48 protein-coding genes and 1 pseudogene (3 of these 49 cut by a window edge) are annotated in these 57,671 nt (G+C 59.9%); 24 read left to right on the top strand and 25 right to left on the bottom strand.

Annotation, left to right across the window (positions count from 1 at the left end; translation table 11 throughout):
• The 4 genes in view from IB254_RS20265 to mtnC are tightly spaced (at most 12 nt apart) and all read left to right on the top strand, a layout consistent with a single transcriptional unit that may run on beyond the window.
• A protein-coding gene (locus IB254_RS20265; protein WP_192419065.1) for an MFS transporter crosses the window boundary here: on the top strand, window positions 1–999 show its 3' portion. The gene continues 153 nt to the left of window position 1, outside the view; 999 of the gene's 1,152 nt are visible here — the last part of the coding sequence; the start codon falls outside the window, past its left edge; its stop codon occupies window positions 997–999.
• Window positions 996–1,616: a methylthioribulose 1-phosphate dehydratase gene (locus tag IB254_RS20270; protein ID WP_008031496.1), complete on the top strand. Its 621-nt coding sequence runs from the start codon at window positions 996–998 to the stop codon at window positions 1,614–1,616. The genes IB254_RS20265 and IB254_RS20270 overlap by 4 nt, the downstream gene beginning before the upstream one ends.
• A 12-nt stretch (window positions 1,617–1,628) precedes the next feature.
• Window positions 1,629–2,174, top strand: coding sequence for a 1,2-dihydroxy-3-keto-5-methylthiopentene dioxygenase (locus IB254_RS20275; RefSeq protein WP_192419068.1), 546 nt, complete (start codon window positions 1,629–1,631; stop codon window positions 2,172–2,174).
• Window positions 2,175–2,178: 4 nt separating this feature from the next.
• A complete protein-coding gene (gene mtnC / locus IB254_RS20280; RefSeq protein ID WP_192419070.1) occupies window positions 2,179–2,862 on the top strand; it encodes an acireductone synthase in 684 nt (227 codons plus the stop codon).
• A 188-nt stretch (window positions 2,863–3,050) separates the two neighbouring features.
• On the opposite strand, the gene IB254_RS20285 is transcribed toward mtnC, so the two are convergent.
• Entirely contained in the window at window positions 3,051–3,329 is a 279-nt protein-coding gene (locus tag IB254_RS20285) for a DUF3509 domain-containing protein (RefSeq protein WP_008031503.1), read from the bottom strand.
• Between the two features lie 331 nt (window positions 3,330–3,660).
• Between IB254_RS20285 and IB254_RS20290 the strand changes: the two genes are divergently transcribed.
• The gene (locus IB254_RS20290) at window positions 3,661–5,499 is read left to right on the top strand and encodes a long-chain-acyl-CoA synthetase (RefSeq protein ID WP_192419072.1); all 1,839 of its coding nucleotides are present in this window, start codon (window positions 3,661–3,663) and stop codon (window positions 5,497–5,499) included.
• 96 nt (window positions 5,500–5,595) lie between these two features.
• Entirely contained in the window at window positions 5,596–6,114 is a 519-nt protein-coding gene (locus tag IB254_RS20295) for an ankyrin repeat domain-containing protein (protein WP_008031507.1), read from the top strand.
• Window positions 6,115–7,520: 1,406 nt separating this feature from the next.
• Here IB254_RS20295 and IB254_RS20300 read toward each other — a convergent pair.
• Both IB254_RS20300 and xthA read right to left on the bottom strand, forming a co-directional pair.
• On the bottom strand, window positions 7,521–8,861 hold the full coding sequence (locus IB254_RS20300; protein WP_192419074.1) for a substrate-binding domain-containing protein: 1,341 nt from the start codon (window positions 8,859–8,861) through the stop codon (window positions 7,521–7,523).
• A 202-nt stretch (window positions 8,862–9,063) separates the two neighbouring features.
• Complete coding sequence (gene xthA / locus IB254_RS20305; RefSeq protein WP_192419076.1) at window positions 9,064–9,876, bottom strand: exodeoxyribonuclease III; 813 nt, start codon at window positions 9,874–9,876, stop codon at window positions 9,064–9,066.
• A 334-nt stretch (window positions 9,877–10,210) separates the two neighbouring features.
• On the opposite strand from xthA, the gene IB254_RS20310 reads away from it, so the two are divergent.
• From IB254_RS20310 to IB254_RS20340, 7 genes are all read left to right on the top strand, one after another.
• On the top strand, window positions 10,211–10,861 hold the full coding sequence (locus IB254_RS20310) for a GNAT family N-acetyltransferase (RefSeq protein ID WP_192419078.1): 651 nt from the start codon (window positions 10,211–10,213) through the stop codon (window positions 10,859–10,861).
• A 67-nt stretch (window positions 10,862–10,928) separates the two neighbouring features.
• Window positions 10,929–12,656 (top strand): autotransporter assembly complex protein TamA, encoded by a 1,728-nt coding sequence (locus IB254_RS20315; RefSeq protein ID WP_192419079.1) that lies wholly within the window; start codon window positions 10,929–10,931, stop codon window positions 12,654–12,656.
• Window positions 12,653–16,321 carry a translocation/assembly module TamB domain-containing protein gene (locus IB254_RS20320; RefSeq protein ID WP_192419080.1) on the top strand — a complete coding sequence of 1,223 codons (3,669 nt, stop codon included), beginning with the start codon at window positions 12,653–12,655 and terminating at the stop codon, window positions 16,319–16,321. The genes IB254_RS20315 and IB254_RS20320 overlap by 4 nt, the downstream gene beginning before the upstream one ends.
• Before the next feature lie 245 nt (window positions 16,322–16,566).
• The gene (locus IB254_RS20325) at window positions 16,567–17,040 is read left to right on the top strand and encodes a MarR family winged helix-turn-helix transcriptional regulator (RefSeq protein ID WP_192419081.1); all 474 of its coding nucleotides are present in this window, start codon (window positions 16,567–16,569) and stop codon (window positions 17,038–17,040) included.
• Complete coding sequence (locus IB254_RS20330) at window positions 17,037–18,506, top strand: efflux transporter outer membrane subunit (RefSeq protein WP_192419082.1); 1,470 nt, start codon at window positions 17,037–17,039, stop codon at window positions 18,504–18,506. Before IB254_RS20325 ends, IB254_RS20330 begins: the two co-directional genes overlap by 4 nt.
• A 15-nt stretch (window positions 18,507–18,521) precedes the next feature.
• Window positions 18,522–19,724 (top strand): efflux RND transporter periplasmic adaptor subunit, encoded by a 1,203-nt coding sequence (locus tag IB254_RS20335; protein WP_192419083.1) that lies wholly within the window; start codon window positions 18,522–18,524, stop codon window positions 19,722–19,724.
• Between the two features lie 154 nt (window positions 19,725–19,878).
• Window positions 19,879–21,408: a DHA2 family efflux MFS transporter permease subunit gene (locus tag IB254_RS20340; RefSeq protein WP_008032779.1), complete on the top strand. Its 1,530-nt coding sequence runs from the start codon at window positions 19,879–19,881 to the stop codon at window positions 21,406–21,408.
• Window positions 21,409–21,530: 122 nt separating this feature from the next.
• On the opposite strand, the gene lpxH is transcribed toward IB254_RS20340, so the two are convergent.
• Window positions 21,531–22,283, bottom strand: coding sequence for a UDP-2,3-diacylglucosamine diphosphatase (gene lpxH / locus IB254_RS20345; protein WP_192419085.1), 753 nt, complete (start codon window positions 22,281–22,283; stop codon window positions 21,531–21,533).
• Window positions 22,280–22,783, bottom strand: coding sequence for a peptidylprolyl isomerase (locus tag IB254_RS20350; RefSeq protein WP_008032775.1), 504 nt, complete (start codon window positions 22,781–22,783; stop codon window positions 22,280–22,282). Before IB254_RS20350 ends, lpxH begins: the two co-directional genes overlap by 4 nt.
• 250 nt (window positions 22,784–23,033) lie before the next feature.
• On the opposite strand from IB254_RS20350, the gene IB254_RS20355 reads away from it, so the two are divergent.
• Window positions 23,034–24,734: a glutamine--tRNA ligase/YqeY domain fusion protein gene (locus IB254_RS20355; RefSeq protein WP_192419087.1), complete on the top strand. Its 1,701-nt coding sequence runs from the start codon at window positions 23,034–23,036 to the stop codon at window positions 24,732–24,734.
• Window positions 24,735–24,751: 17 nt separating this feature from the next.
• The gene (gene cysS / locus IB254_RS20360) at window positions 24,752–26,134 is read left to right on the top strand and encodes a cysteine--tRNA ligase (protein ID WP_192419089.1); all 1,383 of its coding nucleotides are present in this window, start codon (window positions 24,752–24,754) and stop codon (window positions 26,132–26,134) included.
• Window positions 26,135–26,314: 180 nt separating this feature from the next.
• On the opposite strand, the gene IB254_RS20365 is transcribed toward cysS, so the two are convergent.
• The gene (locus IB254_RS20365; protein ID WP_192419091.1) at window positions 26,315–28,156 is read right to left on the bottom strand and encodes a sigma-54-dependent Fis family transcriptional regulator; all 1,842 of its coding nucleotides are present in this window, start codon (window positions 28,154–28,156) and stop codon (window positions 26,315–26,317) included.
• A 348-nt stretch (window positions 28,157–28,504) separates the two neighbouring features.
• Here IB254_RS20365 and IB254_RS20370 point away from each other — a divergent pair, with 348 nt between their 5' ends.
• The 8 genes from IB254_RS20370 to IB254_RS20405 all read left to right on the top strand — a co-directional run bounded on the left by IB254_RS20370 (window position 28,505) and on the right by IB254_RS20405 (window position 35,260).
• Complete coding sequence (locus tag IB254_RS20370; protein WP_192419093.1) at window positions 28,505–29,599, top strand: ABC transporter ATP-binding protein; 1,095 nt, start codon at window positions 28,505–28,507, stop codon at window positions 29,597–29,599.
• Window positions 29,599–30,696 carry an ABC transporter ATP-binding protein gene (locus IB254_RS20375; protein ID WP_192419095.1) on the top strand — a complete coding sequence of 366 codons (1,098 nt, stop codon included), beginning with the start codon at window positions 29,599–29,601 and terminating at the stop codon, window positions 30,694–30,696. The genes IB254_RS20370 and IB254_RS20375 overlap by 1 nt, the downstream gene beginning before the upstream one ends.
• Window positions 30,693–31,559: a carbohydrate ABC transporter permease gene (locus IB254_RS20380; RefSeq protein ID WP_192419097.1), complete on the top strand. Its 867-nt coding sequence runs from the start codon at window positions 30,693–30,695 to the stop codon at window positions 31,557–31,559. The genes IB254_RS20375 and IB254_RS20380 overlap by 4 nt, the downstream gene beginning before the upstream one ends.
• A gap of 29 nt (window positions 31,560–31,588) precedes the next feature.
• Entirely contained in the window at window positions 31,589–32,383 is a 795-nt protein-coding gene (locus tag IB254_RS20385; protein WP_412548228.1) for a carbohydrate ABC transporter permease, read from the top strand.
• Between the two features lie 10 nt (window positions 32,384–32,393).
• A complete protein-coding gene (locus IB254_RS20390) occupies window positions 32,394–32,666 on the top strand; it encodes a DUF2160 domain-containing protein (protein ID WP_032829048.1) in 273 nt (90 codons plus the stop codon).
• 47 nt (window positions 32,667–32,713) lie between these two features.
• Complete coding sequence (locus IB254_RS20395) at window positions 32,714–34,456, top strand: extracellular solute-binding protein (protein ID WP_192419101.1); 1,743 nt, start codon at window positions 32,714–32,716, stop codon at window positions 34,454–34,456.
• Between the two features lie 191 nt (window positions 34,457–34,647).
• The gene (locus IB254_RS20400) at window positions 34,648–34,848 is read left to right on the top strand and encodes a co-regulatory protein PtrA N-terminal domain-containing protein (protein WP_192419103.1); all 201 of its coding nucleotides are present in this window, start codon (window positions 34,648–34,650) and stop codon (window positions 34,846–34,848) included.
• Window positions 34,849–34,927: 79 nt separating this feature from the next.
• Window positions 34,928–35,260 carry a DUF2790 domain-containing protein gene (locus IB254_RS20405; protein WP_192419105.1) on the top strand — a complete coding sequence of 111 codons (333 nt, stop codon included), beginning with the start codon at window positions 34,928–34,930 and terminating at the stop codon, window positions 35,258–35,260.
• Between the two features lie 181 nt (window positions 35,261–35,441).
• Here IB254_RS20405 and IB254_RS20410 read toward each other — a convergent pair whose 3' ends face one another.
• Complete coding sequence (locus IB254_RS20410) at window positions 35,442–36,137, bottom strand: hypothetical protein (protein WP_192227328.1); 696 nt, start codon at window positions 36,135–36,137, stop codon at window positions 35,442–35,444.
• 223 nt (window positions 36,138–36,360) lie between these two features.
• Window positions 36,361–37,683 (bottom strand): OprD family porin, encoded by a 1,323-nt coding sequence (locus IB254_RS20415; protein ID WP_192419107.1) that lies wholly within the window; start codon window positions 37,681–37,683, stop codon window positions 36,361–36,363.
• 196 nt (window positions 37,684–37,879) lie between these two features.
• On the opposite strand from IB254_RS20415, the pseudogene IB254_RS20420 reads away from it, so the two are divergent.
• Window positions 37,880–38,101: pseudogene (locus tag IB254_RS20420) on the top strand (carbohydrate ABC transporter substrate-binding protein); the annotation flags it as partial.
• A 682-nt stretch (window positions 38,102–38,783) separates the two neighbouring features.
• Here the strand turns inward: IB254_RS20420 and nuoN are convergent.
• Window positions 38,784–40,247, bottom strand: coding sequence for an NADH-quinone oxidoreductase subunit NuoN (gene nuoN / locus IB254_RS20425; protein WP_008032749.1), 1,464 nt, complete (start codon window positions 40,245–40,247; stop codon window positions 38,784–38,786).
• A 7-nt stretch (window positions 40,248–40,254) separates the two neighbouring features.
• Window positions 40,255–41,787, bottom strand: a complete 1,533-nt coding sequence (gene nuoM, locus IB254_RS20430; RefSeq protein ID WP_008032746.1) for an NADH-quinone oxidoreductase subunit M — start codon at window positions 41,785–41,787, stop codon at window positions 40,255–40,257.
• A 40-nt stretch (window positions 41,788–41,827) separates the two neighbouring features.
• Window positions 41,828–43,681 carry an NADH-quinone oxidoreductase subunit L gene (gene nuoL / locus IB254_RS20435; RefSeq protein WP_008032743.1) on the bottom strand — a complete coding sequence of 618 codons (1,854 nt, stop codon included), beginning with the start codon at window positions 43,679–43,681 and terminating at the stop codon, window positions 41,828–41,830.
• Window positions 43,678–43,986 (bottom strand): NADH-quinone oxidoreductase subunit NuoK, encoded by a 309-nt coding sequence (gene nuoK / locus IB254_RS20440; RefSeq protein ID WP_007940879.1) that lies wholly within the window; start codon window positions 43,984–43,986, stop codon window positions 43,678–43,680. Before nuoK ends, nuoL begins: the two co-directional genes overlap by 4 nt.
• Before the next feature lie 2 nt (window positions 43,987–43,988).
• Window positions 43,989–44,492 carry an NADH-quinone oxidoreductase subunit J gene (gene nuoJ, locus IB254_RS20445; protein WP_008032738.1) on the bottom strand — a complete coding sequence of 168 codons (504 nt, stop codon included), beginning with the start codon at window positions 44,490–44,492 and terminating at the stop codon, window positions 43,989–43,991.
• 9 nt (window positions 44,493–44,501) lie between these two features.
• Window positions 44,502–45,047, bottom strand: a complete 546-nt coding sequence (gene nuoI / locus IB254_RS20450; RefSeq protein WP_008032736.1) for an NADH-quinone oxidoreductase subunit NuoI — start codon at window positions 45,045–45,047, stop codon at window positions 44,502–44,504.
• A 12-nt stretch (window positions 45,048–45,059) separates the two neighbouring features.
• Window positions 45,060–46,067, bottom strand: a complete 1,008-nt coding sequence (gene nuoH / locus IB254_RS20455) for an NADH-quinone oxidoreductase subunit NuoH (protein WP_008032732.1) — start codon at window positions 46,065–46,067, stop codon at window positions 45,060–45,062.
• The gene (gene nuoG, locus IB254_RS20460) at window positions 46,064–48,778 is read right to left on the bottom strand and encodes an NADH-quinone oxidoreductase subunit NuoG (RefSeq protein ID WP_192419109.1); all 2,715 of its coding nucleotides are present in this window, start codon (window positions 48,776–48,778) and stop codon (window positions 46,064–46,066) included. Before nuoG ends, nuoH begins: the two co-directional genes overlap by 4 nt.
• Before the next feature lie 137 nt (window positions 48,779–48,915).
• Window positions 48,916–50,271 (bottom strand): NADH-quinone oxidoreductase subunit NuoF, encoded by a 1,356-nt coding sequence (gene nuoF / locus IB254_RS20465; protein WP_008032727.1) that lies wholly within the window; start codon window positions 50,269–50,271, stop codon window positions 48,916–48,918.
• Window positions 50,268–50,765: an NADH-quinone oxidoreductase subunit NuoE gene (gene nuoE, locus IB254_RS20470; protein WP_008020715.1), complete on the bottom strand. Its 498-nt coding sequence runs from the start codon at window positions 50,763–50,765 to the stop codon at window positions 50,268–50,270. Before nuoE ends, nuoF begins: the two co-directional genes overlap by 4 nt.
• 2 nt (window positions 50,766–50,767) lie before the next feature.
• Complete coding sequence (gene nuoC, locus IB254_RS20475) at window positions 50,768–52,552, bottom strand: NADH-quinone oxidoreductase subunit C/D (RefSeq protein WP_008032726.1); 1,785 nt, start codon at window positions 52,550–52,552, stop codon at window positions 50,768–50,770.
• Between the two features lie 72 nt (window positions 52,553–52,624).
• Window positions 52,625–53,299 (bottom strand): NuoB/complex I 20 kDa subunit family protein, encoded by a 675-nt coding sequence (locus IB254_RS20480; protein WP_008032725.1) that lies wholly within the window; start codon window positions 53,297–53,299, stop codon window positions 52,625–52,627.
• A gap of 10 nt (window positions 53,300–53,309) precedes the next feature.
• Window positions 53,310–53,723, bottom strand: coding sequence for an NADH-quinone oxidoreductase subunit A (locus IB254_RS20485; RefSeq protein WP_003223812.1), 414 nt, complete (start codon window positions 53,721–53,723; stop codon window positions 53,310–53,312).
• A 643-nt stretch (window positions 53,724–54,366) separates the two neighbouring features.
• Complete coding sequence (aceA, locus tag IB254_RS20490) at window positions 54,367–55,692, bottom strand: isocitrate lyase (RefSeq protein ID WP_008032724.1); 1,326 nt, start codon at window positions 55,690–55,692, stop codon at window positions 54,367–54,369.
• A gap of 474 nt (window positions 55,693–56,166) precedes the next feature.
• The gene (locus tag IB254_RS20495; RefSeq protein WP_192419111.1) at window positions 56,167–56,928 is read right to left on the bottom strand and encodes a secretin N-terminal domain-containing protein; all 762 of its coding nucleotides are present in this window, start codon (window positions 56,926–56,928) and stop codon (window positions 56,167–56,169) included.
• 322 nt (window positions 56,929–57,250) lie between these two features.
• Window positions 57,251–57,671 carry the 3' portion of a GNAT family N-acetyltransferase gene (locus tag IB254_RS20500; RefSeq protein ID WP_017339601.1) on the bottom strand. 5 nt of this gene lie beyond the right edge of the window, so only the last 421 of its 426 coding nucleotides appear in the window; its start codon lies beyond the right edge, outside the window; the stop codon is at window positions 57,251–57,253.
• Window positions 57,669–57,671, bottom strand: partial view of a cupin domain-containing protein gene (locus IB254_RS20505; protein WP_192419113.1) — the end only. The gene runs 1,167 nt beyond the window's last position; only the last 3 of its 1,170 coding nucleotides appear in the window; its start codon lies off the right edge, out of view — the gene reads right to left on this strand; its stop codon occupies window positions 57,669–57,671. Before IB254_RS20505 ends, IB254_RS20500 begins: the two co-directional genes overlap by 8 nt.

Here is a 57,671-nt window from a genome sequence, read left to right on the forward strand (position 1 = left end):
CTGATGCGTTGCGTCGCGCCGAACATCTGGGGCTGGCTCGGGGACTACACCGGCCAGCGCCTGGCCATCGTGCGCTTTGGCGCGGTCTGCACGCTGCTGACGTTCTCGCTGATTTTCGTCAGCAAAACCTACGCCTGGCTGGCGATGGTCATGGCGTTGCATGCGTTCTTCTGGCACGCGGTGTTGCCGCAGTTCGAAGTCATCACCCTGGCGCATCTGAAAGGGCAGACGTCCCGTTACAGCCAGATCCGCTTGTGGGGTTCCATCGGTTTCATCATCACCGTGGTCGCGCTCGGCCGCTTGTTCGAATGGCTCAGCCTCGACATCTACCCGGTGGCGTTGGTGCTGATCATGGCCGGGATCGTCGTCAGCAGCCTGTGGGTGCCGAACGCGCAACCGGTCCAGAGTGAAAGGCTGGCGGCTGACGGGTTTCTCAAGCAGTTGCGCAGCCCCGGTGTGCTGGCGTTTTACGCGTGCGTGGCGCTGATGCAGATGAGTCACGGCCCGTATTACACCTTTCTGACGTTGCACCTTGAGCGATTGGGTTACAGCCGTGGCTTGATCGGCCTGCTCTGGGCAGTTGGCGTGGTGGCCGAAGTGTTGATGTTTCTGGCCATGAGCAAGATCCTTGCGCGCTTCTCCGTGCGCCGGGTGCTGCTGGCGAGTTTTCTGCTGGCGGCGCTGCGCTGGTTGCTGCTCGGGTCGTTCGCTGAATTTTTATCGGTGCTGCTGTTTGCCCAGGTATTGCACGCGGCGACGTTCGGCAGCTTTCACGCCGCTGCCATCCAGTTCGTGCAACGTAGCTTCGGTGCGCGCCAGCAAGGGCAGGGCCAGGCGTTGTACGCAGCATTGGCCGGCACCGGCGGCGCACTGGGCGCGTTGTACTCCGGCTACAGCTGGAATGCCCTCGGGGCCTCGTTCACCTTTAGTATTGCCAGTCTGGCAGCCTTCGCGGCTGCCGTTATCATTGCCACACGTATGCAAGAGGACCGGCCATGAGCCTGACCCGTGAACACCTCGCCCAGGAAATCATCGACGCCGGGCGTTTTTTGTATGGCCGCGGCTGGTCGCCGGCCACCAGCAGCAACTATTCGACCCGGCTGTCGCCGAGCGAAGCCTTGCTGACCGTGTCCGGCAAGCACAAAGGCCAGTTGGGCATCGACGATGTGCTGGCCACTGATCTGTCGGGCAACAGCCTGGAACCAGGCAAGAAACCGTCCGCCGAAACCTTGTTGCACACCCAGCTCTATAGCTGGCGTGCGGAGATCGGCGCGGTGCTGCACACCCATTCGGTGAACGCCACGGTGCTGTCGCGCCTGACGCCGGAAGATTTCATCGAGTTCGAAGACTACGAGCTGCAAAAGGCGTTCAGCGGCATCTCGACCCACGAATCCCGGGTGCGTGTGCCGATTTTCGACAACGATCAGGACATTGCGCGCTTGGCCGCCAAGGTGCAGCCTTGGCTGGAAGCCCATCCCGATTGCGTCGGCTATCTGATTCGCGGTCACGGCCTCTACACCTGGGGCGCTCGCATGAGTGATGCGTTGCGGCAGATCGAGGCCTTTGAATTTTTGTTCGAGTGCGAGTTGAAGACGCGTTCGATCCTAAACCGTTAAGGAGTTGCCCTGATGAGCAGCCTGTCCGTCTACCATGTCTCAAGCCCTGACATTCCGAACAAGGTGCTGACCCATTTCGAAGACATCGCCTCGACCCTGGCCGAGCAGGGTGTGCGCTTCGACCGTTGGCAAGCGGCGGCGAAAATCCAGCCCGGCGCCAGTCAGGAAGAAGTGATTGCCGCGTACCAGGAGCAAATCGACAAGCTGATGACCGAACGCGGCTACATCACCGTCGATGTGGTCAGCCTGAACAGCGATCATCCGCAAAAAGCTGAATTGCGCGCCAAGTTCCTCGACGAGCACCGCCATGGCGAAGACGAAGTACGATTTTTCGTCGCCGGCCGTGGCTTGTTTACCCTGCACATCGACGATTATGTCTACGCCGTGCTCTGCGAGAAAAACGACCTGATCTCGGTACCGGCCGGCACGCCGCACTGGTTCGACATGGGCGAGCATCCGCATTTCGTCGCGATCCGACTGTTCAACAACCCGGAAGGCTGGGTGGCCAATTTCACCGGCGACGACATCGCCAGCCGCTTCCCGCGTCTTGAGGACTGAGTCGATGCCGATCAAAGCGATTCTCACCGACATCGAAGGCACCACCAGCGCGGTGAGTTTTGTGTTCGACGTGCTGTTTCCCTACGCCGCCAAACACCTGCCGGACTTCGTTCGCCAGCACACCGCGCGCGCCGATGTGGCGGAGCAACTGCACGCCGTGCGCCGGGACAATCAAGAGCCGGACGCCGATGTCGAACGTGTCATCGAGATTCTCCTGAGCTGGATCGCCGAAGACCGCAAAGCCACGCCGCTGAAGGCGTTGCAAGGCATGGTCTGGGAGCAGGGCTATCAGGCCGGGCAGTTGAAAGGTCACGTGTACCCGGACGCCGTTGAAGCGCTCAAGCGCTGGCATCAGCAGGGTTTCAAACTGTTTGTTTATTCCTCGGGTTCGATTCAGGCGCAAAAACTGATCTTCGGCTGCTCCGAGGCGGGGGATTTGTCGCCGTTGTTCAGCGGCTATTTCGACACCACGTCGGGGCCCAAGCGTGAAGCGCAGTCGTACCAGCGCATCACCCAGGCCATCGGCCTTGAAGCGGCGCAGATTCTGTTCCTGTCGGACATCGTCGAAGAGCTGGACGCGGCGCGCACGGCGGGTATGGCAACCTGCGGACTGGCGCGTGAAGGCGGGGAGTTGGCAGGGCATGTGACCGTGGGCAGCTTCGCCCGGATCAACCCTTCCGCGTACTAATTCACGACGCTAACCTGTAGGAGCGAAGCTTGCTCGCGAAGGCGGCGTATCAGGCGATATTAATGTTGACTGATACGCCGCCTTCGCGAGCAAGCTTCGCTCCTACAAGGGCTGGTGCTGTGTCAGAAACAACTCAGGCCGTGAAGCGAAAGCTTTCACGGCCTGTTTGTTTGCAGCGTTGAAACCGTTTATGCCGAGTGATACGTCGGCAGCGCAAAGCGCTGTTGGCTTTGCAGCATGGAGATCTGTGGCAGTTCGCTGGCCTGTTCGGCCAGGTCACGGCGGATCGCACTGATCACCCACGACAGCTGATCACCGGCATGCAACTGCTGGTAGGAAACCGAGCGCTTGAAGACTCTGCCTTCACTGCTGCGCAAGGTCAGCAGAATGCCACCGTCGGGACGTGGCTGGGTGGTGACTTCGAAGTTGGAGAACAGGGACGAAAATTTTTCCTGGATCAGGTTCATGTCTATCAGCTCCGTAAGCGCTTGAATTGCAAGCATGCAGAGGTAGTTGCAGTGATTGTGCCAGTACCTGATTTTTTAAAAATCGTTATAAATCAATAAGTTAATTTTCATCCAGATTTTTGCTTTCGTGCAATCTGCATGAATGGCCATCGTGCATCCTGCATTTTGCGGGGTTGATGTCGGTTCGATGGAACCATTCACATCCTCCGGGTTCGCGTTTTTCGCGGATACAAAACATTTCAAAAACCGCGTGTACAGCTCAAGAACCGTTGACGTATTTTCGGGCTCAATCACCGTCGCCCGACAATAAAAAGATCGAACGGGAGCACCCATGAGCCGCACGACGAACGACACGATTACCTGGGGCATGATGCTCCGCAAGCTGCCGTCCATTGCCAAAGCCATCCCCCGGGTGGTGAAAGGCATGAAGGCCGCCAACGTCAAGGACCCGACCCAACCGTGTGGCCTGGGCTGGAGCTTCGAACAAGCGACGTTGCGCAATCCCGCCGGCCCGGCCTTGCTTCAGGGCGCGGTGGTGCTCACGTACTCGCAAGTCAATCAATGGGCCAATCGCATTGCCCATCACTTGATTGCCCAAGGCATCGGCAAGGGCGACGTGGTCGCGGTGTTCATCGAAAACCGCCCGGAACTGTTGGTGAACATATTGGCGGTGGCCAAGGTCGGGGCGATCAGTGCCTTGCTCAACACTTCTCAAACCCGCGATACCCTGGCCCACAGCCTGAACCTGGTGGCGCCGGCAGCGATCATTGTCGGTGAGGAGCTGGTACCGGCGTTTGCGGCAGTGCGCGAACGGGTCTCGATCGACGCGGCGCGCACCTGGTTCGTCGCCGACCAGGATACGTATAGCCAACCGGGCGTTGCGCCCGACGGTTTCATCAACTTGATGACCGAGATTGCCGACAGCCCCAGCGACAACCCCGTCAGCAGTCAGCAGGTTTTTTTCGACGACCCGTGTTTCTACATCTACACCTCGGGCACCACCGGGCTGCCCAAGGCCGGGGTGTTCAAACATGGCCGCTGGATGCGCAGCTCGGCGAGCTTCGGCTTGATCGCACTGGACATGCGCCCCGAGGACATCGTCTATTGCACCTTGCCGCTGTATCACGCCACCGGGCTGTGCGTGTGCTGGGGCTCTGCCATCAGCGGCGCCTCGGGGTTTGCCATCCGCCGCAAGTTCAGCGCCAGTCAGTTCTGGAGCGACGTGCGCAATTACCGCGCGACCACCCTCGGTTACGTCGGCGAATTGTGCCGCTACCTCGTGGATCAACCGCCCAGCGCCGACGACAACAAGCACGGCGTGACGAAAATGATCGGCAACGGCCTGCGCCCCGGCGCATGGCACGAATTCAAGACGCGCTTTGGCGTGAACCACATCTGCGAGTTGTACGCGGCCAGCGACGGCAATATCGGTTTCACCAACATCCTCAACTTCGACAACACCGTCGGGTTTTCCCTGATGTCCTGGGAGCTTGCGGCCTACGACCATGACAGCGGCGCGCCGACGCGGGACGCCAACGGCTTCATGCGCAAGGTGGCCAAGGGCGAGCAGGGATTGTTGCTGGCGAAGATCGACGACAAGGCTCCGCTGGATGGCTACACCGATCCACAGAAGACTGAAAAAGTCGTGCTGCACGACGTGTTCGAGAAGGGTGACCGTTACTTCAATACCGGTGACCTGCTGCGCAACATCGGTTTTGGTCACGCGCAGTTCGTCGACCGCTTGGGGGACACTTATCGCTGGAAGGGTGAAAACGTCTCGACCACCGAGGTCGAAAACATCCTGCTGCAACACCCGAACATTTCCGAAGCCGTGGCTTATGGCGTGGAGGTCCGCAACACCAACGGGCGCGCCGGGATGGCGGCGATCACGCCCGCCGAGTCCCTGGCGACCCTGGATTTCAGCGAGCTGCTGGCCTTCGCCCGTGAGCAAATGCCAGCGTATGCGGTGCCGCTGTTCCTGCGGGTGAAAGTGAAGATGGAGACCACCGGCACCTTCAAATACCAGAAGACCCGGCTCAAGGACGAAGCCTTCGACCCTGGCAAAACCGGCGACGATCCGATCTATGCCTGGCTGCCGGGGACCGACACTTACGTGCAGGTCGACGAACAATTGCTGGCGGATATTCACGGTGGCAAGTACCGCTATTGATTGTGGCTATGGCGTGACTTGAGAAAAAACAAGTGACAGTGTCGGGGGCGCTCGGGAAACTGTCGGCTTTGCGAATAACTGTAAGTGGAGTTTCCAATGTCCGATCAAAGCCGCCAGATGACCCCCGAAGAAGCCGCCGAATTTGCCGAACAGGTTTTCAACAAGGCGCGCGAGGGTGATGCGGCGATGATGGCTGCGCTGCTGACCAAAGGCCTGCCGCCGAACCTGCGCAACCATAAGGGTGACACGTTGCTGATGCTGGCCGCTTACCACGGCCATGTGGACACGGTGAAAGTGCTGCTTGAGCACAAGGCTGATCCGGAAATCCGCAATGACAATGGCCAAAGCCCGATTGCCGGTGCGGCGTTCAAAGGGGACCTGGCGGTGGTCAAGGCGTTGGTCGAGGGTGGTGCGCTGGTGGAAGGTGCTTCGTTTGACGGTCGTACGGCGTTGATGATGGCGGCGATGTTCAACCGCGTGGAAATCGTTGATTACCTGATCAGTAAAGGGGCGGATCCGAAGGCCAAGGATGCCAATGGGGTTTCGGCGTTGGATGCTGCGAAAACGCTGGGTGCGGTGGATACCGTTGCGCAATTGGAGAAACTGCTGGGCTGATTGAGCATCTGGCCCCGGAACCCTGTAGGAGCCGGCTTGCTGGCGATGGCGGCCTGATAGTCGATCATTTTTTTTGTCGGAGTACATATCCGTTGTTGTGGTAACTGCTTCTATGGGTTTCGCCCTTACGGCGAGTCACTTTGGAAAAGCCCCAAAGTAACCAAAGGGCTCTTGCCCCTTTCGTTCGGTGGCTCGCTAAGGCTCGCCATACCCTCGCTCCGGTCCTGCTCCGTGGGCCCGCCGCGATCGGCCATCCCTGGCCGTGCGCGGCTAACCCGGCATCCATGCCGGGTTGCCCACTGCGCAGAACCTCCACTCGGCCTCTCGAGGGGGCGACTACCGCCACGGCCGCCGAGGCGGCCTGAAAGCCGACCTGGCTCTGCAGATGTCCGCGTTGTCCTTCTTTGATGCGTTCACTCATTCCCGACATGTACACCGCTCCCCTGTAGGAGCCAGCTTGCTGGCGATGGGCGTCAACGATAACGCGGGCTGTCTGAGTGAACGCGTTGTCCAAACGCTTTTCGCCAGCAAGCCGGCTCCTACAGTTGATCTTATTTATCCAGACACCTATGCATTTCCCTTGTAGGAGCTGGCTTGCCGGCGATGGACGTCAACGATAATGCGGGCTGTCTGAATAAACGCGTTGTTCGGACGTTTTTCGCCAGCAAGCCGGCTCCTACAGTTGATCTTATTTATCCAGACACCTATGCATTTCCCCTGTAGGAGCCAGCTTGTTGGCGATGGACGTCAACGATAACGCGGGCTGTCTGAATGAACGCGTCGTCCAAACGCTTTTCGCCGGCAAGCCGGCTCCTACAGTTGATCGTATTTATCCAAACACATCTGCATTTCCCTTGTAGGAGCCAGCTTGTTGGCGATGGACGTCAACGATAACGCGGGCTGTCTGAATGAACGCGTCGTCCAAACGCTTTTCGCCGGCAAGCCGGCTCCTACAGTTGATCGCATTTATCCAAATGCATCTGCATTTCCCCTGTAGGAGCCAGCTTGCTGGCGATGGGCGTCAACGATAACGCGGGCTGTCTGAATGAACGCGTTGCCCCGACGCTTTTCGCCGGCAAGCCGGCTCCTACAGGGCGCGCGTATGCCATTGATCTTCACCACTCATCAGGCCGAGCGTTAGCTCGCCTTCCGCTTTTGATCTGAGCGCCCCCTCGAGAGGCCGAGTGGAGGTTCTGCGTAGTGGGCAACCCGGCATGGATGGCGGCGGGCCCACGGAGCAGGACCGGAGCGAGGGCATGCCGAGCCTAGGCGAGGCACCGAACGAAAGGGGCAAGAGCCCTTGGTTACTTGGGGCTCTTCCAAGTGACTCGCCGTAAGGGCGAAACCAATAGAAGCCGTTACCGCAGCAACGGATATGTACTCAATTCGTTTGATCGAACAGAGTGTCAATACACCCAAACCTCAACCCGCCGATTCTTGATCCGCCCCTCATCCGCACTATTGGCCGCCACCGGCATCTCGGCGCCAAAACCGCGAATCTCGCGAAACACCACGCCGCTTTTCACCAACTCCCGCCGCACCGCCATGGCCCGCAATTTCGACAGCAGGTCAGCCCGCGCCGGATCGCTCTTGGCATCGCCAAACCCCACCAACGTCACCTGCCGGTTGGTTTTCTGGTTCTGCTGAAGGTAATCAAGCACCCGCGTCAGATCCTGTCGGGCCTTGTTGTCCAGCGTTGCGCTGCCTTCCTCGAAACGGAAATTCACGGTCAAGCGCTGTGCGTGGCGGCTGAGTGCCTGATAACCCTCGGGCATCAATGCATTGGGCGTAACGGCCATCGCCTGGACGGTCTGGGCAATAAACCCGTTGGCCGCGACGATGGCCTGGCCGTTGCTGCTTTGCGCAAACGCCACCAACGCTTCGGCCCAAGGGTTTTTGGCGTTGGGCGGCAGGTAAAAGAACAACCGCCGCGACAATGGATAGTCTTCCGTGGCGATCAGGCTGTTGAGCGGCAGCATGGCCTGGGATTGGCCATCGACGATCGCCACGGCTTTAGCCTGACGCACGTAGGGCAGGCCGATAAAACCAATGCCTTGCGGATCGAGGCTGACCGCGTCGGACAACTGCTCACTGGATTCGAAACGTTTCGCTGCGCTGTTCAGCGTTTTCCCACGACGACTGAGGACCACTTCCTTAAACGTGTCGTACGTGCCCGATTGGTCATCCCGCGCATACAGGTGAATGGCTCCGCCGCTGCCGCCCAGTTCTTCCCAGGTTTTCACTTCGCCGCTGAAGATTTGCGCCAGTTGTTCGGTGTTCAGTTGATTCAGCGGGTTTTGCGGATGAAGGATGATTGCCAGGCCGTCGATGGCGATCACCTGCTCGGCGCCGGGGCTTTTCAGGTCGCCGAGGGATTGCAGGGCCAGCAGTTCGCTGTCCTTGATCGGGCGCGAAGAGGCGGCGAGGTCCGCCGTGGCGTTTTTCAGGGCGGTAAAACCGGTGCTGGAACCGTGGGCCGCGATGTCCACCGTGACCCGGCGGCCCTGAGCGGTTTCGCCGACCACGCGCAATTCGTTGGCTTTGTCCGGGGTTTCGCTGTGGACCTTGAGCAAGCCTTGCTCGCGCATCAAGCCCTCGACCAGCGCCGGGCCCAATGCCGCGCCAATGGTGTTGGAACCCTGGATGCGCAGCACCGGTCCCTGTTTGGGCGTCGGCAAGTCAGCGGCCGACGCGGTGATGGGCAACCCGGCGCACAGCATTAACAGGAAGAAAACGCGCAGCGTCATGCCGGCACCTTTAAAGAACAAAGAAAGTGCCGGGAGATTAAGTCAGTAAGGTTTCTGAAAGATGACAGTTAACCTTGTAGGAGCGGCCGGTCGACGCTCGATTGCCAGCGATGTGGGTTTGACATTCAACATTTAAGTTGACTGACAAACCGCTATCGCGAGTAAGCTTGCTCCTACAGTTGAGCTGCGTTGAGCCGGGGGATCAGCTCAACTCAAGCCAGATCGGCGCGTGGTCCGACGGTTTTTCCATCCCGCGCAGTTCGTAATCCACGCCGGCATCCTTCACTCGCGGCAACAAACCGTGGGACGCCATGATCACGTCAATCCGCAGCCCGCGCTTCGGTTCATCCTCAAAGCCACGGCTGCGGTAGTCGAACCAGCTGAATCGGTCGGCCACGTCCGGGTTCAGGTGACGGAAGCTGTCCACCAGGCCCCAGTTCTTCAGGCGTGCCATCCACTCGCGTTCTTCCGGCAGGAAGCTGCATTTGCCGGTTTTCAGCCAGCGCTTCATGTTGTCCGGGCCGATGCCGATGTCGCAGTCTTCCGGGGAAATGTTCACATCGCCCATCACCACCAGCGGCTGTTCGTTGTTGAACTGACTTTCCAGCAGGTGCTGCAGATCGTTGTAGAAACGTTCCTTGGCCGGGAATTTGGTTGGATGGTCGCGGCTTTCACCCTGCGGGAAATAGCCGTTCATGATCGTCACCGGCACGCCATTGGCATCAGCGAAGGTGCCCCAGATGAAGCGGCGCTGGGCGTCTTCTTCATCGGTGACGAAACCCTTGTGCAGGTCCAGCGGTTCCTTGCGCGAGAGCAGGGCGACGCCGTAGTGACCCTTTTGCCCATGGAAATACACGTGATAGCCCAGCGCCTGGACCTCGGCCAGCGGGAACTGATCGTCGTGGACCTTGGTTTCCTGCAGGCCGATCACGTCCGGCTGATGCTTTTCGATCAGCGCCGCCAGCTGATGAGGACGAGCGCGCAGCCCGTTGATGTTGAAGGAGACGATCTTCATGGTCGGCAGTCCTGGCAAAAGGGCGATGCTAGCTGACCTGTGGGATTGGGGCCAGTGTGGGGTGAGGGGATTCGCGGTGTTCTGTCAGATCTTCATTGGCAGTCCCGGCCTCTTCGCGGGCAAGCCTCGCTCCTACAGGAGCGGTGCCCTACACAAAATATGTGAACCTGTAGGAGCGAGCGGTGCGACGATTCGACTTGCCCGCGAAGAGGCCAGTTCAGTCGATGAAGATCCTGACTTTGGTCTATACCTGTCTGGGGAACTGTGAAGCCACCCAAACGCTCGTACCAATAAGAGCGCAGCCACCCGAGCCGCGCCGGGGAGAATGACCGTTATGCCCGAAACCTCGACCGCCATCGCCGATATCCACATGCTCGACAGCGGCTATTCCCGCGAAGCCCGCTCCCTGTTGTACCAGGCCTACCGCCACGAGCCGACCTTCGGCTACCTCTTCGAAGCCGAACGCCCCGGTTATGAACAGCGTGTGCGCGCCACCGTGCGGGAACTGGTCAAGCAACACTTTCTTCAGGATTTGCCGGCCATCGGCCTGCTGGTCAACGACCGCTTGATCGGTATCGCGCTGATCGCGCCGCCGCAACGACGCCTGGGCATCACCGAAAGCTGGGCGTGGCGCCTGCGGATGGTGCTCAGCACCGGGTTTCGCTGCACCCGCCGCTACCTCGAATACCACGACGCGGTGATGGCCTGCGTGCCGTCCGACTCGGTGCACCTGCTGCCATTGCTGGGGGTTCATCCACAATTTCAGGGTAAGCACTTCGGCGAACAACTGTTGCAGGCGGTCCATAACTGGTGCGCGATCGATGAGCATTCCCAGGGGGTAGTGCTCGATACCGGGAATCCGCGTTATCTGGAGTTCTATAAACGTCAGGGCTACGAGGAAATCGGTGAAGTGGCGGTAGGACCGATCCGCGAGCACGTGTTTTTCCACGCCAACCCACAGGTGCTGCAAACCGCCACGGCATAAAACGGTAGAACTTTCGCGGGGCACGAGGCTCTATCACGCTCCCACGCTCGTGATAGCATCCGCGCCTATGAAGTTTCCAGGAAGAATTACCAGCGGCGTGCTGATGCTGATCACCAGCTGCGCGGCGCTGGCCCAAAGTGAATTGGATGTGCGGATCAAACCGTCCAACGATGAACTGAAGGCCAATATAGAGGGCTATATTGGCAGCCTAGGCGATCGTGACGAAGAGGCCTTGTTGCGCTTCAGTCGTGGCGCCGAAGAACAGGCGCGCAAAGCCGCCCAGGCCTTGGGTTATTACCAGCCACAGATCGACACGGACGTGAAGGGCGGCAAGACACCGCGCCTGATCATGAACATCGATCCCGGCGAGCCTGTGCATTTGCGCAATGTAACTATTCGCATCGATGGCCCTGCGGCCTCCCTCAAAACCTTTCGTGTGCCCAAAAGCAATGCGCTGAAAACCGGCGCGGTGCTCAATCATGGCCGCTACGAAGACGCCAAGCGGCTGATCCAGAACCAGGCCTCGCGTTACGGTTTCTTCAGTGGTTATTTCACCCGGCAGAAACTGGCGGTCGACCCGCGAGCCGGCGTTGCCGACATCGAACTGATCTACGAAAGCGGCCCGCGTTACACCTTGGGTAAAGTCAGTTTCGAAGGCGATACGCCGTTCGACGAAGAGTTGCTGCAACGCATGGTGCCGTTCAAGGCGGGTGAGCCCTATGACTCCGAACTGATCGCCGAACTGAATCAGAATCTGCAGGCAAGCGGGTACTTCGAAGGCGTGCGCGTCGACGCCGCGCCGACGGCGTCCAAGAACGATGTGATCCCGGTGGATGTCAAGCTCGACACCCGCAAGCCACGGACCATGGGCCTCGGCCTGGGCTATTCCACAGACGTCGGCCCACGGGTCAAGGCCAACTGGACCCGGCACTGGGTCAACCCTCAAGGCCACAGCTATGGCTGGGAAACCGAAGTCTCGGCGCCACGGCAAAACGTCGGGCTGTTCTATGACATTCCGCTGGACCCGCCGCTGACCGACAAACTGCGTTTCGCCGGTGGTTATCAGAGCGAAGAAATCGCCGACAAGGACAGCCTGAGCAAACTGCTGACCCTGGGCCCCGAATGGCACAGCAAGTTGCCCAGCGGCTGGCAGCGGGTGGTGTCGCTGAAATGGCAGCGCGAAGAATATCGACTCGGCGATGACTCGGGGCTGAGCAATCTGCTGATGCCCGGCGTCAGCTATTCCTACCTGAAAAGCGACAACCGCATCGACCCGCACAACGGCTATCGACTGCAGTTCGAAACCAAAGTGGCCAAGGAAGGCTTGGGTTCCGACAACAACCTGCTTTACGGCACCGCGCTGGTCAAAGGCCTGACCACAGTCTTTGATAAACACCGTTTCCTCGGTCGTGTGCAGGTGGGTGGCAGTGCCACCAATGGCTACAAATCGGTGCCGCCGTCGCTGCGCTTCTTCGCCGGTGGCGATCAGAGCGTGCGCGGTTACGACTACCAGAGCCTGTCCCCGGAAAACTCCGACGGCGACCGCATCGGTGGCCGCTACATGATTGCCGGCAGCGTCGAGTATCAATATTCCATCGCCGAAAAATGGCGGGTCGCAACGTTCGTCGACCAGGGCAACTCCTTCAACAAACTCGAACTGCCCGACCTCAAGACCGGCGTCGGTATCGGCGTGCGCTGGGTGTCACCGGTGGGGCCGATTCGCCTCGACCTGGCCCATGCGATGGACGACGACGGCGGCATACGACTGCACTTTTCCATGGGGCCTGAGCTGTGAAGCGTGGTTTGAAAGTAACGCTGCTGACGATTCTGGCGCTGCTGATGCTGGTGCTGCTGGCCGTGACCACGGTGCTGGGCACCGCGACGGGCAGCCGCTGGGCGCTCGGCTTTGTGCCGGGTTTGGTGGTCGAGAATTTCCAGGGCCGTCTGGGCGGCCAGTGGAGCGCCGATCATCTGGTCTGGCAGCAGGACACCAGCCGGGTTGAGCTGAGCAAGGTGATTTTCGCCTGGTCGCCGTTATGCCTGACGCGCATGACCCTGTGTATCGAGCAACTGAAAACCGATCAGGTCAGCCTGCAATTTCCACCGGGTCCTGAAGAGCAGAGCAGCGGACCGATCACCTTGCCGGATCTGAAATTGCCACTGGCTATCGAGCTGGGCGACGTGCAGGTCGGCAGCTTGCTGTTCAACGGCAGCGAAGAACTCAAAGGCCTGCAACTGGCGGCGCACTGGACCGAGCAGGGGATGCAGATCGACTCCGTGCAATTGCAACGAGACGACCTCAGCCTGAACCTGTCCGGCCTCCTGCAACCCAGCGGCAACTGGCCGCTCAAGGCTGAAGGCAAACTGACCCTGCCGGCGCCCGAGCCCTGGGCGCTGACGCTGAAAATCAACGGCGACCTGCTGAAAACCCTGAAGCTCACCGCCGACAGCAGCGGTTACCTGAACGGCCAACTGACCGGCGAGTTGCAGCCGCTGGTGGATAACCTGCCGGCCAAGGTGCGGATCGTTGCCGATGGCTTCAAACCCAGTGCGGACCTGCCGGACACCCTGCAACTCAATCAGCTTGAACTGACCGGCGACGGCGACCTGAAAAACGGCTACCAGTTGCGCGGCAACGCCACGCTGCCCGCTGAGCAAGGCCCGGTTGCACTGATGCTGCAAGGCAAAGTCGACGCCAACGGCGCGCAGATCGCCGCGCTGGACCTGACCGCCAACGACAAGCAAAGTCTCAAACTCACTGGCGTTCTGGACTGGACTAAAGGCCTGAACGCCACCGCGAAAATCGACTGGCTGGATTTCCCCTGGCACCGGCTCTATCCGCTGATCGACGAACCTGAAGTGGCGTTGCGCAGCTTCAACGGCGAAGTCTCCTACACCGACGGCAAATACCTCGGCAACTTCAAGGCTGCGCTGGATGGCCCGGCCGGGGCGTTCAGCCTGAGTAGCCCGTTCGCCGGCGACCTGACGAAAATCTACCTGCAACAAATCCAGCTCGAAGCCGGGCAGGGCAAGGCCGAAGGCCACCTGAACCTGCAATTTGCCGATGGCATTGCCTGGGACACCGCGCTGGACCTGTCGGCGATCAACCCGGCGTATTGGGTCGCGGAATTGCCGGGCACCCTGGCGGGACCGTTGCGCAGCAAAGGCGAGATGAAGAATGAAAAACTCAGCCTGAACGCGGACCTCGATCTGAAGGGCAAACTGCGTGGCCAGCCGGCCATCCTGCAAGCCAAGGCCGATGGCAGTGGCGAGCAATGGAACCTCAGCGCGCTGCAAATCCGCCTCGGTGACAACAGCATCACCGGCAAGGGCAGCCTGCAACAGAAACTCGCCGGCCAGATCGACATCAAGCTGTCGCGCCTGGCGCAGCTGTGGCCGCAACTGCGCGGCCAGCTCAATGGTCGCGTCGATGTCGCCGGCACGCTCAAGGCGCCGCAAGGCAAGCTCGGGCTGCAAGGCACGCAACTGGCGTTCGAAGACAATCGCCTGCAAAGCCTGAACCTCGACGCGACCCTCGACAGTGCGCAACGGGCGAAAATCGATTTCAAGGGCTCGGGCATTCAGGCCGGCGACACGTCGCTGGGCACGCTGACGGCCAGCGGTCAGGGCGATATCAAAAACCAGAAACTGACGCTCGACCTGCAAGGCCCGCAATTGAAACTGGCCCTGGGCCTCGACGGCAATCTGGACAAAGGCAACTGGCGTGGACGTTTGGCCAGCGGTGACATTCAGGCCGGTGGCCAGGACTGGAAGCTGCAAAACCCGGCGAAACTCGAACGGCTGGCGGACGGCAAAATCAACTTCGGTGCCCATTGCTGGATGTCCGGCCCGGCCAGTCTGTGCGGTGAAGACCAGCGCCTGATGCCGGAACCGAAGTTGCGTTATCACCTCAAGCAATTCCCGATTGAAAGCCTTGCGCAATGGCTGCCGAAGGATTTCGCCTGGAAGGGCCGGCTCAACGCCGATCTGCAACTGGATCTGCCGGCCAGCGGCCCGAACGGCCAGATCAGCCTCGATGCCAGCGGCGGCACCCTGCGCATCAAGGAAAAGGATCAGTGGCTGGACTTCCCCTACCAGACCCTGAAACTCACCAGCAAACTCACGCCCAAGCGCATCGACACCGACCTCAATTTCGTCGGCGGCAAGCTCGGCGAATTGAGTGTGCAGGCGCAGATCAATCCATTGCCGAAGAACAAGCCGCTGACCGGCGCGTTCCGCCTCAATGGCCTCGACCTGTCCGTGGCGCGACCGTTTGTGCCGATGGTCGAGAAGCTCACCGGACGCCTGAATGGCAGCGGCACGATTTCCGGTGGTCTGCTGGCGCCTTTGGTCAACGGCAATCTGTTGCTCAGCGACGGCGAGATTTCCGGTCCTGAATTGCCGATGGACCTTGAAGCGTTGCAGCTTCAAGCGCTGATCGCCGGCGAAACCGTGCAGTTGAACGGTGGCTGGAAAAGCGGCAAGAGCGGGCAGGGAAGCTTGACCGGCAGCATCGCCTGGGGGCAGGCGCTGGTGGTGGACCTGGCGCTCAAAGGCACGCAATTGCCGGTCACTGTCGAACCGTACGCCAAGCTCGAAGTGGCGCCGGACTTGAAGATTTCGATGAAGGGCGACGAACTGGCCATCGCTGGCAAAGTGCTGGTGCCGAAAGGCGAAATCACCGTGCGCGAGTTGCCGCCGTCGACGGTCAAGGTCTCTGATGACACGGTAATCATTGGCGCGCAGACCGAAGAGGGCAAACCGCCGCTGGCGATGAAAATGGACATCGACGTGGCGGTCGGCGAAGACAAACTCAGCTTCGCCGGGTTTGGCCTGACCGCCAACCTGCAAGGGCACGTGCACATCGGTGACAACATGGACACCCGCGGCGAGCTGTGGCTCAACGACGGGCGTTATCGGGCCTACGGCCAGCGGCTGACAGTGCGCCGGGCGCGCTTGCTGTTTGCCGGCCCGATCGATCAGCCGTACCTGGACATCGAGGCGATTCGCCAGACCGACGACGTCATCGCCGGTATTCGCCTGAGCGGCAGCGCCGAGCAGCCGGCCACGCAGATCTTCTCCGAACCGGCGATGAGCCAGGAACAGGCCTTGTCCTATCTGGTGCTCGGGCGTCCGCTGAGCACCACCGGTGAAGACAACAACATGCTGGCGCAGGCCGCGCTGGGGTTGGGCCTGATGGGCAGTGCCGGGGTGACCGGCAAACTGGCCAGCGATCTGGGGATTCAGGATTTCCAGCTCGATACCGAGGGCAGCGGCAATACGACGAGTGTGGTCGCCAGCGGCAATATCTCCGAGAAGCTCAGCCTGCGATATGGCGTTGGCGTGTTTGAGCCGGCCAACACCATTGCCTTGCGCTACAAGCTGAGCAAGAAGGTGTACCTCGAAGCGGCGGGTGGCGTGGCCAGTTCGCTGGATATCTTTTACAAGCGGGATTTCTAGACCCCGTCCTCTCCAAACCGAGTTGCTGCCATCGCGAGCAGGCTCGCTCCCACAGTGGATTTGTGTACACCGCAGAACCAATGTGGGAGCGAGCCTGCTCGCGATGGCGTCAGCGTGTTCACCACAAAAATCCGCACCATTTATCCATCAAATACAAAGCAACCTAACTATTGCGTTGACATTGGCTGCCTAGGCAGTAACATCTCGACATACATTCTCTGCCTAGGCAGCTAATTGGTGGTCAGATGAAACATTTCACCCCGGACGAATTCAAGAACTGCCATCTCGGTCTCCTGCTCGGGCGCGCCGCGCTGCTCAAGGACCGGATCATCGACACGCACATGGAACCCCACGGCATCACCGCCGCGCAGTTCAAAGTGCTGATCATCATGGCCCAGTTCGGCGTCGATACCCCGGCCGAGCTGTGCCGGCACCTGTCACTCGACAGTGGCTCGATGACCCGCATGCTCGATCGTCTGGAGCAGAAAGGTTTCCTCGCCCGCCAACGCTCCGAAGCGGACCGCCGTCAGGTGCAGCTTGTGTTGACTGAGCAAGGCCAGCAGTTGGCTGACCGCTTGCCGGTGATCGGCGCCGACGCGATGAACGAACTGGCCGGCGCGATCACTCCGGATGAGCTGAAAACCCTGGAACAGATCCTGAAGAAAATTTTGGTGGCAGCCGGTGACTCGATCACGCTGCTGCGGGTAGGTGACAAATGAGCAGCAAAACCCTGCGTGCCGGCCTGAGCCTGGTGCTCGCGGCCATGACCCTGGCCGGATGCGCCAGCTACAGTGGCCTGACCACCGAAGGCAAAAGCCTCGATGCGAAAGACCTCAAGGCCGGGCAATCCCTCAGCGGCGTGACCCTGTCGCCTGCGGCCTGGCCGAAAAGCGACTGGTGGAAAAGCCTCGGCGACCCGCAGCTCGACGGCCTGATTCGCGAAGCCCTGCACGACAGCCCCGACATGCAGATCGCCGACGCCCGCGCCCATCAGGCCAGCGCCGCCGCGTATGCCGCCGACGCTGCGCGGATGCCGACCCTCGATGCCAGCGCCGGCGTCAGCCGTTCGCGTCTGGCCCGGGATCAAGACCCGAGGGGCGAGGGCGATGCCTACTCCACCGTGCGTAACATCGGTGCCAGCTTCAACTACAACTTCGACCTCTGGGGCGGTCAGCGCGACGCCTGGGAAGCTGCGTTGGGCCAAGCCCGCGCTGCTGAAGTCGATCAACAGGCCGCGCAACTGACGTTGTCTGCCGACGTCGCCCGCGCCTACAGCGATCTGGGGCAGGCACACATCGTTTATGACCTGGCCAACGAAGACCTCAAGCGCACCAAGCAGATGCTCGACCTGAGCCAGCGTCGCCTGAGCTCAGGGATCGACAGCCAGTACCAGTTCCAGCAAACCGAAAGCTTGGAAGCCACGTCTGAAGCCAGCCTGATCGACGCCGAGAAACGCCTGCAAAGCGCGAGAATCGCCTTGGCGGTCTTGCTTGGCAAAGGCCCGGATCGCGGCAACGAAATCGCCCGGCCGAAGATTCTTCAGGCCAGCGCCGTCGCATTGCCGTCGGTCCTGCCCGCCGAGTTGCTCGGTCGTCGTCCCGATCTGGTGGCCGCACGCTGGCGGGTCGAGGCGGCGAGCAAGAACATCGACGCCGGCAAGACCCGGTTCTATCCCAACCTGAACCTCAGCGCGGCGGCCGGTGCCGAATCGTTGCTGGGCGACGCGATGTTCGGTTCGGCGAGTCGTTTCTTCAACATCGCACCGACCATTTCCCTGCCGATTTTCGACGGCGGCCGCCTGCGCGCCGACCTCGATGCCCGCGACGCCGATTACGACCTCGCCGTTGCGCAGTACAACAAAAGCCTGGTGAAAGCCCTCGGTGATGTCAGTGACACCATCAACCAGTTGCGTGACATCGGCCGGCAGATCGGCGCTCAGCAGCACGCCACCGACATTGCCCAGGATTCTTACAACACCGTGGTCCAGCGGTACGGTTCCGGCATCGGCAACTACCTGGACGTGCTCAGCATCGAGCAGCAATTGCTCCAGGCCCAGCGTCAGCTGGCCAACCTGAATGCCGAGCAGATTGACCTGTCGATCCAACTGATGCAGGCGCTGGGCGGCGGTTTTCAGGGCGAAACCCTGGCCGCGGCCAACGCAACTCCAGCCACGCAGCACAACTAATTCAAGGTAATGGTCATGGCCACTGCACAAAACACACAAACCTCCGGCAACCCGCAGGACACCAGCAATCCGCGCAAACGCAAAGTCATGCTGGTGCTCCTGGCCATCGTGGTGATCCTCGCCGGTGTCGGCGTCTGGGGTTATCACGAATTCTACGGGCGCTGGAACGAAAGCACCGACGACGCCTATGTGAACGGCAACGTGGTGGAAATCACTCCGCTGGTCACCGGCACCGTCGTGAGCATCGGCGCTGATGACGGCGACCTGGTCCATGAAGGCCAGGTGCTGGTGAATTTCGACCCGAACGACGCCGAAGTCGGTCTGCAAAGTGCTCAGGCCAACCTGGCGCGCACCGTGCGTCAGGTACGCGGCTTGTACAGCAACGTCGACGGCATGAAAGCCCAGGTCAACGCCCAGCAGGCGGAAGTGCAGAAGGCTCAGGACAACTTCAATCGCCGGAAAAATCTCGCGGCGGGCGGGGCGATTTCCCAGGAAGAACTGTCCCACGCTCGCGATGACCTGATCTCGGCGCAAAACGCCCTGGCCAACGCCAAACAGCAACTGAAAACCACCAGCGCCCTGGTGGATGACACCGTGGTGTCGTCGCACCCGGACGTGATGTCGGCCGCCGCGCAACTGCGCCAGGCGTACCTGAACCATTCCCGCAGCACTCTGATTGCACCGGTGACCGGTTACGTCGCCAAGCGCTCGGTACAACTCGGTCAACGGGTCCAGCCGGGCACCGCGCTGATGGCGGTGATCCCGCTGGATCAGTTGTGGATCGACGCCAACTTCAAGGAAACCCAGTTGCGCGACATGCGCATTGGCCAACCGGTGGATATCCAGGCAGACCTGTACGGCAGCGACGTGAAATTCAGCGGCACCATCGACAGCCTCGGCGCTGGCACCGGCAGCGCGTTTGCCCTGCTGCCGGCGCAGAACGCCACCGGTAACTGGATCAAGATCGTCCAGCGTGTACCGGTGCGGATTCATATCAACGCCGAAGAACTGGCCAAGCACCCGTTGCGCGTGGGTCTGTCGACTCAGGTTGACGTGAACCTGCGCGACCAGAGCGGCCCGGTGCTGGCGCAACAGCCGCCGCAAAAGGCTTCGTTCAGCACCAGCGTCTACGACCGTCAGTTGGCCGAGGCCGACGCGATGATCACGCAATTGATCCACGACAACAGCGCAGCGGTCAGCAAAACCGCGCAACGCTGACACCGACCCTGTGGGAGCGGGCTTGCTCGCGATGGCGGATTAACATTCAACATCATTGTTGAATGAGCCACCGCTATCGCGAGCAGGCTCGCTCCTACAAGGTCAGCTGCGCCTTTAATGGGCGCAGCGCCCATCAGGTTTCAAAGGATTCGCGATGAGCAATAACGCGTCTTTCACCCCGCCCAGCCTGCTGCTCAGCACCATCGGCCTGTCGCTGGCGACCTTCATGCAAGTGCTCGACACCACCATCGCCAACGTGGCGTTGCCGACGATTTCCGGCAACCTGGGCGTGAGTTCGGAGCAGGGCACTTGGGTGATCACCTCGTTTGCGGTGAGCAATGCGATTGCGCTGCCGCTGACTGGCTGGCTCAGTCGGCGCTTTGGCGAAGTGAAACTGTTTCTGTGGGCGACGATCCTGTTTGTGCTGGCTTCGTTTCTCTGCGGTATCTCCACTTCGATGCCGGAGCTGATTGGCTTTCGGGTGTTGCAAGGTCTGGTGGCCGGGCCGTTGTACCCGATGACCCAGACGCTGCTGATCGCGGTCTATCCCCCCGCCAGGCGCGGCATGGCCCTGGCGTTGCTGGCGATGGTCACGGTGGTGGCGCCGATTGCCGGGCCGATTCTGGGCGGCTGGATTACCGACAGTTATAGCTGGCCGTGGATCTTCTTCATCAACGTGCCAATCGGGGTTTTCGCGGTGATGGTGGTGCGTTCGCAGCTCAAGGCGCGGCCGGTGGTGACCAGTTATCAGCCAATGGATTACGTCGGTCTGATCACGTTGATCATCGGTGTCGGCGCGTTGCAGGTGATCCTCGACAAGGGCAACGACCTCGACTGGTTCGAATCGAATTTCATCCTCATCGGCGCGGCCATTTCCGCGATTGCGCTGGCGGTGTTCGTGATCTGGGAAATGACCGACAAACACCCGGTGGTCAACCTGCGCTTGTTCGCGTATCGCAACTTCCGCATCGGTACGATTGTGCTGGTGTTGGGTTACGCCGGGTTCTTCGGCATCAACCTGATCCTGCCGCAATGGCTGCAAACGCAGATGGGCTACACGGCAACGTGGGCCGGGCTGGCGGTGGCGCCGATCGGGATTCTGCCGGTGATCCTCTCGCCGTTTGTCGGCAAGTACGCGCACAAGTTCGACCTGCGGTTATTGGCGGGTCTGGCGTTCCTGGCGATTGGCCTCAGCTGCTTCATGCGCGCCGGGTTCACCAACGAAGTGGACTTCCAGCACATCGCCCTGGTGCAGTTGTTCATGGGCATTGGCGTGGCGCTGTTCTTCATGCCGACCCTGAGCATTCTGATGTCGGACCTGCCACCGAGCCAGATCGCCGATGGCGCGGGCCTTGCGACGTTCCTGCGGACCCTGGGCGGCAGTTTTGCGGCGTCGTTGACCACGTGGATCTGGATTCGCCGGGCGGATCAGCATCACGCGTACATGAGCGAGAGCATCAGCACCTACGAACCGGCGACCCGCGAGGCCCTGAATGCGCTGGGCGGCGCGAACAACCCGGCGTATGCGCAGCTCGATCATGTGCTGACCAGTCAGGCGTACATGCTCTCCACCGTGGATTACTTCACGCTGCTGGGGTGGGCGTTCATGGGGTTGATCGTGCTGGTGTGGCTGGCGAAACCGCCGTTTGCCGCTAAAGCAGGCCCTGCTGCCTCCGGCCATTAAGCCAAACGCAATCCTGTAGGAGCCGGCTTGCTGGCGATAGCGGTTTTTCAGTCAATAAAGTTGTTGAATGATGAACCGCTATCGCCAGCAAGCCGGCTCCTACAGGGTTTTGTGTTGGGCAGTTAGATTGTGGGGGCTGCGAGTTGTGGCGGCGGGGTGAAGTCGAACGGCGCCAACGCAAACCCGCTCTCATCCACCTGCAACGCCCACCCTTGGCGATCCCAATCCCCCAGCACAATGCGCTTGGCCGCTTGCTCTCCAATCTGCAACTTGTGGATGGCCGGGCGATGGGTGTGCCCGTGGATCAAGGTTTTCACGCCATAGGCCTGCATCACCCGTGGCACTTCGTCCGGCGTGACATCGACAATGTCATTGGCCTTCATCCGCGTCTGCGCACGGCTTTCGCTGCGCAGTTTGCGCGCCAGTTTATGGCGGGTGCGCAACGGCAAGTGGCGCAGGATGAACAGGGTGATCGGGTTGCGCAGGTAACGACGCAGCTTCATGTAAGCCTCGTCGCGGGTGCAGAGGCTGTCGCCGTGCATCAAGAGCACCGGCTCGCCGTTGAATTGCACGACACTCGGGTCCTTCAACAGCGTACAACCGGCCTGTTTGCAAAAGGCCTGGCCGAGCATGAAGTCACGATTGCCATGCATCAGAAAAATCGCCGTGCCGCTGTCGCTGAGGTCGCGCAGGGCCTGGCAGATGGAACGCTGGAAGGGCGTCATGGCATCGTCGCCAATCCACGCTTCGAAAAAGTCGCCGAGGATGTACAACGCACTCGCCGAGCGGGCGCGTCCGGCGAGCAAATCCAGAAACGCCCGGGTGATGTCCGGGCGCTCCTCTTCCAGATGCAAGTCTGAAATCAGCAATATCACTCAATGATCTCGGCTTTCTCGATGATCACGTCGTCTGCTGGTACGTCCTGGTGGCCGGCCTTGGAGGTGGTGGACACGCCTTTGATCTTGTCGACAACGTCGGTACCGGCGGTCACTTTGCCGAACACTGCGTAGCCCCAGCCCTGAACGTTCTTGCCGCTGTGGTTCAGGAAGCTGTTGTCAGCGACGTTGATGAAGAACTGGGCGGAAGCCGAATGTGGCTCCATGGTGCGGGCCATGGCGACGGTGTATTTGTCGTTGGAAAGACCGTTGTCGGCTTCGTTCTGGATGCTTGGGCGCTTGTCTTTCTTTTCTTTCATGCCTGGCTCGAAACCGCCGCCCTGGATCATGAAGTTACCGATGACGCGGTGGAAAACAGTGTTTTCGTAGTGACCGGCTTTAACGTACTCGATGAAGTTGGCCACGGTGATCGGGGCTTTCTCAGCGTTCAGTTCCAGGACGATGTCGCCGTGGTTGGTGGTCAGTTTGACTTGGGTCATGATCGGTACTCTTTCTGGGAATTCGTGGGTTTCAGGGCTGTCGAGCCCTCAACCGGTCCGGCCGATGTCGGCCAAGGTGCGCAGTTTAGCGCGACAGACGCCAATTTCGAGGCTGTTTTTCATTTGCATCCGATTAAATGCAGCCGTTTTCGGGCCTGTACTGTCAGCGACTTGACGGCTTCGGCTATGATAGCGGCTTTGTTTTATCAGGCCCGTGTTCCGGCCGCGCACTTGTACGTTCAAGGATCCTATGAGCAAGCCCACTGTCGACCCTACCTCGAATTCCAAGACCGGCCCTGCCGTGCCGGTCAATTTCCTGCGCCCGATCATCCAGGCGGACCTGGACTCGGGTAAGCACACGCAGATCGTCACCCGTTTCCCGCCTGAGCCCAACGGCTACCTGCACATCGGTCACGCCAAGTCGATCTGTGTGAACTTCGGTCTGGCCCAGGAGTTTGGCGGCGTCACCCACCTGCGTTTCGACGACACCAACCCGGCCAAGGAAGACCAGGAATACATCGACGCCATCGAAAGCGACGTCAAATGGCTGGGTTTCGAATGGTCCGGCGAAGTGCGCTATGCCTCGCAGTATTTCGACCAGTTGCACGACTGGGCCGTTGAACTGATCAAGGCCGGCAAGGCCTATGTTGACGACCTGAGCCCTGAACAGGCCAAGGAATACCGTGGCACTCTGACCGAGCCGGGCCGCAACAGCCCGTTCCGTGATCGCAGCGTCGAAGAAAACCTCGACTGGTTCGCCCGCATGCGTGCCGGCGAGTTCCCGGACGGCGCACGTGTGCTGCGGGCCAAGATCGACATGGCTTCGCCGAACATGAACCTGCGCGATCCGATCATGTATCGCATCCGCCATGCGCATCACCACCAGACCGGTGACAAGTGGTGCATCTACCCGAACTACGACTTCACCCACGGTCAGTCGGACGCCATCGAAGGCATCACCCACTCGATCTGCACCCTGGAGTTCGAAAGCCACCGTCCGCTGTACGAGTGGTTCCTCGAGAACCTGCCGGTGCCGGCGAACCCGCGCCAGTACGAGTTCAGCCGCCTGAACCTGAACTACACCATCACCAGCAAGCGCAAGCTCAAGCAGTTGGTCGATGAGAAGCACGTCAATGGCTGGGACGATCCGCGCATGTCCACGCTGTCCGGCTTCCGCCGCCGTGGCTACACGCCGGCGTCGATCCGCAATTTCTGCGACATGATCGGCACCAACCGTTCCGACGGCGTGGTTGACTTCGGCATGCTTGAGTTCAGCATCCGTCAGGATCTGGACCAGAACGCCCCACGCGCCATGTGCGTGCTGCGTCCGTTGAAGGTCGTGATCACCAACTACCCGGAAGACAAGGTCGACCACCTCGAACTGCCTCGTCACCCGCAGAAAGAAGAACTCGGCGTGCGCAAGCTGCCGTTCTCCCGTGAAATCTACATCGACCGTGAAGACTTCATGGAAGAGCCGCCAAAAGGCTACAAGCGCCTGGAACCGGCCGGCGAAGTGCGTCTGCGTGGCAGCTATGTGATCCGTGCCGACGAAGCAATCAAGGACGCCGATGGCAACATCGTCGAACTGCGTTGCTCGTACGATCCGGAAACCCTGGGCAAGAACCCTGAAGGCCGCAAGGTCAAAGGCGTGATTCACTGGGTGCCGGCCGCGGCCAGCGTCGAGTGCGAAGTGCGCCTGTACGATCGCCTGTTCCGCTCGCCGAACCCTGAAAAGGCCGAAGACAGCGCCAGTTTCCTGGACAACATCAACCCTGATTCGCTGCAAGTACTCACTGGTTGTCGTGCTGAACCCTCCCTGGGCAATGCACAGCCGGAAGACCGTTTCCAGTTCGAGCGCGAAGGTTACTTCTGCGCGGATATCAAGGACTCGAAACCAGGTGCTCCGGTATTCAACCGTACCGTGACCTTGCGTGATTCGTGGGGCCAGTGATTCAAGGAACCTCTAACGTGCTTTCGATCTACAACACGCTCACCAAGAGCAAAGAAGTATTCAAACCGCTGGATGGCAACAATGTGCGCATGTACGTCTGCGGGATGACCGTGTACGACTACTGCCACATTGGCCACGGCCGCAGCATGGTCGCGTTTGACCTGGTGACCCGCTGGTTGCGGTTCAGCGGTTATAACCTGACGTATGTGCGCAATATCACCGACATTGAAGACAAGATCATCAATCGGGCCAAGGAGAACGGCGAGCCGTTCGACGTGCTGACCGAGCGCATGATCACCGCGATGCACGAGGACGAGGCGCGCCTCAACATCCTCAAGCCGGACATGGAACCGCGGGCCACCGATCACATCGCTGGCATGCAGACCATGATCCAGACCCTGATCGACAAGGGTTACGCCTACGCACCGGGCAATGGCGACGTGTACTACCGCGTCGCCAAGTTCATGGGCTACGGCAAGCTGTCGCGCAAGAAGATCGAAGACCTGCGCATCGGCGCGCGGATCGAAGTCGACGAGTCCAAGCAGGACCCGCTGGACTTCGTGCTGTGGAAAGGCGCCAAGCCGGGTGAACCGAGCTGGCCATCGCCGTGGGGCGACGGTCGTCCGGGCTGGCACATCGAGTGCTCGGTGATGTCGACCTGCTGCCTGGGCGAGACCTTCGACATTCATGGCGGCGGCAGCGACCTTGAGTTCCCGCACCATGAAAACGAAATCGCCCAGAGCGAAGCGGCCACCGGCAAGACCTACGCCAACGCGTGGATGCATTGCGGCATGATTCGTATCAATGGCGAGAAGATGTCCAAGTCCTTGAACAACTTCTTCACCATTCGCGACGTGCTGGAAAAGTACCACCCGGAAGTCGTGCGTTACCTGCTGGTGTCGAGCCACTACCGCAGCGCGATCAACTATTCGGAAGACAACCTCAAGGACGCCAAAGGCGCACTCGAGCGTTTCTACCATGCGTTGAAAGGCCTGCCGACTGTCGAGCCTGCTGGCGGCGAAGCTTTTGTCGAGCGCTTCACCCAGGTGATGAACGACGACTTCGGCACGCCGGAAGCCTGCGCGGTGCTGTTCGAGATGGTTCGCGAGATCAACCGTCTGCGCGAGAGCGATCTGGATGCGGCGGCAGGTCTGGCGGCGCGTCTGAAGGAACTCGCCAGTGTGTTGGGCGTGTTGCAGCTTGAGGCTGATGACTTCCTGCAGGCCGGTGCTGAAGGGCGGGTTGATGCGGCTGAGGTTGATGCGCTGATTGCTGCGCGTCTGGCGGCTCGTGCCGGTAAGGACTGGGCGGAATCCGACCGTATTCGCGACCAGCTGACTGCGATGGGTGTGGTGCTGGAAGACGGCAAGGGCGGTACGACCTGGCGTCTGGCTGACTGATTGCTGCGTTTGTTACAAACAAAACCCGCCTTGTGCGGGTTTTTGTTTTTTTGTGTGGACGGTGTCTGGACTGGCCCCATCGCCAGCAAGCCGGCTCCTACAGAGGTCGAGTTGTTCGCAAGTTTCGTGCACGACGCGAACCTGTAGGAGCCGGCTTGCTGGCGATTGTCCGCGCAGCGGTCAGCTCTCCGACTGGCGCAACCGCTTGTAAAGGGTATTGCGACTAACCCCCAGCCGCCGGGCCAGATGGGAAATATTCCCCCCAGCCGCCTGCAACTGACGATTCAAATCCTCCACATCATTCAAATCAACCGCCAGCGGCTCATCCACCTCCACCGGTTCCATCTCCAGATCGACAAAAAAATCATCCGGCAAATGCTCTGGCCGCACTGGTTGCTCTTCCGCCATGGCCAGTGCCACCTGCATCACGCTGCTGACCTGGCGTAAATTCCCCGGCCACGGATGGCGGCCGAACAACTCCAGCACCTCACGGCTCAACCCGGCCCACTGCGACGGTTCACGGTGTTGTTCCCACAAGCGTTTGAACAGCGCCTGCTTGTCGCTGCGTTCCCTGAGCGGCGGCAATTCCAGGGTCAAGCCGCCGATCCGGTAATACAGGTCTTCGCGAAACCGTCCCAACTGAACCTGCTCGCGCAACGAACGGTTAGTCGCCGAGATAATGCGGATGTCCACCGGGAACAGCTCGCTGCTGCCCACTGGCTGCACGCAACGTTCCTGCAACACCCTTAATAGCCGGGCTTGGGTTGGCAATGGCATGTCGCCGATTTCATCGAGAAACAGCGTGCCTTTGTCGGCCTTGCGAATCAGCCCGATGCTGCCTTTCTGATTGGCACCCGTAAACGCGCCTTTCTCGTAGCCAAACAGCTCGGACTCCACCAGTTCGGCGGGGATCGCTGCACAGTTGACTGCAATGAATGGTTGTTTGCTGCGAGAACTGGCCTGATGCAGCGCCTTGACGAACACTTCCTTGCCGACCCCGGTTTCGCCGTGGATCAGCAGCGGAATGTCTTTCTCCAGCAGGCGCTCGGCCTGGCGCACGGCTTTTTCCACACGGCTGTCGCCGAAATGCAGGGTATTGAGGCTGATAGCGGCGGGTGCGGGTGCCACCACGGCGGGCTCGGCGAACATTCTTGCCTGGATCGGCGCCTGCTTCGGCCGCCTCAACAGGCACTGGAAGCGGTTGCGCCCGGACGCCTGGAGGGAGAAGGGCAGGCCGTCCGGCTGATTCAGCAGTTCCAGCAACGAGACCTTGAACAGGCTCTCGACACTGACCCGCGACAGGCTGATGCCCAGCAGATTGTCGGCGCGGCGATTGGCTGAGAGCACCTGGCCGGTCTCATCGAAAATCAACAATCCCGCCCATTGGCTGTCGAGATTGTTCAACCCGGTGTTGAACGTCAGTTGAAAGTGCTGGCCGTGGAACAGGTTGAGGATCAGCCGGTTCTCCACGGTCTGGCTCATCATCTTGACCATGCCGAGGGTGTGGGACGGCGGCAGGTAACTGTCGCTGGACACGTCCAGCACCGCGATGACCTTGCGTTCGGCATCGAAAATCGGCGCGGCGGAACCGGTCATGAAGCGGTTGGCCTTGAGGAAATGTTCATCGTGCTCGATGTGCACCGCCTGCTCACAGGCCAGGGCGGTGCCGATGGCATTGGTGCCGCTGCAACGCTCCATCCAGCTGGCGCCGGCGCTGAAGCCGCGGGTCAGGCTCGGCTCGATGAAGCGCTGGGTGCCCCAGGAGGTCAGGACCTGGCCCTGATTGTCGGCGAGCATGATCAGGCAGTTGGAGTTACTGAGGATGTTTTCGTAGTAGGGCAGGACCTCCTGATGGGTGGTCTGCACCAATGAATGCTGGCTTTCCAGCAACTGCGCGATGTCCGCTGCCGGTAGCTGGTCGAATGCCGGGGCACTCTGATGATCGAGCCCGAACGCGCGGCAACGGGACCAGGAGTCCTGGATGATGGAGTCGTGGGAGAGCGGCGAGGCAGGTGCGGCCATGGCAGTCGATCTCTGAGCAAGCTTTTATTGTTTTTATGATGGTTCTGACACACCACGCCCCTGTAGGAGCCGGCTTGCTGGCGATGGCGTCCTTGAAATCGCTATCGCCAGCAAGCCTGGCTCCTACAGGGACCGTGAACAGTCCGTAGAGTGTTGTTCACTATTGTTCATTGTCAACGGTTCGATTGTTCAATTGTTCAGCCGTCGTTGTTCATTTCTGTTCAGCAACGAAAGCGGCTCCACGGCTGTTTCAAGGATTTCCAAGCCAGATCAACACGTTGCAATTTCTGGCATGAAACTCGCTCTACTGCTCCGGTCGCTTGACTCCAATAATAAAAAGGCCGAGCCATGTCACTCACTCTTGAGCACGTCAGCCGCACCGTCGAGGGCCAGACCTGGATCGACGATGCGTGCCTGAGTTTCGAACCTGGATCCTTCAACGTTTTGCTGGGCCGCACGCTGTCCGGCAAAACCAGTCTCATGCGCCTGATGGCGGGCCTGGACAAGCCCGACAGCGGCCGCATCCTGATGAACGGCGTCGACGTCACCCAGCGCCCGGTGCGCTTGCGCAACGTGTCGATGGTCTATCAGCAGTTCATCAACTACCCGACCATGACGGTGTTCGAGAACATCGCCTCGCCGTTGCGTCAGGCCGGCGTGTCCAACGAACTGATCCAGAGCAAGGTGCTGGAAACCGCGAAGATGCTACGCATCGAGAAGTTTCTCCAGCGCTATCCGCTCGAGCTCTCCGGCGGTCAGCAACAGCGCACCGCGATGGCCCGGGCGCTGGTCAAGGACGCCGAACTGATCCTGTTCGACGAGCCGCTGGTCAACCTCGACTACAAGTTGCGCGAAGAACTGCGCCAGGAAATGCGCGAGCTGTTCAAGGCGCGGCACACCATCGCCATCTACGCCACCACCGAGCCCAACGAAGCGCTGGCGCTCGGTGGCACCACGACCATTCTTCACGAAGGCCGGGTGATTCAGAGCGGCAAGTCCTCCGAGGTCTATCACCAGCCGCAATCGGTGCTGGCCGCCGAGCTGTTCTCCGAACCGCCGATCAACCTGATGCCCGGGCGCATCGCCGGCAACGAAGTCAGCTTCGCCAATTTCGTGCACTTCCCGTTGAACGTCGATTTGCGCCCGGTGGGCGAGGGCGAGTTCCGCTTCGGCGTACGTCCGAGCCACATCTCGCTGGTGCCGAGCAACGACGATGACCTCGAACTGGCAGTGACCGTCGAGGTCGCCGAGATCAGCGGCTCGGAAACCTTCCTTCACGTGCGCAACGAGCATTTCCTGCTGGTGCTGCATTTGCCCGGGGTTCACGAATACGACGTCGATGCGCCGATCCGCATCTATATCCCGACCCATAAACTGTTTGTGTTCGATGCGCAGGGGCGGCTGGTCCAGGCGCCCGGTCGCCGTATCGCGAGGGTTGCCTGATGGCCGAAATCCGTTTGCAGAACCTTGCGCACAGTTACACGCGCACGCCGAGCGGCCCCGAGGATTACGCGATCCGCGAGATGGATCACATCTGGGAGCAGGGCGGTGCTTACGCCTTGCTCGGGCCTTCGGGTTGCGGCAAGTCGACCTTGCTCAACATCATTTCCGGGTTGCTCAGCCCGTCCCAGGGTCATGTCCTGTTCGATGGCAAAGCGGTCAACGACCTGACCCCGGAGAAGCGCAACATCGCTCAGGTTTTCCAGTTTCCGGTGGTCTACGACACCATGACGGTGTTCGATAACCTGGCCTTTCCGCTACGCAATCAGGGCATGGCCGAAGCAAAAATTCACAGCAAGGTGCAGGAAATTGCCGAGGTCCTCGACCTCCAGGCGTTGCTGAGCAAGAAGGCGCGCAACCTCACCGCTGACGAAAAACAGAAAGTCTCGATGGGTCGCGGGCTGGTGCGCGACGACGTCTCCGCCATCCTCTTCGATGAACCGCTGACGGTGATCGACCCGCACTTGAAGTGGAAGCTGCGGCGCAAGCTCAAACAGATCCACGAGCAGTTCAACATCACCATGGTCTACGTCACCCACGATCAACTTGAAGCCTCGACCTTCGCCGACAAAATTGCGGTGATGTACGGCGGGCAGATCGTGCAGTTCGGCACGCCACGGGAATTGTTCGAACGGCCGAGCCATACCTTTGTCGGTTATTTCATCGGCAGCCCGGGGATGAACCTGATCGACGTGCAGCCGCAACCGGGCGGTGTCGGTTTTGCCTCGACGCATTTGCCGTTGTCCGAGGCGCAACTGCAACGCATCGCCGAGTCCGAATGGAAAACCCTGAAGGTTGGCATCCGACCTGAGTTCGTACACGTGTGGGACGAACCGTTTGACGACGCGATGCAAGCAAAGGTCGTACACGTCGAAGACCTCGGCACCTACAAGATCATGACCCTGAACCTCGACGGCGTGACGTTGAAAGTGCGGTTGGCCGAAGACAAGCCGGTGCCGGAGGGCACGGCGTACATCAGCTTTCCGGCGCAATGGTTGATGGTCTATGCCGACGATTACCTGCTGGAGGTGCTGCCATGAACAAAGTGCAGAACAACAAGGCCTGGTGGCTGGTCCTGCCGGTGTTTTTGCTGGTGGCGTTCAGTGCGGTGATTCCGATGATGACCGTGGTCAACTATTCGGTGCAGGACATCTTCGACCAGTCCAGCCGCTACTTTGTCGGCGCCGATTGGTACAAACAGGTGCTGCTCGACCCACGGTTGCACGACTCGCTGCTGCGACAGTTCATCTACTCCGGCTGCGTATTGCTGATCGAAATCCCGCTGGGCATCGCCATCGCTTTGACCATGCCGACCAAGGGGCGCTGGTCTTCCCTGGTGCTGATCATCCTGGCGATTCCGCTGCTGATTCCATGGAACGTGGTCGGCACTATCTGGCAGATCTTCGGCCGGGCGGACATTGGCTTGCTCGGTTCGAGCCTCAATGCGATGGGCATCAACTATAACTATGCGGCCAACACCATGGACGCCTGGGTCACGGTGCTGGTGATGGACGTGTGGCACTGGACGTCGCTGGTGGCGCTGTTGTGTTTCTCCGGGTTGCGGGCGATTCCGGACGTGTACTACCAGGCGGCGCGGATCGATCGGGCATCCGCCTGGGCAGTGTTCCGACACATCCAGTTGCCCAAGCTCAAGAGCGTGTTGTTGATCGCGGTGATGCTGCGGTTCATGGACAGTTTCATGATCTACACCGAGCCGTTCGTGCTCACGGGCGGCGGGCCGGGCAATGCCACGACCTTCCTCAGCCAGACTCTGACGCAAATGGCCATCGGCCAGTTCGACCTCGGCCCGGCGGCGGCGTTCTCGCTGGTGTACTTCCTGATCATCCTGTTGGTGTCCTGGCTGTTCTACACCGCCATGACTCACTCTGACGCCACCCGGTGAGGCCCACCATGAGCAAGCGGCTTACCCCTATGAAAAAAGTGATTCCACTGCTGATCTACATCCTGTTCCTGCTGGTGCCGATCTACTGGCTGCTGAACATGTCCTTCAAGAGCAACACCGAAATCCTCAGCGGCCTGACGCTGTTTCCGCAGGATTTCACGTTTGCCAACTACAAGGTGATCTTCACCGATCCGGCCTGGTACACCGGTTACCTCAACTCGCTGTATTACGTGAGCCTGAACACGCTGATTTCCCTGAGCGTGGCATTGCCGGCGGCGTACGCGTTCTCGCGCTATCGCTTCCTCGGCGACAAGCACCTGTTCTTCTGGCTGCTGACCAACCGCATGGCACCACCGGCGGTATTCCTGTTGCCGTTCTTCCAGCTGTATTCGTCGATCGGCCTGTTCGACACCCACATCGCCGTGGCGTTGGCGCATTGCCTGTTCAACGTGCCGTTGGCGGTGTGGATTCTCGAGGGCTTCATGTCCGGCGTTCCGAAGGAAATCGACGAAACCGCCTACATTGATGGCTACAGTTTTCCCAAGTTCTTCGTGAAGATTTTTGTGCCGCTGATTGGCTCGGGGATCGGCGTAACGGCGTTCTTCTGCTTCATGTTTTCCTGGGTCGAGCTGTTGCTGGCGCGGACGCTGACCTCGGTCAACGCCAAGCCGATCGCGGCGGTGATGACCCGAACCGTTTCGGCGTCCGGCATCGACTGGGGCGTGCTGGCGGCGGCGGGGGTGTTGACCATCCTGCCGGGCATGCTGGTGATCTGGTTTGTCCGTAACCACGTGGCCAAGGGCTTTGCCCTCGGCCGAGTATGAGGAACTGATGATGGAATGGATGAGTTGGACTGTCCCCACAGCGGCGTTCTTCACCGTCATTGGCCTGATTCTGGTGGGCATGACGACGTGGGAACTACGTTCGCCGAGCGTTCTTCGGCGTGGTTTTTTGCCGATTGCCACCACCCGTGGCGATCGGCTGTTTATCGGTCTTCTCGGCAGCGCCTACCTGCATTTGCTGGTAATCGGCGTGACCGACTGGAGCATCTGGGTAGCGTTCGCGTTGTCCCTGGTGTGGCTGTTGGCTGTGATGCGTTGGGGCTAGTCGAATCGCTCGGCAATGTTGCTCCGAAACCCTAAAAGGAGGTCTCTATGTTCGACAAAAACAATAAGCTGCGACATAGCATTTCATTGGCAGCCATGCTGGCACTCAGCGGTTTGAGCGCTTCGGCCTGGGCCGATGCCTACGAAGAAGCTGCGAAAAAATGGATCGGCGGCGAGTTCAAACCGTCCACCCTGTCGGCGGATCAGCAGCTCGCGGAACTGAAGTGGTTCATCAAGGCCGCCGAGCCGTTTCGCGGGATGGACATCAAGGTCGTCTCGGAAACCCTGACCACTCACGAGTATGAGTCCAAGGTGTTGGCCAAGGCTTTTACCGAGATCACCGGGATCAAGGTGACCCACGATTTGCTGCAGGAAGGCGACGTGGTGGAAAAGCTGCAGACCGTGATGCAGTCGGACAAGAGCATCTATGACGGCTGGGTCAACGACTCGGACCTGATCGGTACGCACTTCCGTTACGGCAAGACTGAATCCATCACCGACCTGATGGCCAATGAAGGTAAAAACTTCACTTCGCCTACCCTGGACCTCAAGGATTTCATCGGCCTTTCCTTCACCACCGCGCCCGACGGCAAGCTCTATCAACTGCCCGACCAACAATTCGCCAACCTCTATTGGTTCCGCGCCGACTGGTTCGAGCGTGCGGACCTTAAAGCCAAGTTCAAGGAAAAGTACGGTTACGAGTTGGGCGTTCCGGTGAACTGGTCAGCCTATGAAGACATTGCCAAGTTCTTCAGCGAAGACGTCAAGGAAATCGACGGCAAGCGGGTCTACGGGCACATGGATTACGGCAAGAAAGACCCGTCCCTGGGCTGGCGTTTCACCGATGCCTGGTTCTCCATGGCGGGTGGTGGCGACAAGGGCTTGCCTAACGGTTTGCCGGTGGACGAGTGGGGCATCCGCGTCGAGGATTGCCACCCGGTCGGTTCCAGCGTGACTCGGGGTGGCGACACCAACGGCCCGGCGGCGGTATTTGCCACCACCAAATACGTCGATTGGCTCAAGGCCTACGCACCACCGGAAGCGGCGGGCATGACCTTCTCCGAGTCCGGCCCGGTACCGTCCCAAGGCAACATCGCCCAACAGATCTTCTGGTACACCGCATTCACCGCCGACATGACCAAACCGGGTCTGCCCGTGGTAAACGCCGACGGCACGCCGAAATGGCGCATGGCGCCTTCGCCGCGCGGTCCGTATTGGGAAGAGGGCATGAAGCTGGGTTATCAGGACGTGGGTTCCTGGACGTTCATGAAGTCCACGCCTGAGAAACAGAAACTGGCTGCCTGGCTCTATGCGCAGTTCGTGACGTCGAAAACCGTGTCGCTGAAGAAAACCATCGTCGGCCTGACACCGATTCGTGAGTCGGACATCAACTCGCAAGCGATGACCGACCTGGCACCGAAACTCGGTGGGCTGGTCGAGTTCTACCGCAGCCCGGCCCGCGTGCAATGGACCCCGACCGGGACCAACGTGCCGGACTATCCGCGTCTGGCGCAACTGTGGTGGAGCCACATCGCCGAAGCCGCCAGCGGTGACAAAACCCCTCAACAGGCGCTTGATGGCCTGGCCAAGGATCAGGACGCGATCATGTCCCGTCTGGAACGCTCGAAGGCGCAAGCCACCTGCGCCCCGAAAATGAACCCCGAGCGCGATGCGCAATACTGGTTCGATCAGCCGGGTGCACCGAAACCGAAACTGGCGAACGAAAAGCCCAAGGGTGAAACCGTGAGCTACAACGAACTGCTGAAATCGTGGGCGGATGCACGTAAGTAAACGGCGGGACTGAGAAAGGCGAACGGCACCGGAAGGTGCCGTTTTTGTGTGTGCCTGATCCATTGCTATCGCGAGCAGGCTCGCTCCCACAAGTTTGTGCCACATAACGGATATGTAATTTCCACGCCACCGTCACGAAAGGTTCGGCTTGTTACCTTGATCCCGTCAGCTACTTAAACGAGGAATCAAACATGAAACTTGCCCAAATCGGTACCGTTGCAGCAGCTCTGGTGATGTCTTCTCTGGCGATGGCCGAAGGCGGCGGTGACCGTACCTTCGACAGAATGATGAGCGCCAACGACCGCTCCGTTGAGCTGTTCGTCGCCAAGGAACAGGCCCGCGATCCGGTCGTCGTCAACGAAAAGAAAGACGAAAAAACCAAAGATCTGTAAGCGTGCCGCATCGCACCAAGCCTGTCATCGAACGCCGATGCCGGGCTTTTTCATGAGTCCGCACTGGAGGGATATGGATATGGAAGGTTTCAAGTTGCTCGCGTTTGCCGGCGTCATGGCCGTGTCTCTGAATGCACTGGCCGAAGGGGGCGGCGACCGAACCTTTGAGCGCGCGTTTAGCGCCAACGTCAAAGCCATGGAGCAATACGCCGTGAGCCAAGGCAAAGCGGCGCCGGTAGTGAAGGACTATGAATACGGCATGAAGCTGGATGTAGTGAAAATTGTCAGCGTTGTGAAGCCTCAGCCAGCCTGCGCTGTCGCCCCCGCCGCCATGACCTATGAAGATTCGAAAGGACAGCTCAACACCCTCAAATACAGCGTGGTGGGTGCCTGCCGAAACAACGGTGGCTGAGGCCACACAATCCCCCAACAGTGCGTATTTCAATTCGGGGTGTTTAAAGGTTGTTTGGGAGATGGGGAGCCTTCTGTGTAACTAATCCACCTTTAGCTTATGAAGGGGGATTTAGCGCTTTGGCATTCCTTGAATAACCGCGACCCGTTGAGGGACGCGGTTTTTTAGTGTGCTGGATGACTCAGTTTTTGCTGCTCTTTACGATAGAAAACATCATTCCTGTGTAACGAGTCGTCGTCGCTGAGTAATTAAGGTCGCCCACCTTGCGCTCGGTTGGTTCTTTAGCGTCGAAATTCTTGACCGACTCATGGAAAACGTCCATGACCATTTTTTTGTTCTGCTCAACCGGGATGCCAGGGTTGAGTGCTTCAGTGATCGCAAGCAGAACAGAAAATATCTGAAGTGATTGCTCCTCATTTGGTGAGATGTTAAGGATCACCATGTCCACGTTGCCGTCATTTTTATCGATGGTTCCCATCATCGCCAGGTCCTGGCTGAAAGCATGCGAGAACGTGTCGGTGGCCCCACCCGTCTGAACTTCAAAGTCGGCAGTTTTGAATTCCTTGTTGTATCGACCTACCGCGTCGTTGAACGCGTTATGGAACTCATTGACAGTCAAACCCATGGAGTCTGCGGAACGGTTGGCGTTTGCTTCAACAGTTGCCACGGACTCGAAGCCTTGAGTTTTGGGGTTGAGGTAGTCAACAAGAGCAGAGGCCAGAAGCATGAAGCCCAACCCACCCATGAACAAGGTCCATCGTGTCGGGACCTTGCCGGTTTTTTTGCTCTTGAAAACAGTCGGCGCTATCAGCCCGACGACCGCCACCACCAAAGACAGCAATCCAAACAACGCCACCAGTCCTATTAGTACCACCACGATTCATTCCTTTTGATTTACAGTTTTAAAGTGATGACATTCTAATATCGCGCATCCGAAAAGCCCACGGCGGTGGAGTCGAAAACGAGCGGGACCACGCTCCCTCGCTACAAAATCGGTTAATCAGCGGGCGAAAAAAAGGCGCCCCGAAGGACGCCAAAGGATTCACCTCTTACCAAAGGAGCAAGGAGCTTCTAAAGGTGAATGGGTATGAAGGGTTAACTCAGAGAATCGCCAGCGGATACTCGACAATCACCCGCACTTCATCCAGATCAGACTCGAACGCCGTGGCGCGGGTATTGGCCTGGCGCAAACGCAGTGACATGTCTTTCAACGAGCCGCTCTGCACCACGTATTTGACTTCGATTTCGCGTTCCCAGCGCTTCTGGTCGGTCAGCGGATTGCCGTCGGCATCGCGGCGCATGTACACGGCGTTGGCGCTGGAATAGTCGGCGTCGGTGCCACGGGCGTAACGGGTCATGAACGATAATCCCGGCACGCCATAGGTCGTCATGTCGAGGTCGTAACGCACCATCCACGAACGTTCCTTGGGCGAGTTGAAGTCGCTGTACTGGATGGAGTTGTCGAGGAAGATCGAATCGGACTGGCGCAGATAATCGAAGTCGTCATTGCCGTTGTTGCGCTGGTGCGAGAGGGCTACGGAGTGCGTGCCGAGTTTGACTCCGACGCGGCCGCTCCAGATGTTGTTGTCGAACTCGCCGAGCAGTTGTTTGCCTTCGTCGACAGCCTTGTAGTAGTTCAGGCCGCCAAACAACGACAGGTCATCCGACAGCGGGTACGTCCACGCGCTGCCTGCGTAGTATTGATTCCAGGCGTCCTTGAGGCGACTGGAATACAGACTGAAGCTGAGGTTGTTGAGTGCGTAGTCCCCACCGAAGTAACCAATCCACGGCGAATTGACCGGGCCCGCGTAGAACGTCGCGAAATTTTCGCGCATGTCGCTGGAAACCGGTTGGCTCATCGCATGCAGGCGACCGCCCTGTACTGACAGGCCTTCGATACTGGTATTGGTGGCGGTGACACCCCGGAAGCTTTCCGGCAGCAGCCTGGAGTCGCCCGCCGCGACGACCGGGTTGGAGGGAAAGACATCGCCCACTTTAACCACCGTATCAAAGGCTCGCACTTTCGCAGCGCCCCCGACCTTGGTGTATTCGTCCCGCGCCTGGCCTTCACTGTTGACCGGCAGTACGTCGAACGAACTGCGGCCTCCGTTGCGGCCATCACCGGTATCAAGTTTTAACCCGATTATCGCAAACGCATCGACACCCACCCCGACAGTGCCTTGTGTAAACCCGGATTCAAACTTGCTGATGATGGCGTGGGCCCAGGCTTCGGAATAACCGTTGCCGGTGGGACTGGACTGGCCGTCACGGTGATCACGATTGAAGTAGTAGTTGCGGTTGAGCAGCGTCAGGCTGCTGCCCTCGATAAACCCCTCGGCTTTATCTTCCGCTAACACCAGGGGCGGCCCCGAACCGACCACCACGGCTAAAGCCGCCATCGACATTTTTGTATTGTTAACCATCAAGCACTCCTTGGGATCGGCAGAACTGGAACGTTCTTCGGCGTGGGTTTTATTGTTCGGCGGGAGGGCAGGGCCCACCCGCGTGATCGCCGGGAGACATCGTTGCAATCTGCGGATAACGCCAAGGTGATGGGGTTATTACAATTTCGTCATGTGGGTGGGTACAGCGCGCGGCGACTCAAGTCAGCGCCGCGAGCTGCTCGATGGTCTGGCCAAGGATCAGGACGCGATCATGTCCCGTCTGGAACGCTCGAAGGCCCAAGCCACCTGCGCCCCGAAAATGAACCCCGAGCGCGATGCGCAATACTGGTTCGATCAGCCGGGTGCACCAAAACCGAAACTGGCGAACGAAAAGCCTAAGGGTGAAACCGTGAGCTACAACGAACTGCTGAAATCGTGGGCAGATGCGCGTAAGTAAACGGCGGGACTGAGAAAGGCGAACGGCACCGGAAGGTGCCGTTTTTGTTTGTGTCAGATCCAGTATCAGCGACCTGATTGCCCAGTTGGACACGTTCCCGTGTAGGAGCCAGCTTGCTGGCTCCTACACGGGGATTGGGTTCACACGGTTCGAAATTGTAGGAGCTGGCTTGCCAGCGATGGACGTCAACGATAACGCGGGCTGTCTGAATGAACGCGTTGTCCGGTCGTTTTTCGCGGGCAAGCCTCGCTCCTACAGGGTTCGGTGTTTGCTTTTGCCTTTCACCACTCATCAGGCCGAGCGTTAGCTCGCCTTCCGCTTTTGATCTGAGCGCCCCCTCGAGAGGCCGAGCGCAGGTTCTGCGCAGTGGGCAACCCGGCATGGATGCCGGGTTAGCCGCCCCCGGCCAGGGATGGCCGATGGCGGCGGGCCCACGGAGCAGGACCGGAGCGAGGGCATGCCGAGCCTAGGCGAGGCACCGAACGAAAGGGGCAAGAGCGCTTTGGTTACTTTCGCGCTTTTCGAAAGTGACTCGCCGTAAGGGCGAAACCCATAGTCGCAGTGACCGCAAAAATGGATATGTACGCCAGAGGAGGGGAAAAACATCAGTACCAAACCCCACAAACGCAAAAACGGCACCCGAAGGTGCCGTTTCTGTTTTCTACGATCTAACGCTAAGCGATCAACCCGCCAGACCAGCCTGTTGAACCAGAGCCAGCAACGGCTGCGGATACAGCCCGAGGAAGAACGCCAGTACGGCGATGGCCAGCAGCATCACGCCGCCTGCACGTTGTTCCCAATGCAGTTGCGCATCGTGGCGACGCAGGTTTGGCTCCATCAGGTACAGAGTGACCATGACGCGCAGGTAGTAGAAGACGCCGATGGCGCTGCCCAGTACCAGGGAACCAACCAGCCACCATTGGTGCGACTCGACACCGGTGGCGATGATGTAGAACTTGCCGATGAAGCCCGCGGTCAGCGGGATACCGGCCAGGGACAGCATCATCACGGTCAGCACGGCGGTCAGGTACGGACGGCGCCAGAACAGGCCGCGGTATTCGTACAGGGCATCCGCGTCACGGCCGTTGTACGGCGAGGACATCAGGGTGATCACGCCGAAGGCGCCGAGGCTGGTGATCACGTAGGTGACCAGGTACACGCCGATGGCTTCCACGGCCAGACCCTTGCTCGCCACCAGAGCGATCAGCAGGTAGCCGAAGTGCGCGATGGACGAGTAACCCAGCAGACGCTTGAGGTTGCTTTGGGTCAGGGCCAGCAGGTTACCGAACAGGATCGAGGCAATGGCGATGATGGTCAGCACGTCGCTGAGTACACCGCTGCTCGCCGCTGGCGAGATCTGGAACAGACGCACCATCACTGCGAACACAGCGACTTTGGAAGCGGTCGCCAGGAACGCCGCCACCGGTGCCGGAGCACCTTCGTAAACGTCCGGGGTCCAGAGGTGGAACGGTACCAGCGACAGTTTGAACGCCAGGCCGATCAGCATCATGCCCAGGCCCATCTGCGCCAGGGAGCTTGGCAGACCGGTGGCCGCGAGGGCCTGGCCGATACCGACAAAGCTCAGGCTGCCGGAATCGGCGTAGAGCAGGGCCATACCGAACAACAGGAACGCGGAACCGGCGGCCGACAGCACCATGTACTTGATACCGGCTTCCAGCGAACGCTTGTTGAAGAAGGCGTAGGCCACCAGACCGTAGACCGGCACCGAGAGCAGTTCCAGACCGATGAACAACCCGGCCAGGTGCTGCGCGCTGACCAGAACCAGGCCACCGGCGGCGGCCATCAGGATCAGCAGGTACAGTTCTTCGCGGTTGCCCGGGTAACCCGAACCGCCATCGCCGAGGTAGGCGTGGGCGAGGGTCACACAAGCCAGGGTGGCGACCAGGATCAGCGCCATGTACAAGCAGGCAAAGCTATCGATCTGCAGCAGTGGGGTCACGGCCAATGGCGCGACTTTCAAGGCTGGCAGGATCGACAGCAACGCCAGGTTCAGGCCCGCCACGGAAATCAGGAAGGTCTGCGAGTGGTTGCGGCGCCAGGCAATCGCCAGCATCACCACGATGATCGTGGCGCTGGTGATCAACAACGGCGCTAGCGCGATAAAGTGTTGAGTCGTGAATTCCATAGCGCTCTTACCGGGCCGAAGCGAGTTGAGTGAAGGCGGTGCCGAGCCATTGCTGCACGCCATGCATCGTCGCAGCAGAGGTATCGAGGAACGGTTGCGGGTACACGCCGATGTAGATCAGCAGTGCCGCCAGACCGACCACCATGATCAGTTCGCGACCGTCCATGCCATGCAGCACCGCGTCCGATTTGGCCGGACCGAAGTACGCACGGTGGATCATGATCAGCGAGTAGACCGAACCGAACACCAGGCCGGACGTCGCGATGATGGTGACCAACGGTGCAGCAGGGAAGGTACCGATCAGGATCAGGAACTCACCGACAAAGTTACCGGTGCCCGGCAAGCCCAGCGACGCGGCTGCGAAGAACAGGCTGAGGGCCGGCAGGTAAGCGATCTTCGACCACAGGCCACCCATTTCACGCATGTCGCGGGTGTGGGTGCGCTCGTACAACTGCCCGCTCAGGATAAAGAGTGCCGCGGCCGACAGACCGTGCGCCAGCATCTGCATCACCGCGCCCTGCAGCGCCAGTTGGCTGCCGGAGTAGATGCCGATCAGTACGAAACCCATGTGGGAAACGGACGAGAAGGCGATCAGACGCTTGATGTCGGTTTGTGCGAAAGCCAGGAACGCGCCGTAGAAAATCCCGATCAGACCGAGGGTCATGGCGATCGGCGCAAACTCGGCCGAAGCATTCGGGAACAGCGGCAGGGCGAAACGCAGCAGACCGTACGCAGCGGTTTTCAGCAAGATACCGGCCAGGTCGACGGAACCTGCGGTCGGCGCCTGGGCGTGAGCATCAGGCAACCAGGAGTGGAACGGTACGACTGGCAGCTTGACCGCGAAGGCGATGAAGAAGCCGAGCATCAGGATGTACTCGGTGGTCAGCGACATCTTGGTTTTCAACAGATCGGCGTAGTTGAAAGTAATCACGCCAGTGTCGTTGAAGTTGACCAGTACCAGACCCAGGATCGCCACCAACATGATCAGGCCGGAAGCCTGAGTGAAGATGAAGAACTTGGTCGCCGCGTAGATCCGGGTTTTCTTGCCGTCCGAAGAACTGTGACCCCAGAGCGCGATGAGGAAGTACATCGGCACCAGCATCATTTCCCAGAAGAAGAAGAACATGAACAGGTCGAGGGCGAGGAACACGCCGACGACACCGCCCAGGATCCACATCAGGTTCAGGTGGAAGAAGCCAACGTGACGTTGAATCTCTTTCCACGAGCAGAGTACCGACAGCACGCCCAGCAGACCGGTCAGCATGATCATCAGCAGCGACAGGCCGTCGAGGGCCAGGTGCACGCTGATGCCGAAGCGTTCGATCCAGATGTGCTTGAACTCAAGCGCCCAGGTCGGGTCGGCGCCAGGCGCCGGGGCAAATGAATAGTCACCGGTGGCCCACAGCCAGAGGCCGAGGGAAAGCAACAGGGACATGGTGATCAGCGCAATCCAGCGGGGGAGGGTGGCGCCGAAGCGCTCACCCATCCAGCACAGCAGGCCGCCGATGAAGGGGATCAGGATTAGCCAAGGCAGAATCATGACGGGCTCAATTCCTTTCGCAAGTTCGCAAGGTTCATATTCAGACCGCTACCAGCACGATGGCGCCGATGACCAGCACGGAGCCGGCTGCCATCGATGCCGCGTACCAACGCAGTTGACCGGTTTCGGTACGGCTCAGGGCGGTGTGACCGCCTTTGGCCATACGCGGGATCAGACCGATGGTCTGGTCGAGCGGGTCTTTGCGCAGTACATGGCTGATCGCCAGGTATGGCTTGACGAACAGCTTGTCGTAGATCCAGTCGAAGCCCCAGGCAGCGAACCACCAGGCCGAAAGGAAGCGGCCGATGCCGCTGTTGGCGATTGCAGTAACGAAACGACGCTTGCCGAGGAACAGCAACGCGGCCAGCAGGATACCGGCCAGGGCGATGGCGCCCGAGGCGATTTCCAGACTGTGCTTGGCTTCGCCGCCGGCGTGGCCGACGCTTTCCGGCAGCACACCGTGCAGTGGCGGAACGATCATCGCGCCAATGGCGGTGGACAATACGATCAGCACCGACAGTGGCAGCCAGTGAGCGATGCCGTGACCGGCGTGCGCTTCGGTCTTCACTTCACCGTGGAACGCGATGAAGATCAGGCGGAAGGTGTACAGCGAAGTCATGAACGCACCGACCAGACCTGCGTACAGCAGACCCTGGTTGCCGCTGGCAAATGCTTCCCAAAGGATTTCGTCCTTGGAGTAGAAGCCTGCGGTCACCAGTGGCAGGGCCGCCAGGGCCGCGCCGCCGACGATGAAGCTGGCGTAGGCCAGTGGCAGTTTCTTCCACAGGCCGCCCATCTTGAAGATGTTCTGCTCGTGGTGGCAGGCAACGATCACCGCACCGGAGGCAAGGAACAGCAGCGCCTTGAAGAAGGCGTGGGTCATCAGGTGGAAGATCGCGCCATCCCATGCGCCAACGCCCAGCGCCAGGAACATGTAGCCGATCTGGCTCATGGTCGAATAGGCAAGGATACGTTTGATGTCGGTCTGCACCAGTGCCGCGAAACCGGCGAGTACCAGGGTCACGCCACCGACGATGCCTACCAGGTGCAGGATTTCCGGCGCCAGGGTGAACAGGCCGTGGGTACGGGCGATCAGGTAGACACCAGCGGTCACCATGGTCGCGGCGTGGATCAGTGCCGAAACCGGGGTAGGACCGGCCATCGCATCCGCCAGCCAGGTTTGCAGTGGCAGTTGCGCGGATTTACCGACAGCGCCGCCCAGCAGCATCAGGGTGGCCATGACCATCCAGAAGTCGCCGGCCTGGAATTTCTGCGGTGCCAGCACCAGCAGTTCCTGGACGTTCAGCGTACCCAGTTGGGCGAACAGGATGAACAGGCCGATGGCCATGAACACGTCGCCGATGCGGGTCACGATAAAGGCTTTGAGTGCGGCGTTACCGTTGTTGCGGTTGCTGTAGTAGAAACCGATCAACAGGTACGAGCACAGGCCCACGCCTTCCCAGCCGAAGTACAGGAACAACAGGTTATCGCCCAGGACCAGGAACAGCATGCTGGCGATAAACAGGTTGGTGTAGGCGAAGAAACGCGAGTAACCGGCTTCACCGCGCATGTACCAGGACGCGAACAGGTGGATCAGGAAGCCGACACCGACCACGACACCGAGCATGGTCAGGGACAGACCATCCAGGTACAGCGCGAAGTTCGGCGTGAAGCCTTCCACCGCCATCCACTGCCACAACACCTGGGTGTAGTGACCACCTTCAGGTGGCGCGACGTTGAATTGCCAGATCACGTAAGCGGTGACGATGGCAGACAGGCCGATGGAACCGACGCCGATCAGCGCCGACAGGTTTTCCGAGAGGCGTCCACGGGAGAACGACAGCAGCAGGAAACCTATGAGAGGGAATACGAAAGTCAGATAGAGAAGATTCATCCGCGCATCTCACTGGCAGCGTCGATATCGAGCGTGTGGAAGCGGCGATACAGTTGCAGCAGGATCGCCAGGCCGATACTGGCCTCGGCGGCTGCCAGGCTGATCACCAGGATGAACATGATCTGTCCATCCGGCTGCGCCCAGCGGCTACCGGCAACGATGAACGCCAAAGCGGAGGCATTCATCATGACCTCCAGGCTCATCAGCACGAAGAGAATGTTGCGGCGGACCATCAGGCCGACCAGACCGAGGCAGAACAGGATGCCGGCGACCGCCAGACCATGCTCCAAAGGGATAGCAGGCATCGTCATTGCTCCTTGGCTTCGTTACGGCCCAAGTGGAACGCCGTCACGGCTGCGGCGAGCAGCAGCATCGAGGCGAGTTCGACCACCAGCAGGTACGGACCGAACAGGCTGATGCCCACGGCCTTGGCGTCTACGGTGGTGTGGCCGACGGCCTGGCCGCTCTGGTGGGAGAACAGCACGTACAGCAGTTCAGCCAGCAGCAGGGCACCGAGAATCACCGGGCCGAGCCAGATGCCGGGCTTGAGCCAGACGCGCTCTTGCTGAACCGAGGCCGGGCCCAGGTTCAGCATCATCACCACGAACACGAACAGCACCATGATGGCGCCAGCGTAGGCGATCACTTCCAGAACACCGGCAAACGGTGCGCCGAGGGCGAAGAACGTCATGGCCACGGCGATCAGCGAAATGATCAGGTAGAGCAGGGCGTGCACAGGGTTGGTGTGGGTGATCACGCGAAGCGTGGACACCACAGCGATACCCGATGCGAAATAGAAAGCGAATTCCATCTTTCTTCCTTAAGGCAGCAAGCTCTTCACGTTGATCGGTTCGGCTTCATTCTGCGCGGAGCCTTTCGGCTTCCCGGCAATCGCCATACCTGCAACACGATAGAAGTTGTAATCAGGGTTTTTGCCGGGGCCGGAGATCAGCAGATCTTCTTTCTCGTAAACCAGGTCCTGACGTTTGAACTCGGCCATCTCGAAATCCGGTGTCAGCTGGATCGCGGTGGTCGGGCAGGCTTCCTCGCAGAGGCCGCAGAAAATGCAGCGCGAGAAGTTGATGCGGAAGAAGTCCGGGTACCAGCGACCGTCTTCGGTTTCAGCTTTCTGCAGCGAGATGCACCCGACCGGGCACGCCACGGCGCACAGGTTGCAGGCTACACAACGCTCTTCGCCATCAGGGTCGCGGGTCAGGACGATACGGCCACGGTAGCGCGGCGGCAGGTAGACCGGTTCTTCCGGGTACTGCAGCGTGTCGCGCTTGCGGAAGGCGTGGCCGAAAATCATCACCAGGCTGCGAAGCTGGGTGAAGAAGCCATGCACGATGTCAAATATGTACTTCATGATTCTCTATCCTCACTGAGCCGCGACGGCGGGCGTGTTGAGCAACACGATCGCAGCGGTCACCAGCATGTTGACGAGGGTCAGCGGCAGGCAGAACTTCCAGCTGAAGTCCATCACTTGGTCATACCGTGGGCGCGGAATCGAGGCGCGCAACAGGATGAAGATCATGATGAAGAACGCGGTTTTCAGCGCAAACCAGATGAACGGGATCTGCGGCAGAATGTTGAACGGACCGTGCCAGCCACCGAAGAACAAGGTCACCAGCAGCGCCGAAATCAACACGATGCCGATGTACTCACCAACGAAGAACATGCCCCATTTCATGCCGGCGTATTCAATGTGGTAACCGTCAGCCAGTTCCTGCTCCGCTTCCGGCTGGTCGAACGGGTGACGGTGAGTCACGGCGACGCCGGCGATGAAGAAGGTCAGGAAACCGAAGATCTGCGGAATGATGAACCACAGGTTCTGCGCTTGGTATTCAACGATGTCGCGCATGTTGAACGAGCCGACCTGGATCACGATGCCCATCAGCGACAGGCCCATGAACACTTCGTACGACACGGTCTGTGCCGAGGCCCGCAAGCTGCCCAGCAGGGCGAACTTGTTGTTACTCGACCAGCCGGCGAACAGCACCGCGTAGACCGACAGACCGGCCATGGCGAAGAAGAACAGGATGCCGATGTTGATGTCCGCCACGCCCCAGGTCGGGGTGATCGGGATGATCGCGAAGGCAATCAGCAGGGCGCTCATGGCGACTACCGGTGCCAGGGTGAAGATCATCTTGTCGGCGAACGGCGGGGTCCAGTCTTCCTTGAAGAACATCTTGATCATGTCGGCCGCGATCTGGAACGCGCCGAACGGGCCGACGCGGTTCGGACCGTAACGGTCCTGCCAGAGGGCGAGCAGACGACGCTCGACCCAGCTCAGCAGCGCGCCGCACACCACCACGGCGAGCAGGATCACGATGGCCTTGAGGACCGCGATGATCACGTCAATCACTTCAGGCGTGAACCAGGTCATTGAGCTGCCTCCTGCAGACCGTCAACGGATTTGCCAAAGATCGCTGGCGGAATGCCCGCGATACCGGCCGGCAATGCGACCAGGCCAGCACCCAGCTCTTCGTTGATGCGCAGCGGCAGACGCAGGGTCTGGCCGGCAACGTTCAAGCTCAGCAGGGCACCGTCATTGACACCCAGGCGATCCGCTTCGGACTTGGCCAAGGCGACGTAGGCGGCCGGGATGCGTTCCTGAACCGGTGCGGCTTTCGAAGAGTTCTCTTCGCTGCCGAGCAGGTGGAAGAACGGCACGACCTGCCAGGTGCCCGGCGCCGGGTTGAAGGCGCGCGGAACAGCCGAGAACCAGTTCAGCGAATCACCGGTGCTTTCGATCAGGCGGGTGCCCGGGTCGCCAGCGCGGATGTGACCACCGACTTCGTCCTGGAACTTGTTCCAGGCTTGCGGCGAGTTCCAGCCCGGAGACCAGGCGAAAGGCACTTGCTGACGTGGTTCGGCCGAGCCCGAGTAACCTTCCATGGAGAAGGCGAACGCGGTGTCCTTGTCTTGCGGGGTACGCGGTTCGTGCACGTTGATGTCAGCGCGCATGGCGGTACGACCCGAGTAACGCAGCGGTTCGCGGGCAAGCTTCATGCCCTTGATGCGGAACGAGGCGGACGGTGCGGCATCGACGATGCGGTTCAGTTGCGGCGTGCTTGCGGCGACGGCAGCGGTGACGTGGTCCAGTTGGGTCCAGTCGATCGGCTGGTTCAGCAAGGTAGCGCGCAGGGCATGCAGCCAGCGCCAGCCTTCGTGAACCAGGATGCTCGCGTCCATGTACTTCGGATCGAAGACCTGGAAGAAGCGCTGGGCGCGGCCTTCCTGGCTGACCAGCGTACCGTCGCCTTCAGCGAAGCTGGCGGCTGGCAGAACCAGGTGCGCGCGATCGCTGGTGGCGGTTTTCTGGTGGTCGGCAACGATCACCACTTTCGCGGCGGTCAGGGCGGCATCGACCTTGGCCTTGTCGGTACGGGTGTACAGATCGTTTTCCAGCACGACGATGGCGTCGGCCTTGCCATCGATCACCGCTTGCAGCGCGGCGTCGACCGATTCACCACCGAGCATGGCCAGGCCGAGGCTGTTGGCCTCTGGCACGATCAGGCTGATGGAACCGTTCTTCTCGCGCAGCTTCAGGGCTTTGGCGATGTTCGCGGCGGCTTCGATCAATGCTTTGGAACCCAGCGAGGTGCCGGCAATGATCAACGGACGCTTGGCCGCGAGCAGGGCGTCGGCAATGCGCTTGGCCAGTTCGAGGGCTTCGGCGTCGAGGCCTTCAACCGCTGGGGCGCTGGCGTCGAGGGCGTGAGCCACGGCGAAACCGATGCGCGCCAGATCGTCGGGAGCGGCGTGAACGCACTCTTCGGCGATGTCGTCGAGCTTGGTTTCAGCCAGGCTGGCGATGAACAGCGGGTTCAGCTCGTGCTGACCGATGTTCTTCACCGCAGCGTCGAGCCAAGGTTGAACGCGCATGCCGTCGGCCATGTCTTCGGCCTTGCCCTTGACCGATTGACGCAGGGACAGCGCCATACGGGCGGCGGTCTGGGTCAGGTCTTCGCCGAGGACGAAGATGGCGTCGTGGTCTTCGATGTCGCGCATGTTCGGGATCGGCAGCGGGCTGTCTTTCAGCACCTGCATGACCAGACGAATGCGTTCCAGCTCGGCGGCTTCGATACCGGAGTAGAAGTGCTCGGCGCCGACCAGCTCGCGCAACGCGTAGTTGCTTTCGAGGCTGGCACGCGGCGAACCGATACCGACGATGTTGCGACCGCGCAGCAGGTCAGCCGCTTTATCCAGCGCTTCGTCGAGGCTCAGCTTGGTGCCGTTGGCCAGCAATGGCTGACGCGGGCGGTCTTCGCGGTTGACGTAGCCATAGCCGAAACGGCCACGGTCGCACAGGAAGTACTGGTTGACCGAACCGTTGAAGCGGTTTTCGATCCGACGCAGTTCGCCGTAACGCTCGCCCGGGGAGATGTTGCAACCGCTGGAGCAGCCATGGCAGATGCTCGGCGAGAACTGCATGTCCCACTTGCGGTTGTAGCGTTCGGAGTGAGTCTTGTCGGTGAACACACCGGTCGGGCAGACCTCGGTGAGGTTGCCGGAGAATTCGCTTTCCAGTACGCCGTCTTCAACGCGACCGAAGTACACGTTGTCGTGGGCGCCGAACACACCAAGGTCGGTGCCGCCAGCGTAATCCTTATAGAAGCGCACGCAGCGGTAGCAAGCGATGCAGCGGTTCATTTCGTGGGAAATGAACGGGCCCAGTTGCTGGTTCTGGTGGGTACGCTTGGTGAAGCGATAACGGCGCTCGTTGTGGCCGGTCATCACGGTCATGTCTTGCAGGTGGCAGTGACCGCCTTCCTCGCAGACCGGGCAGTCGTGCGGGTGGTTGGTCATCAGCCATTCAACAACACTGGCGCGGAAGGCCTTGGACTCTTCATCTTCGATGGAGATCCAGGTGCCGTCGGTGGCAGGGGTCATGCAGGACATGACGATGCGACCACGGGTGTCGTTCTCGTCGGTGTACTGTTTGACCGCGCACTGGCGGCAAGCGCCAACGCTGCCAAGGGCAGGGTGCCAGCAGAAATAAGGGATATCGAGGCCTAGCGACAGACATGCCTGTAACAGGTTGTCTGCCCCATCGACTTCGAGCTCTTTGCCGTCTACGTGGATAGTGGCCATGGTTCAAAGTTCTTCGTTGGCCCGGTGTCAGCGGGCGTGGCTAATGGAATCTTGTTATTCGCGTGAATCAACACAGCCGTTCAAGGCGTCATCACACGAGAAGGCGAACGGCACGGACCGTTCGCCTTTTTTAAGCGTTAAGCGCCGACTACGATCGGCCTTGCCAGAGGCGGGACGACGGCGCTGACAGGCGCGATGCCGGCTTCGAACTCATGGCGGAAGTATTTGATTGCGCTGCCCAACGGCTCCACGGCACCCGGTGCGTGAGCACAGAAGGTCTTGCCTGGGCCGAGGAAACCGACCAGACCCAGCAGGGTCTCGATGTCGCCAGGCTGGCCTTCGCCGTTCTCGATGGCCATCAGCAGCTTGACGCTCCATGGCAAGCCATCGCGGCAAGGGGTGCAGAAACCACAGGATTCGCGGGCGAAGAACTGCTCCATGTTGCGCAGCAGGGAAACCATGTTGACGCTGTCGTCCACCGCCATGGCCAGGCCGGTACCCATACGGGTGCCCACTTTGGCGATGCCGCCGGCGTACATTTGTGCGTCCAGGTGTTCAGGCAACAGGAAACCGGTACCGGCGCCGCCTGGCTGCCAGGCCTTGAGCTTGTAACCGTCGCGCATGCCGCCGGCGTAGTCTTCGAACAACTCGCGACCGGTGACGCCGAATGGCAATTCCCACAGGCCCGGGTTCTTGACCTTGCCGGAGAAGCCCATGAGTTTGGTGCCCATGTCTTCACTGCCTTCGCGAGCCAACGATTTGTACCAGTCCACGCCATCGGCAATGATCGCCGGGACGTTGCACAGGGTTTCAACGTTGTTCACGCAAGTCGGCTTGCCCCACACACCAACGGCGGCAGGGAAGGGCGGCTTGGAACGCGGGTTGGCGCGGCGGCCTTCGAGGGAGTTGATCAGTGCGGTTTCTTCACCGCAGATGTAGCGCCCGGCGCCGGTGTGGACGAACAGCTCGAAATCGAAGCCGCTGCCCAGGATGTTCTTGCCCAAAAGGCCAGCTGCCTTGGCTTCTTCCACGGCACGGTTCAGGTGCTTGGCGGCGGTGGTGTATTCGCCACGCAGGAAGATGTAGCCCCGGTAGGTTTTCAGTGCGCGGGCACTGATCAGCATGCCTTCGATCAGCAGATGGGGCAGTTGCTCCATCAGCATGCGGTCTTTCCAGGTGTTCGGCTCCATTTCATCCGCGTTGCACAGCAGGTAGCGGATGTTGATGGATTCGTCTTTCGGCATCAGGCCCCACTTCACACCCGTGGGGAAGCCTGCACCGCCGCGACCTTTCAGGCCGGCGTCTTTCACGGTCTGGACGATGTCGTCCTGAGCCATGTCGGCGAAGGCCTTGCGCGCAGCGGCGTAACCGTTCTTGGCCTGGTACTCGTCGAGCCAGACAGCTTCTCCGTCGTCACGCAGACGCCAGGTCAGCGGGTGAGTCTCGGCCGAACGCTTGATGCGGTTGGCAGGACCGAAGGAAGTCAGGGTCATACGTAGCCCTCGAGCAATTTGGCAACGCCGGCAGGCTGCACATCACCGAAAGTGTCGTCGTCGATCATCAACGCCGGCGCCTTGTCGCAGTTGCCGAGGCAGCAGACCGGCAGCAGGGTGAAACGACCGTCGGCGGTGGTCTGGCCCAGGCCGATGCCGAGTTTGCTCTGGATTTCGCTGACTACCGATTCATGGCCGCCGATGTAGCAGACCATGCTGTCGCAGACGCGAATGATGTGGCGACCGACTGGCTGACGGAAGATCTGGCTATAGAAAGTAGCCACGCCTTCAACGTCGCTCGCCGGGATGCCGAGGATCTCGCCGATGGCGTAGAGCGCGCCGTCAGGCACCCAGCCACGTTCCTTCTGGACGATCTTCAGGGCTTCGATCGACGCCGCGCGCGGGTCTTCGTAGTGATGCAGCTCGTGCTCGATGGCCGAGCGCTCGGTTTCACTCAAGGTGAAACGGTCTGTCTGGATAAGCGTGCTGTTCATGCTTAGCGGTCCACGTCGGCCATAACGAAATCGATACTACCCAGGTACGCAATCAAGTCCGCGACCATGCTGCCTTTGATCACCGAAGGGATCTGCTGCAGGTGCGGGAAGCTTGGGGTGCGAATCCGGGTGCGGTAGCTCATGGTGCCGCCATCGCTCGTCAGGTAATAACTGTTGATGCCCTTGGTCGCTTCGATCATCTGGAAGGATTCGTTGGCCGGCATGACCGGGCCCCACGAAACTTGCAGGAAGTGCGTGATCAGGGTCTCGATGTGCTGCAGCGTGCGCTCTTTCGGCGGCGGCGTGGTCAGCGGGTGATCCGCCTTGTACGGGCCTTCCGGCATGTTGCGCATGCACTGGTCGATGATCTTGATGCTCTGGCGCATTTCTTCGACGCGCACGATGCAACGGTCGTAGGCATCGCCATTGGCGGCCAGCGGCACTTCGAATTCGAAGTTCTCGTAGCCCGAGTATGGACGCGCTTTACGCAGGTCGAAGTCGCAACCGGTCGAACGCAGGCCTGCACCGGTGACGCCCCATTCGAGGGCCTCTTTGGTGTTGTAGGCAGCGACGCCGATGGTCCGGCCACGCAGGATGCTGTTGTCCAGAGCGGCTTTCTGGTATTCGTCCAGACGCTTTGGCATCCACTCGACGAAGTCTTTCACCAGCTTTTCCCAGCCGCGCGGCAGGTCGTGGGCGACGCCACCGATGCGGTACCAGGCCGGGTGCAGACGGAAACCGGTAATGGCTTCGATAACCGTGTACGCCTTCTGGCGGTCGGTGAAGGTGAAGAACACCGGGGTCATGGCGCCGACGTCCTGGATGTAGGTACCCAGGAACAGCAGGTGGCTGGTGATCCGGAAGAACTCGGCCATCATGATGCGGATGACGTCGACCTTCTCGGGTACCTTGATGCCGGCCAGCTTCTCGACCGAGAGCACGTACGGCAGGTTGTTCATCACGCCGCCGAGGTAGTCGATACGGTCGGTGTACGGGATGAAGCTGTGCCAGGACTGACGCTCGGCCATCTTCTCGGCACCACGGTGGTGGTAGCCGACGTCCGGTACGCAATCGACGATCTCTTCACCGTCCAGCTGCAGGATGATGCGGAACGCACCGTGCGCGGAAGGGTGGTTGGGACCGAGGTTGAGGAACATGTAGTCCTCGTTCGCACCGGAACGCTTCATGCCCCAGTCTTCAGGCTTGAAGCGCGCGGCTTCTTCCTCAAGCTGTTGCTTGGCCAGGTTCAGGGTGAACGGGTCGAACTCGGTGGCACGGGCCGGGAAGTCCTTGCGCAGCGGGTGACCTTCCCAGGTCGGCGGCATCATGATGCGGGTCAGGTGCGGGTGGCCGGCAAAGTCGATGCCGTACATGTCCCACACTTCACGCTCGTACCAGTTGGCGTTCGGCCAGATCCCGGTGACGGTCGGCACGCTGAGGTCGCTCTCGGACAAGGCGACCTTGATCATCACGTCACTATTACGTTCGATCGACATCAGGTGATAGAACACGGTGAAGTCGGCGCCGCTTGGCAGCCCTTGACGCTTGGTGCGCAGACGCTCGTCCACGCCGTGCAGGTCATAGAGCATGACGTACGGCTTGGGCAGGTTGCGCAGGAAGGTCATCACTTCGACGAGTTTGGCACGGGCAACCCAAAGCACCGGCATGCCGGTGCGGGTAGGCTGGGCGGTGAACGCCTCGGGGCCAAAACGGTTATTCAGTTCGACGACCACATCCTGGTCGTCTGCCTTGTAAGGCGGGATGTACAGAGCACTGCCTGTAGTCATGGTTATTTATCGCTTTCGGTCAACGTAAAGAATGAAGCCAGTGTCTCGTTCTATATAAGAAGCAGATCTGGATCAGACTTCGTCGGGGCTGCGCAGGTTGGTGACTGCGATTCGCTGTTCGCGGCGCTTGTCCTTCTCGGAAGGCATCTCGGCGCGATACACGCCTTGATCGCCAACGACCCAGGAAAGCGGACGACGCTCCTGTCCTATCGACTCCTGCAAAAGCATCAAGCCTTGCAGAAAAGCTTCAGGACGAGGCGGGCAGCCAGGCACGTAGACGTCCACGGGCAGGAACTTGTCCACCCCTTGAACGACTGAGTAGATGTCGTACATGCCACCGGAGTTGGCGCACGAACCCATGGAGATGACCCATTTAGGTTCGAGCATTTGCTCGTAGAGACGCTGAATGATCGGCGCCATCTTGATGAAGCAGGTACCGGCGATAACCATGAAATCCGCCTGACGCGGCGATGCCCGGATAACCTCGGCGCCAAAGCGCGCGATGTCGTGGGGCGCCGTGAAGGCGGTGGTCATTTCCACGTAGCAGCACGAAAGGCCGAAGTTATACGGCCACAGGGAGTTCTTGCGCCCCCAGTTGATCGTGCCGTTAAGCACGTCTTCGAGCTTGCCCATGAAGATGTTTTTGTGGACTTGATCTTCTAACGGATCGGAAACGGTTTCTCGTTCGCCAATCGGATACTGCTCGTTAGGAGCATCGGGGTCGATCCTGGTGAGATTGTATTGCATTGCCAAAGCCTCATTGTTTCAGCTTCGCTTGCCGCTTACGACGAGCTTCCGGAGCCCAGTCAAGGGCGCCCACTCGGAATAGGTAGACAAGGCCTGCCAACAGAATTGCTATGAAAACGAGAGCTTCGACGAATCCGGTCCAGCCGCTTTCGCGGACGGACACAGACCAGGCAAAGAGAAAAAGGGCTTCGATATCGAAGATCACGAAGAGCATCGCGACCAGATAGAATTTGGCTGAGAGCCGCAAGCGGGCGCCACCTGTAGGTAGCATGCCGGACTCGAACGGTTCGTTTTTGCTGCGGCCCCAGGCTTTTGACCCGAGGAGGCTGGAGACGCCGAGCATGAAGGCGCAAAGGCCGACGACGCCCAGAAGGAAAATGGCAAAGCCCCAGTTGTGGGCCATGAGTCCTGTCGCTTCGGGCATGCTGGTAATCCTTAACAGAGAGCAAAGGTCTCTGAGCTTGAAAAAGAAACAAAGCAGTGACGATATGTCGCAGCAATCAATCCGGCTGATTTTATGGCACAACACCGTGCAAGTAAAATTCCTATAGCGAAATTATTTATAGGAATAAGGACATAGCGCACCTCCAAAGTCCCGCAGCCCATGCGTTGCGGGCATTAGCAGGCTTTTCATCAATTATGTTTTGTAGGGAATGTAACGAACATAGTTTGAGCTAAATGATAATCAATATTGTTTGAAGCGGTTTTCAAACTGTTTAACGGGTAGGTGGGTGGAAAGTTGTCTTATATGCGCGTTACTGCAAGTAGCGGGCGGCACCGTTTTACCCTGTTTTTCTGATCGTGAAACTGCGCTGGATCAAGGATTTTTCCTGAATCACCCCCTTCCCCTGTAGGAGCGAGCCTGCTCGCGATAGCGGTCTGTCAGGTGACATCTTTGCTGGGTGTGCCGGCCTCATCGCGAGCAGGCTCACTCCTACAAGGGTTTTGCGGTGTTTGTTGAATAGCGCGCAAAAAAAACGCCCCGAACCAGTCGGGGCGTCAGATGTGCGGCGTTGCGGTTAGCTTTTTATTCGGTCCGCAACGGCCGTTCGTTCAGGCGAAGCAGATCAGTGGAACTGTTCTTCTTCAGTCGAACCGGTCAGTGCGGTAACCGACGACGAGCCGCCCTGGATCACGGTGGTCATGTCGTCGAAGTAGCCGGTGCCCACTTCCTGCTGGTGAGCCACGAAGGTGTAACCCTTGGCGGCGTCGGCGAATTCCTGCTCTTGCAGCTTCACGTAGGCAGTCATGTCGTTGCGGGCGTAGTCGTGCGCCAGGTTGAACATGCTGTGCCACATGTTGTGAATGCCGGCCAGGGTGATGAACTGGTGCTTGTAACCCATGGCGGACAGTTCGCGCTGGAACTTGGCGATGGTCGCGTCGTCCAGGTTTTTCTTCCAGTTGAAGGAAGGCGAGCAGTTGTACGACAGCAGTTGGTCCGGGTATTCCTTCTTGATCGCTTCAGCGAAGCGACGGGCTTCGTCCAGGTCCGGCTTGGCGGTTTCGCACCAGATCAGGTCGGCGTACGGAGCGTAAGCCAGGCCGCGAGCGATTGCCTGGTCCAGGCCAGCGCGCACTTTGTAGAAGCCTTCCTGGGTACGTTCGCCAGTCACGAATGGCTGGTCGTACGGGTCGCAGTCGGAAGTCAGCAGGTCAGCCGCGTTAGCGTCGGTACGTGCCAGGATGATGGTCGGAGTACCGGCAACGTCAGCCGCCAGACGGGCAGCGGTCAGCTTCTGTACGGCTTCCTGGGTAGGAACCAGTACCTTGCCGCCCATGTGGCCGCATTTTTTCACGGAAGCCAGTTGGTCTTCGAAGTGAACGCCGGCGGCGCCTGCTTCGATCATGCTCTTCATCAGCTCGTAGGCGTTCAGTACGCCGCCGAAACCGGCTTCGGCGTCAGCCACGATTGGTGCGAAGTAGTCGATGTAGCCTTCGTCGCCCGGGCCCTTGCCGGCTTTCCACTGGATCTGGTCGGCACGACGGAACGAGTTGTTGATGCGCTTGACCACGGTTGGAACCGAGTCCACCGGGTACAGCGACTGGTCCGGGTACATCGATTCGGCGGAGTTGTTGTCCGCAGCAACCTGCCAGCCCGACAGGTAGATCGCCTGGATACCGGCTTTGACTTGTTGTACAGCCTGGCCGCCGGTCAGAGCGCCCATGCAGTTGACGAAATCTTTCTCAGGACGGAAGGACGGCTTGGCGCCCTGGGTGACCAGGTTCCAGAGCTTCTCGGCGCCGAGTTTTGCAAAGGTGTGCTCAGGTTGAACCGAGCCACGCAGGCGGACGACGTCAGCAGCGGAGTAAGCGCGTGTCACGCCTTTCCAGCGTGGGTTTTCAGCCCAGTCTTTTTCGAGGGCTGCAATTTGCTGTTCGCGTGTCAGTGCCATGGAGATAAACCTCGTCGCGTCTTTTACGGAAAGTTGTTCTGCGGTGGAAAATTCATGCGCTCGCAGACCAGAAGCTTAGGCGGTCAAGTCGAATTCGGCGGGGTTGGCGACGGGATGAACGATGGGCTCGAGGGGAAGTGAGCAGGTAAGGGCGGACTGGCGAGCGCATTCGGGCGTCGTGGGCCTTTATACGAACTTCAGTGTGATGCCGGTTACCTAAATACGCTTCCGTCCCTCGGGACAACTTCGTTCCAGTCGGCAACCTCGTCAAACACACCTTGTGGGCGGTACAGACACGAAACGGCTCGCGGGGTAGGTGCGAGCATCGCCTCGAAGGCCCTTGCCAGGGCCCCTGATTAGCGGGAGCGAGGCCATCATGCCTTCGCTTTTTTGGCTCGTCAAACGTTTTGTAGTGCTTTTTTTCGAGCACTACATCTTTGGTCTAATACGACTAATCAGTCAGTTTTTGGTGGTTTAGTCCAAAGTATCGACTTTCACCCGCAGGGTCATGTCATCCCGGCCCTGAGTCGAGTAGCTGAGGGTCATGCCCTGTTTGTCGGCCTGAGTCTGGTGATTCACGCCGGCGAGGGTGATCCATTCGCCGAGGCGGCCGGTGACGGTTGTGTCGGTGCTTTGCACGTTCACTACATCGGGACGTTCCTGGCTCATGCGGTCACGGTTGGTACTGATCGACAGGTGAACGATGTCGCCGGTGACGCTGGCGGTGACATAGAAACCCTGGGTGACGTTGCGGTATTCGGTCTGGCTGCGGGGATCGCCATACGAATCGATCTGCGTGCTGGTCAGCGGCACACTCTGACCGACCTGGATCAGCGCCGGTGTACCTTCGCTGGCCTGGACTTGCTGAATGCCGCCGTCACGGCTTTCGGTGCTGCGATTGATGATTCGGGTCTGGCTGGGTTTGGCGCCGTTCACCGAGTAACCCTGATCGCCCTGGAAGTTGTTTTCGTTGGTGTCGACGGTGATCAGCAGGCGCTTGGGTTGTGTGTCGAGTTGGGCGATAAGCGCTTTAAGTTCGTCGATCTTGCGCTGATCGGCATTGACGATCAGTTGGTTGCCGTAGGCGCTGACCTGGCCGTCCTTGCCGATAAAGTCCTGCGCCATCGGCAGCATGTCGGCGCTGGTGTGGTAGTTCAACGGCACGATCTCGGTGGCTGCCATGACCGAAAAACTGCAGGTCAGCAGCAGCGTGGTGAGCAGGGTGCGTAGGGACATATCCGTTATCTCCGGCCTTGAAGTTTGTGTGTAGGAGCCAGCTTGCTGGCGATGGTCGTCAACGATGACGCTGGAAGCCTGATACCCCGCGGCGCTCTCACGGCCATCGCGAGCAGGCTCGCTCCTACAGGTCTTGAGTTTGCCAGTTTGTCGGCCCAGGGTGGGGCAAGTTGAATCGTAGACAGCAAAACGCCCCGGCATCCGAAAATGGCGGGGCGTTTTGGGGTGTGCTTTCGGGCCTCTTCGCGGGCAAGCCTCGCTCCTACAGGTTCGGTGTGATTCTGTAGGAGCGAAGCTTGCTCGCGAAGGCCGCGCCGCGGTTTTAAGCGGAGTGCCGCACCATGTCCACATGCGGAATCCCGGCTTCCAGGAACTCCTCACTGACCAGGCTGAAGCCCAGGCGCTCATAGAACGCCGTCGCCTGCACCTGCGCGCTCAGCATCTGTTGCTTCAGCCCGCGCTTCTCGGCTTCACCGATCACCGCTTGCATCAGCGCGTCGCCAACCTTCAAGCCGCGCCAGTCTTTCAGCACCGAAACCCGGCCAACATGCCCATCGGGCAGCAGGCGTGCGGTGCCAATCGGAAAGTCACCTTCGAAGGCCAGGAAATGCACCGCTGTCGCGTCATCTGCATCCCATTCCAGCTCGGGCGGAACGGATTGCTCGGCGATGAACACCGTCTCACGAATGCGCCGGATCTCGGCGTTATCCTTTTGCCAGTCTGCGACACGTACGTGAATTTTA

It is taken from the genome of Pseudomonas sp. PDM03 (assembly GCF_014852385.1).
In the GTDB taxonomy this organism is placed as follows: Bacteria; Pseudomonadota; Gammaproteobacteria; order Pseudomonadales; family Pseudomonadaceae; genus Aquipseudomonas; species Aquipseudomonas migulae.

Coding starts and splice junctions, on each gene's coding strand:
- IB254_RS20270 (WP_008031496.1), top strand. CDS start 996: ATGAGCCTGACCCGTGAACACCTCGCCCAGGAAATCATCGACGCCGGG.
- IB254_RS20275 (WP_192419068.1), top strand. CDS start 1,629: ATGAGCAGCCTGTCCGTCTACCATGTCTCAAGCCCTGACATTCCGAAC.
- mtnC (WP_192419070.1), top strand. CDS start 2,179: ATGCCGATCAAAGCGATTCTCACCGACATCGAAGGCACCACCAGCGCG.
- IB254_RS20285 (WP_008031503.1), bottom strand. CDS start 3,329: ATGAACCTGATCCAGGAAAAATTTTCGTCCCTGTTCTCCAACTTCGAA.
- IB254_RS20290 (WP_192419072.1), top strand. CDS start 3,661: ATGAGCCGCACGACGAACGACACGATTACCTGGGGCATGATGCTCCGC.
- IB254_RS20295 (WP_008031507.1), top strand. CDS start 5,596: ATGTCCGATCAAAGCCGCCAGATGACCCCCGAAGAAGCCGCCGAATTT.
- IB254_RS20300 (WP_192419074.1), bottom strand. CDS start 8,861: ATGACGCTGCGCGTTTTCTTCCTGTTAATGCTGTGCGCCGGGTTGCCC.
- xthA (WP_192419076.1), bottom strand. CDS start 9,876: ATGAAGATCGTCTCCTTCAACATCAACGGGCTGCGCGCTCGTCCTCAT.
- IB254_RS20310 (WP_192419078.1), top strand. CDS start 10,211: ATGCCCGAAACCTCGACCGCCATCGCCGATATCCACATGCTCGACAGC.
- IB254_RS20315 (WP_192419079.1), top strand. CDS start 10,929: ATGAAGTTTCCAGGAAGAATTACCAGCGGCGTGCTGATGCTGATCACC.
- IB254_RS20325 (WP_192419081.1), top strand. CDS start 16,567: ATGAAACATTTCACCCCGGACGAATTCAAGAACTGCCATCTCGGTCTC.
- IB254_RS20330 (WP_192419082.1), top strand. CDS start 17,037: ATGAGCAGCAAAACCCTGCGTGCCGGCCTGAGCCTGGTGCTCGCGGCC.
- IB254_RS20335 (WP_192419083.1), top strand. CDS start 18,522: ATGGCCACTGCACAAAACACACAAACCTCCGGCAACCCGCAGGACACC.
- IB254_RS20340 (WP_008032779.1), top strand. CDS start 19,879: ATGAGCAATAACGCGTCTTTCACCCCGCCCAGCCTGCTGCTCAGCACC.
- IB254_RS20350 (WP_008032775.1), bottom strand. CDS start 22,783: ATGACCCAAGTCAAACTGACCACCAACCACGGCGACATCGTCCTGGAA.
- IB254_RS20355 (WP_192419087.1), top strand. CDS start 23,034: ATGAGCAAGCCCACTGTCGACCCTACCTCGAATTCCAAGACCGGCCCT.
- IB254_RS20365 (WP_192419091.1), bottom strand. CDS start 28,156: ATGGCCGCACCTGCCTCGCCGCTCTCCCACGACTCCATCATCCAGGAC.
- IB254_RS20370 (WP_192419093.1), top strand. CDS start 28,505: ATGTCACTCACTCTTGAGCACGTCAGCCGCACCGTCGAGGGCCAGACC.
- IB254_RS20375 (WP_192419095.1), top strand. CDS start 29,599: ATGGCCGAAATCCGTTTGCAGAACCTTGCGCACAGTTACACGCGCACG.
- IB254_RS20380 (WP_192419097.1), top strand. CDS start 30,693: ATGAACAAAGTGCAGAACAACAAGGCCTGGTGGCTGGTCCTGCCGGTG.
- IB254_RS20385 (WP_412548228.1), top strand. CDS start 31,589: ATGAAAAAAGTGATTCCACTGCTGATCTACATCCTGTTCCTGCTGGTG.
- IB254_RS20390 (WP_032829048.1), top strand. CDS start 32,394: ATGGAATGGATGAGTTGGACTGTCCCCACAGCGGCGTTCTTCACCGTC.
- IB254_RS20395 (WP_192419101.1), top strand. CDS start 32,714: ATGTTCGACAAAAACAATAAGCTGCGACATAGCATTTCATTGGCAGCC.
- IB254_RS20400 (WP_192419103.1), top strand. CDS start 34,648: ATGAAACTTGCCCAAATCGGTACCGTTGCAGCAGCTCTGGTGATGTCT.
- IB254_RS20405 (WP_192419105.1), top strand. CDS start 34,928: ATGGAAGGTTTCAAGTTGCTCGCGTTTGCCGGCGTCATGGCCGTGTCT.
- IB254_RS20415 (WP_192419107.1), bottom strand. CDS start 37,683: ATGGTTAACAATACAAAAATGTCGATGGCGGCTTTAGCCGTGGTGGTC.
- nuoN (WP_008032749.1), bottom strand. CDS start 40,247: ATGGAATTCACGACTCAACACTTTATCGCGCTAGCGCCGTTGTTGATC.
- nuoM (WP_008032746.1), bottom strand. CDS start 41,787: ATGATTCTGCCTTGGCTAATCCTGATCCCCTTCATCGGCGGCCTGCTG.
- nuoL (WP_008032743.1), bottom strand. CDS start 43,681: ATGAATCTTCTCTATCTGACTTTCGTATTCCCTCTCATAGGTTTCCTG.
- nuoK (WP_007940879.1), bottom strand. CDS start 43,986: ATGCCTGCTATCCCTTTGGAGCATGGTCTGGCGGTCGCCGGCATCCTG.
- nuoJ (WP_008032738.1), bottom strand. CDS start 44,492: ATGGAATTCGCTTTCTATTTCGCATCGGGTATCGCTGTGGTGTCCACG.
- nuoI (WP_008032736.1), bottom strand. CDS start 45,047: ATGAAGTACATATTTGACATCGTGCATGGCTTCTTCACCCAGCTTCGC.
- nuoH (WP_008032732.1), bottom strand. CDS start 46,067: ATGACCTGGTTCACGCCTGAAGTGATTGACGTGATCATCGCGGTCCTC.
- nuoG (WP_192419109.1), bottom strand. CDS start 48,778: ATGGCCACTATCCACGTAGACGGCAAAGAGCTCGAAGTCGATGGGGCA.
- nuoF (WP_008032727.1), bottom strand. CDS start 50,271: ATGACCCTGACTTCCTTCGGTCCTGCCAACCGCATCAAGCGTTCGGCC.
- nuoE (WP_008020715.1), bottom strand. CDS start 50,765: ATGAACAGCACGCTTATCCAGACAGACCGTTTCACCTTGAGTGAAACC.
- nuoC (WP_008032726.1), bottom strand. CDS start 52,552: ATGACTACAGGCAGTGCTCTGTACATCCCGCCTTACAAGGCAGACGAC.
- IB254_RS20480 (WP_008032725.1), bottom strand. CDS start 53,299: ATGCAATACAATCTCACCAGGATCGACCCCGATGCTCCTAACGAGCAG.
- IB254_RS20485 (WP_003223812.1), bottom strand. CDS start 53,723: ATGCCCGAAGCGACAGGACTCATGGCCCACAACTGGGGCTTTGCCATT.
- aceA (WP_008032724.1), bottom strand. CDS start 55,692: ATGGCACTGACACGCGAACAGCAAATTGCAGCCCTCGAAAAAGACTGG.
- IB254_RS20495 (WP_192419111.1), bottom strand. CDS start 56,928: ATGTCCCTACGCACCCTGCTCACCACGCTGCTGCTGACCTGCAGTTTT.